Genomic DNA, 55,900 nt, shown 5'->3' with positions numbered 1-55,900 from the left:
CGATCGAGCGTCTTGAAACAGCGCAAAGCGATCTGCATTGGGCGCGCGATGTCTATGGTGTGCTGGAAGCCAATGGTCAGACTCCGGTGGCACGGCCCTTGGCAACGTTGAACACCGCACTGGCAACAGATGGCATCCTGATCCATGTTACGGATAAAGTCAGCAAGCCCGTAAATCTGATTTATCATCATAAATCAAATACCTCCGATGCGATCCTTCACCACTGCATTAAGTTGGACGCAGGGACGGAACTGACGGTTCTTGAAAATGGTCCGGCTGCGGCGCGCTTGAATATGGTCACCGAGGTCGAGGTGGCAGATACCGCTTCGTTCAATCATGTGCGCGCGCAAGGGCGCGATCACGAACGCCGCGCGGCCACCCACATGTTTGCCCGTCTGGGGACGGAATCAAACTTCAAATCCTTCACTCTGACGGTAAACGGTGTGCTGACCCGCAACGAGGCGGTGATCGAGCTGACTGGTGATGATGCCAAGGCGCATATTGCTGGCGCGTGTGTCGGTGACGGGGCGTTCCATCACGATGATACGGTTTTCATCACCCATGACGCGGTGAACTGCGAAAGCCGGCAGGTGTTCAAGAAAGTGCTTCGAAACGGCGCGGTTGGCGTGTTCCAAGGTAAAATCCTGGTCAAAGCTGATGCGCAAAAGACTGACGGGTACCAAATCAGTCAATCCTTGTTGCTGGATGACGATAGCCAGTTTCTAGCCAAGCCCGAGCTTGAGATTTATGCCGATGACGTGATTTGCTCGCATGGGTCCACTTCAGGCGCAATTGATGAGGACGCGTTGTTCTATTTGCGGGCACGCGGCATTTCGCATGGTGAGGCAACCGATCTGCTGACTCTGTCGTTCCTTGCCGAAGCGGTGGAAGAGATCGAGGCCGACGCGCTGAAGGATGTGATCCTTGAGCGCCTGACCGGCTGGCTGGCGCGTCGTCGCGGCTGATGCCGGCGACACGTGATATTGTGGCCACCTATCGGGGGCCGGGCAAGGTTGTGCGCCGGTTGCTGGGCGAGGGGGTGCGCGAGGACCGTGCGCTGATCTATCTGATGATCGGCTGTTTGATGGTTTTTGTCGCACAAACTCCGCGTCTGGCGCGGCAGGCTTTTGAAACTGGTGAGAACCTCCAGATGCTGATGGGGGCGTCGCTCATGGCGTGGCTGTTCATCGCGCCCTTGCTGCTCTACGCGATTGGGGCGTTGACCCATTTGGTGGCGCGAGTCCTGCGGGCCCGCATCACCAGCTATGGCGCGCGTCTGGCTTTGTTCTGGGCGCTTTTGGCCTCGTCTCCGCTGGTGTTGCTCTGGGGGCTGACCGCCGGTTTCATTGGGCAGGGTATTCAATTGACGGCGGTTGGATTTGTTTGGTTCGCGTTGTTTGTCTGGTTCTGGTTCGCCGGTTTCCGCGCAGCGCTGAACGAGGACGTGTGATGCGGGACGCGCTGGTCCCGATGGTGCAAACCAGCCTGCGCAATCCGCGCGGGGCGGCACGTTTGATTCTGGCGATGAATTTGGGCCGTGACGCACTTTGGACGGCGCTTGCCCTGGTTGCGGCGGTCAACACATTCTTGGTTCTATTGATCGTTCATACCTCTGCGACGCCCCTGCCTTTGCCCGGGTATTTTGAAAAGCCGCTGACCCTGTTTGTGCTGATTGCCGGGCTGATGGTTGTCTATATCCATGCGATGTACTGGGCCGGGCTGGTGGTCGGCGGCAAGGGCGGTCTGATGGATGTCTTGGCCGTTGTCGTGTGGTTTCAGGTGCTGCGCGCTATGGCGCAAGCGGCGGTGGTGCTGTTATCTCTTGCGATCCCGCCGCTAGGGGGCCTGTTGTCACTGGTCGTTGCGGTTTGGGGCCTGTGGATTTTCCTAAGCTTTTTGGCAGAGGCCTTGAATTTGCGGTCCTTGTGGCACGCGGTTGCAGCGCTTTGTGTTGCCTCTGTGGGTCTTGTGCTGGGGCTTGCGGTTTTGATTGCGATAATCGGGGGCGCGGCCCTAGGAGTAGTGAACTGATGTATGATGTAACCGAAATCCGTGGTGATTTTCCGATACTGAGCCGTGAAGTGAACGGCAAGCCGTTGGTTTACCTCGATAATGGCGCGTCCGCACAAAAGCCGCAGGTGGTGATTGACGCCATCACACGTACCTATGCGCAAGAATATGCAAATGTGCATCGCGGCCTGCACTACCTGTCAAATCTGGCCACCGACAATTACGAAGCTGTGCGCGGTAAGGTCGCAAAATTCCTGAACGCGGCCTCGCAAGACGAGATCGTTTTCAACAGCGGCACCACCGAAGGTATCAATCTGGTTGCCTATAGCTGGGCCATGCCGATGTTGCAGGCGGGTGACGAAATTATCCTGTCTGTGATGGAGCATCATGCGAATATTGTCCCTTGGCAGTTCCTGCGTGAACGTCAGGGTATTGTGATAAAATGGGTCGATGTCGATGCCGATGGCGCGCTGGATCCGCAGGCGGTGATTGATGCGATCAGCCCCAAGACCAAACTGATTGCAATCACCCATATGTCCAACGTTCTGGGCACAAAGGTGGACGTGAAAACCATCACTCAAGCTGCCCATGCCAAGGGCGTGGCGGTATTGGTCGACGGGTCACAAGCCGCAGTGCATATGCCGGTTGATGTGCAGGACATCGGTTGTGATTTCTATGCGATTACCGGTCACAAGCTTTATGGCCCGTCTGGTTCAGGAGCCATCTATATCAAAGCTGACCGGATGAAACAGATGCGCCCGTTTATCGGTGGTGGTGATATGATCAAGGAGGTCAGTAAAGACGGGGTGATCTATAACGATCCGCCAATGATGTTCGAGGCGGGCACGCCGGGCATCGTGCAAACCATCGGCATGGGGGTTGGGATCGATTATATGATGGGCTTGGGGATGGCGAACATTGCCGCCCACGAAGACAGCCTGCGCGACTATGCGGTGGCCAAGCTGAACGGGCTGAACTGGATTCAGGTGCAAGGAAATACCGCGGACAAAGGGGCGATTTTCAGCTTTACCATGGACGGCGCGGCCCATGCGCATGACATTTCTACGATTCTCGACAAAAAGGGTGTGGCGGTGCGGGCAGGGCAGCATTGCACAGGGCCCCTGATGGAGCATCTGGGCCTGCCGGCCACCTGTCGCGCGTCCATGGGGCTGTATAACACCAAGGCCGAGATCGACATTTTGGTGGATGCATTGGAACTGGCGCATGATCTTTTTGCCTGATCCTGTGAATAATGCCGGGCGGTGTTCCGATAAGTGATGAAAACCATGCTGGCGGCCATTGCGAGCGGCCAGCAGCTTATGTATAGGAAAACCACGGACCATTAGCTCAGCTGGATAGAGCGCTGCCCTCCGAAGGCAGAGGTCAGAGGTTCGAATCCTCTATGGTCCGCCATTTATCCCTTTGATTTTGTGCGATTATCCGGTGAAATCGGGCTGCTTTTTCTTGTGTAATCTCGGGCGAAGGCTGACAGAATTTACCACGGTTTAACCGTGACATTGGTATCGTCGATCATGTTGAAGACAATTTCATTGATCCTGCCGGTGCTGATTCCGTCTTGGCGGTTTTTCAAGGCGGTGGAGCCGTCGCCACGTGTCGAGTGGGCGATTGTGCCGCGCGATGCTGAGGGTGCCAGCAACTGGACGCCTTATCAACCACGCCCGCAGGCGGTCTCGCTGGGGGAAATGTTTCGGCGGCTGTTGTGGAATCCAGCGTGGAACGATGCGCTTTTTGTAGTCAGCTGCGCCGAGCGGATCGCGCTTGGGATCGAACCGACGTCCCATAGTGTTAACGAAATCCAACGCCGGATATTGCGAGATATCAATGGGTTAGATTTGGGTGTGGACGAGGGCCTGATGCAGTTCCGGTTGGTGTTCGTTTATCGTGACGATACAGGGTTCGTTCAGGATGTGGTGTTTGTGTCCGAGCCGGTACCGGTCAGAGGTGCTTCGTGACCTTTGATCTGGCAGTGCGGCTGACAGAAATCCTGTTGGCGCTGGCGTTCTTACAGCAATGCGCCGAACATATCTTTTGGTCTGGTGAAACGCGCCTGCTGTTCCTCCCGCGCGCGGTTCTAAGTGTCGTGGTCCTAACGGGGATCTTCAGCGAATGGGCCTTGCTGGGTCTTACCCTGCACAGTTTCTTGTTTTTGCACCGGTTCAATGGGCCATACAACGGCGGCAGCGACCGGATGGGATTGCTGGTTTTATACTGCCTGTGCATGGCCCAACTGTTACAGGCAGGGCTGCCGCGTGAGGCGGCGTTTGGATATCTTGGTATGCAGGTGGTGCTGTCCTATTTCATCTCCGGCTGGGTCAAGATTATCAACCCGGAATGGCGCAGTGGCAGGGCCTTGCGTGATGTGTTCAGTTTTTCCGCCTATCCGGTTAGTGAAAACCTGCGTGGATTTGTTCAAATGCCGCGGCTTTTGTGGGGGATGTCGTGGGCCGTGATGGGCTTCGAGGTGGTGTTTCCGTTGGCGCTTTTGCATCCAGTCACATTGCCCGTGGCGCTTGCTGTGGCGGCGCTGTTTCATCTTGCCAACGCCTGTTTGTTTGGCCTTAACCGGTTTTTGTGGTTCTGGATCGCCTCCTATCCTTCAATTCTCTGGGTGCAGGAACGCTTGCTTGGCGGGGGCTGACCGGACTTTCTGCACTTGGGCGTCGCAACCCTTTCTTAACCAATTAAGCACAATCTGATCCACGGTTGCTGGCCCGGAGGACGGTGGGTGTCTATTGTACGAGTTGGGGGATCACAGCTGTTTTGGCGGATCAAACGGCTTTCTGATCTGGGGATATCTATCCTGCTTTTGCCTGTGTTGGGTATTGTGGGCCTGGCACTTTGGCTGCTTAACCCTTGGGTTAATCCCGGTCCCTTGCTTTATAGGCAGCGGCGTGTTGGCCGTCATCATAGATTGTTTGTGATGGTCAAGTTTCGCACCATGCGCCCCGATAAGGGGCAGGCCAAATTTGCAGATGCCGAAAGCCACAGGATAACCCGGTTCGCCGCGGTGCTGCGCCGGTTCCGAATTGACGAATTACCACAAATAATCAATGTCTTACGCGGCGAGATGAGCCTGATCGGACCACGGCCCGAACAGCCGGAGTTTGTGCGCCAATATTGCAAATCTCTGCCCGGATATCACCACCGTCACATTATTCGTCCCGGTCTCAGCGGGCTTAGCCAGGTGGTGCAGGGATATACCAGCGACGATCAGGGCACCCGCACCAAACTGGCGCTTGATCTGCGCTATATCGCGAAGTCGGGGTTCCGCATGGAAGCCTATGTTTTCTGGCGGACATTGGTGACGGTGTTGACCGGATATGGCGCAATGTGATGTCTGCTTATTTTCCCTGTATCGGCCGATCTGGCCGGGGGGGAGGTGGGTTTACGGTGTCGCAAAAATGAGCCCCGATCTTCCGACCTTATGGCGCGTGTCGGTTAATCATATCCTGTTACTTTACGCGTAAACATCCCGTCAAAGGTGCGGTTCGCACCATCGGGATGGAGCGTTTATGCCCGCTACAATTTTGTTGACCGGGGGCGCTGGATTTATCGGATCTCATACCTGCATTGCCCTTGTTGATGCCGGTTACCGTGTTGTCATCGTTGATGACTTTTCTAACTCCGCGCGCGATGTGCCTGACAGGCTGGCTTTGATCACCGGTACGCCGGTATTGGCCTATGATGTGGATGTCGGTGATGAGGCTGCGCTTGATGCGGTGTTTTGCGAACACAAAATAGACGCGGTGATCCACTTTGCCGCAAAGAAATCTGTGCCGCAGTCACTGGCCAGCCCGCAACGGTTCTTTGACAGTAATATCACCGGTCTTTTGACGCTACTGCGGGTGATGCAACGGCATGATGTGCGTGCCATTGTCTATTCCTCCAGCGCCACAGTTTACGGCGCACCCGAAGCTTTGCCGATCCCTGAACATGCGCCGCTTGGCTATACCAACCCTTACGGGCTGTCCAAATTGATGGGAGAGCAATTTCTGAACCAGAAGGCGCGGGCGGATCAGGGCTGGCAGGCAGGGATATTGCGTTACTTCAATCCCGCCGGTGCCCATCCGTCGGGATTGATTGGTGAGGCCCCGTTAAGTGATGGCGGCAATCTGATGCCGCTTGTCGCACGGGTTGCAAAGGGACAGTTGCCGGGTTTGACCGTTTTCGGGAGCGACTACGGCACACCTGATGGCACGGGCATCCGGGATTACATCCATGTTTGCGATCTGGCGCGGGGGCACGTGCAATCGGTTGGCCTGCTGTTGGAGCGCGGGCAATCGCATACTGTTAATTTGGGCAAGGGGAAGGGGTGTTCCGTGCTTGAGTTGATCAAGACTTACGAAAGGGTCAGCGGACAGGAAATCCGGTTTCGGTTTCAACCACGGCGCGAAGGGGACGTCGCAGCAAGCTTTGCTGATCCGGCAATGGCAGCGAACCTGCTTAAATTCCGCGCGAAACACGATCTTGTCGACATGTGCCGGTCAAGTTGGCGCTGGGAAACGGCCTGTGATCCGGACTGGCATCCAAAGTTGGGAAGCGTCCTGCCTCTTCCCGCACCGTCAACGGTCTCAGCCCTCAGCGCCATGCCTCATTGAGGCAGGTAAGCGTGTTTCCGTTACAAAAAAAGCGCCCAAAAAGGCGCTTCTGTCGGGCTGGTCTGTGAGGAGGCGGGTTAACCGCCCCAACTGCGCACGACACCGCAATCCATATGCACAAAGTTGGACCCTGAATAGCGGCCAACACCACCACCGTGGCAGGCGATTGCGGCACGCGCCATCTGGCCTACGGAACGAGACCCAAGGCGCAAATCGGCGGCTTGCCCCTTCATGTGCAAAGAGTTCTTTGCCACACCACGTGACCGGGATCGCAACATCGCGTTGGTTTTCGGGCTGCGGTAGCCTGACAACAGCATATAGGGTTCATTCACATCGAGCAGATTATGGGCGGCAGCCATGATGTCGATGGTCCGCAGATCCATGGATTTAACACCATCTGTGCGCCAATCACGCATGAAATAGTTAACTTCTTTCACGGCGTCTTTGATGTATTTGCCTTCGATCCAATAGATCATGTCGATACGTTCGCCGGTACGGCCTGAGTACATCTTGATGCGGCGGATATCGCCGCCGCCGCGCAGGAAACCCGCTGCGTTTGAATAGGTTGGTGCTGCTGCTACTGCCGTTGCTGCGAATGCCCCAAGAAGTGCGCGCCGGGTCATCCCCGTTGAGCTAGTTCCAGTCATAGGTTGTCGGTCCCGTTTTCTGCCTGTGTCCATGATGTTACATGGCCGATAAATCTTAGTCCCTAGATGCAACCGATGTATGCCATAGGCAGAATCGCGAACCAAGCCCCTAAAGCTTTAGCGGCTAAGTTGGCGAAGGTTTAGGCAATTTTCTGCTCAAAGCGGGGCAAATCAAGAATCTCAACGCCGCCATCAGGTGGTGTTTCGGCATCAGACGCAATTTTGTTCCGCACCCACGTCATTGTTATTGGACTGCGCCCTCGTTCATCTGGAAGATTCAAAGTAATAAGTCGCAAATGACGACAGGCCAGACAGTTGGCCGGTTACGGTAGAACAGGCGCGCACGGCGGTGCGGTACGGTAAGGAATTTGGCAATGCTGATGGCTCTTTCAACACAGGGTTCCGGGCGAATTTTGGCGCGCGGGATGGCGATAGCCGGTTTTGCAGTGGCATTTGGTGCGGCGGTGACTTTTTCACCGCGATCCGGGGGCGCACAGGTGACGGCCTTTAAACAGGCCATCGCCGAAACCGCTGCGCAGGATGATGATATCGCGACCTTTTATCGCGAGAACGGGTATACACCGATCTGGACCGGTCCGGGCGAAGAGGACCGCAACCGCCGTGCAGAGCTGTTGCAGGCCATCCGGTCGGTGGCGGCGCATGGTTTGCCAACAGCCCGCTACGACCCGCAAAGGGTGATGGACATGTTGGCGGGGGTGCGAACTGCACGGGATCGCGGGATGGCCGAGGTTGAGTTGAGCCGGGTATTCCTGAAATATGCCCGCGATATCCAGACCGGCATGTTGACCCCCAGAGCCATCGATTCTGCCATCGTGCGCGCCGTGCCCTATCGCCCGCGTACATCCTATCTGACGGGGCTGAGTGCGGCAAAACCAGCCGCATTTTTCCGGTCTTTGCCGCCGACCAGCATGGAATATAATGCCCTGATCAAGGAAAAAGTCGCGATGGAGCGCTTGCTGGGCGCAGGCGGCTGGGGGGCACCTGTGCCGGCCAAATCACTCAAGCCGGGGGCAAGCGGGAATGCCGTGATTTCCCTGCGTAACCGTTTGATTGCGATGGATTATCTGGAGCGTACCAATACCCGTGTTTATGATGCTGACATGCAGGCGGCGGTACAGCAGTTCCAGATTGCGCATGGGTTGAATGATGACGGAGTGGCCGGTGGTGCCACCATGAAACAGATCAACGTCAGCGTAGAGAAGCGCTTGCAATCGGTGTTGGTCGCGCTTGAGCGGGAACGCTGGTTCAATACGGAACGTGGCAAACGCCATATTCTGGTGAACCTGCCGGATTTCTCGGCAAAGATCATCGATGATGGCAAGCTGTCGTTTTACACCCGTTCGGTCATCGGGGCGAACCGGGATGATCGCCCGACGCCAGAATTCTCGGACACGATGACGCATATGGTTGTGAACCCCAGCTGGTATGTGCCGCGCTCGATTGTGACCAAGGAATACCTGCCGGCCCTCAAGCGCAACAGCAATGCGGTCAGCCATATCGAGATCACCGACAGCCGCGGTCGCAAGGTCAACCGAGGTGCGGTGGATTTCTCGAAATACACCGAGCGCACCTTCCCCTTTGCCATGCGCCAACCGCCAAGCCGATCCAATGCGTTGGGTTTGGTCAAGTTCATGTTCCCGAACAAATACAATATTTACCTGCATGACACCCCCGCCAAAAGCCTGTTTTCCCGGGATGTGCGGGCCTTTAGCCATGGGTGTGTGAGACTGGCCCAACCTTTTGAATTCGCACATGAATTGCTGCGGATGCAGGAGCAGGATCCGAAAGGGTATTTCCAATCCGTGCTGCGTTCCGGCAGTGAGACCAAAGTGGTTCTGGATGAGCCCGTTCCCGTGCATCTGATTTATCGCACGGCGGTGACCAATGCGCGGGGCCATACCGAATACCGCGCTGACGTTTATGGGCGTGACGCCAAGATATGGTCCGCTCTGTCGCGGGCAGGGGTGGTCTTGGGCGGCGTTCAGGGGTAAATCTCGGGGCGCTGCCACAAGGGGTGCCCATGATGAATTTTACGGTTGAACAGATTGCGAAATCACTGGGGGCCGAAGCTGCTGGTGATACATCACTGGTTATCGCTCGCGCGGCCGAGCCGCAGACGGCGGGACCGGATGATTTGGCGCTGGCCATGGACCCCAAGTATGCCGAGGGGCTGGGACAGGGCGCGGCCCGCGCTGCGATGCTATGGCCCGATGCCGGCTGGCAAGCCATGGGGCTGAAGGCTGCGATTTTCCCGACGCGGCCCAGATTTGCGATGTCCGGCATGACGCGGATGTTGGACAAGGGGCAGGGGTTTGCCACGGGTATTCACCCGTCGGCGATTATCGATCCAACAGCGGTTTTGGGCGCGGACGTCAGCGTCGGACCACTTGCCATCATTTCGGCAGGGGCGCGGATCGGTGCCGGGTCGGTGATCGGGCCGCATTGTTTTATTGGCGTTGATGTGGATTTGGGCCCTGATGCCTATTTGCGCGAACAGGTCAGCATTGGGGCACGCGTGACGATCGGGGCACGGTGCATACTGCAACCGGGTGCGCGGATCGGCGGAGACGGGTTTTCCTTTGTAACGCCGGAACCTTCGACAGTTGAATCCGCCCGCAAGACCCTTGGAGATCAGGGCGCGGCGGCTGCCCAACCGTGGATTCGCATTCATTCACTGGGATCAGTCAGCATCGGAGATGATGTGGAAATCGGCATGGGCTGTACGATTGATTGCGGCACCATCCGTAACACCACCATCGGCAATAACACCAAACTCGATAATCAGGTGCATCTGGGGCATAACGTGGCCATCGGTACGAACAGCCTGATTTGTGGTCAGGTCGGCATCGCCGGATCAGCCCGGATCGGTGACAATGTGGTGTTGGCCGGGCAGGTTGGTGTGAACGATAATATTTTTGTCGGTGACGGTGTGATTGCGGGCGGCGGCACCAAACTGATGTCGAATGTGCCGGCTGGCCGCACGATGCTGGGTTACCCAGCGACGCAAATGGACAAGCAGGTCGACCTCTATAAAGCGCAACGCCGGTTGCCGCGTTTGCTGCGTGAAGTCGGGGAATTGCGAAAGGTGGTTTTCAAATCAGACAAGGATGGCTAGATCATTCTTGTACGTGACCTGAGGACCTGACCGAAGCAAAGGATTGGCCCATGAATATCACCGATCAAGTCATCACAATCATCGCAGAACAAGCCCTGTTGGAACCGGAGGACGTGACCCCGGACAGTACACTTGAGAGCCTTGGCATCGACAGTCTGGGAGTGGTCGAGAGCATTTTCGCAATCGAGGAAGCTTTTGATATCAGTGTGCCTTTTAATGCCAATGATCCTTCTGCAACCGATTTTGACATCACCTCGGTTGCCACGATCATCAAGGGGATTGAACGGTTGAAAGCTGAGCAGGCATAACACCATGAAACGTGTAGTGATCACCGGTGCGGGGACGATCAACGCCTTGGGCCACGATGTGCCCGCGACCATGCAGGCGATGCGCGAAGGAGTTTGTGGTATCGGCGCGCTTTCATTTCGTGACGTCGAGCGTTTGCAAATTCAAATCGGCGGGCAAGTGCGCGGCTTTGAGGCCGAAGGGCGTTACAACCGTCAGCAGATGTCACTTTATGACCGGTTCACCCAGTTTACGCTGGCCGCGGCCAAAGAAGCGATTACCCAATCCGGTCTGATATTCTCCGGCGATGTTTCGGCAAAATCAGGTGTTGTTCTGGGGACCGCCGGCGGTGGTGTGTCCACATGGGATGACAATTATCGTGCGGTTTATGAAGAGGGTAAGAACCGGGTGCATCCCTTTGTTGTGCCCAAATTGATGAATAATGCGGCGGCAAGCCATGTCAGCATGGAATGGAACCTGAAGGGACCGTCGTTTACCGTGTCTACTGCTTGCGCCTCTTCCAACCACGCGATGGCACAGGCGTTTTCCATGGTGCGTTCGGGCATGGCACCGGCCATGGTCACCGGCGGATCGGAATCGATGCTGTGTTTTGGGGGCGTGAAAGCCTGGGAAGGTCTGCGCGTGATGAGCCGCGATGCCTGTCGCCCGTTTTCAGCGAACCGCAACGGGATGGTCCAAGGTGAAGGGGCCGGTATATTTGTGTTCGAAGAATATGAACATGCCCGGGCCCGCGGGGCAGATATTCTCTGCGAGGTGATCGGGTTTGCCATGTCCTCGGATGCCAGTGATATTGTGATGCCGTCCAAAGCCGGTGCCGCCCGTGCGATGGTCGGAGCGTTGGAAGATGCTGGCATAAACCGCGAGGATGTTGGGTACATCAATGCCCATGGCACCGGGACGGCGGCCAACGACAAAACCGAATGCGCGGCGGTTGCGGATGTCTTTGGGCCCCATGCAGATCAATTGATGATCTCCTCGACCAAATCCATGCATGGCCATCTGATTGGCGGCACCGGCGCAGTTGAGCTTTTGGCTTGCATCATGGCATTGCGCGATGGGGTGATTGCGCCGACAATCGGTTATGAAGAACCGGATCCGGAATGTGCATTGGATGTGGTGCCCAACACGGCGCGGGATGCAAAAGTCTCTGTCGTGCTGAGTAATGCCTTTGCCTTTGGCGGGATGAATGCGGTGATTGCCCTGCGCAAAGTCTGATATTCCAAACGCAAAGGGCCGCACCGAAATACGGCACGGCCCTTGAATGTTACCGGCGAAAGCGCATCAGCTTGCCAAGCTTACTGATCAATCACTGAAACTTTGTTATAGCTTGCGGTGAAACCGCTCAGCGACAGGGCCAGTTTGACTTTCTGATCGGGTGCCAGCGCAGGAATGATCGTAATTTCTGCTGCCTTGCCGCGCTTGAATGCCGAAATATCAGCATCTGTCAGGCCAAGCCGCGCATAGCAGCCGACAGGGTTGCAGAACGCGTAAGGATAACGTCGCGCTTTGCCGCCATCGACGGAGATGGTCAGCTGTTGCGGCAAGGAGGTCTCAAGCGGAACAACAATTGTCGCGCCAGCCTTGGCTTTGCCACCATCGGGCAAGCGGAACAGAGAGATTTCTGCCACTGGAGCCCCCTGACCGTCGTCCAGCAATTGGTACATCTGGCACGGATCAATTTCGGCTTCGGTCTTGATACAGCGCATTTCCCATTCGCCGATCACTTCCTGCGTATAGGGTTTGCCAAGCTCGGGATCGCCTGAGGCATCTTCGCCAAGGCTCAGCTGTTCCTCAACCTTCGAGCCCTGGGCCGCTTCGGGTTTCGCTTCTTCGGTTGTGGCCGTTGTATCCTGCGCCAGCACTGGCAAGGGGGCCAGTACGAAAAGGGCAGCAGAAAGGGGCAGTGCGGTGAAAAGCTTGCTCATGTCAAATCCACGTTTGTTTCTTTCGCGCCACTTACCATGCCGCATTGGTATTGTCAGCGTAGAACCATAATAAATTGCCTTTCACGAGGCTGAAAACCGCCGATAATCCAAAAGCTTGCGTGGTCCCAGAATCGGAGAAAGGGAGCGCATCGCACTCCCTTTCCCAAACTTTTCTCCCCATCGGACTAAGCCGACTTATGGGGGAAGGTTACGCAAGCTATGCTGGACGGTCAATAGTATAAATATATATAAAAAACAGACGGTTAGACATAAAAATTTAGGTGGGCTCCCTTTGGGGGTGGTTTCGGGCCTGCAATTTCAAGATGAATACACGACATCCTGTTGCCGTTTTCCGCCCACGAAACATAACACTGCCAGCCCTGCCTTTGCGGACCAAGGCGGAGCGATACGCAAAGATGTCAGAATGGCGGAACAAAAAAAGGACCGCACCCAAGGGCGCGGCCAGTCTGACAGGGAGGAAGTGTCACCAGTGCGAAAAGGACATAAGCGCCAGTGACAGGGACGACTATGGAGTAGAGAAGTTAACTTTCTATGCTCAGGATCACCAAATTTGCCTACAAAGCGCATTTAACATTGCCCGCGTCCTCACGAATGACCATTTCCCCGTGAAGACAGGCGCTTTCGCGGATAAGAATACTTCCGAACACCCTAATAACGGCCTGAGAGGACGACTTGTGACAGATGACATCTTTATCGGAGGCGGCGGCGATGACTACGCCACCCAGCAGTTCCTCAATATCGGCTATGCAAACCGGCATGGATTGATTGCTGGTGCCACGGGCACCGGCAAAACGGTAACGTTGCAAATTCTCGCCGAAGGTTTCTCAGCGGCGGGCGTTCCGGTTTTCCTGTCGGATGTGAAAGGCGATCTGTCCGGACTGGCAAAATCCGGCAGCCCAGATCACAAGTTGCACGGCCCCTTCACCAGCCGGGCCGAAACCATCGGTTTTGACAGTTACAGTTATGATGCTTTCCCGGTGACCTTCTGGGATCTTTTTGGCAAACAGGGCCACCCCGTCCGCACCACCGTATCCGAAATGGGCCCCTTATTGCTGTCACAACTCCTTGGGCTGACAGAGGCGCAGGAGGGGATTTTGAATATCGCCTTTCGGGTTTCCGACGAGGATGGTCTGGCCTTGCTCGACCTCAAGGATTTACAAGCCCTGTTGGTCTGGATCGGCCAAAACGCCAAAGAATTGGGCCTGCGTTATGGCAATGTTTCAGCGGCATCGGTTGGTGCGATTCAGCGTCGCTTGCTGGTGCTGGAAAACCAAGGTGCCGCCGATCTCTTTGGCGAACCAGCGCTGGCGCTGTCCGATTTGATGCGCACCGAGAAAGACGGGCGCGGCGTGATCAACATCCTTGCCGCAGATCAGCTGATGGGGGCACCGAAGCTTTATGCAACCTTCCTGCTTTGGCTGCTGTCGGAATTGTTCGAAGAACTGCCCGAAGTTGGGGACCCCGAAAAACCCAAGCTGGTTTTCTTCTTTGACGAGGCGCACCTGTTGTTTGATGACGCGCCTAAGGCCCTGATTGACAAGGTTGAACAGGTCGCCCGCCTGATCCGTTCGAAAGGGGTTGGTGTCTATTTCATTACCCAAAACCCGGCAGATGTGCCCGAAGATATCCTTGGCCAGTTGGGCAACCGGGTGCAGCACGCCCTGCGCGCCTTTACCGCAAAAGACCGCAAGGAACTGCGCATGGCGGCGGAAACCTACCGCGAGAACCCGCGCTTTGACACCGAAGAAGCCATCCGCGAGGTTGGCGTCGGCGAGGCGATCACCTCCTTTCTGCAAAAGAAGGGCGTGCCGGGAATTGTGGAGCGTACGCTGATCCGCCCGCCATCTTCACAGCTGGGCCCGATCACCGATGCTGAACGGGCCGGGGTCATGGCCGCATCACCCATGGCGGGAAAGTATGACGCCCGCCAAGACCGTGAATCGGCTTTTGAACTTCTGCGCAAAAAGGCTGATCAAGCTGCCAAAGAAGCCTCCGAAGCCGAGGAAAAGGCCGAAGAGGCCGAGACACCGGCACTGCGCGAGTTCAACAATGCCAGACGCTATGCTGGCAAAGGGGTGACCCGATCCACATCGCGCAGCCCGCGCCGCAAATCTCAGGAAGGTTTTGGTGCCGCGATGGCCAGCGTGGTTATCAAGGAGCTGAAGGGCACCACCGGCAGACGGATTGTGCGCGGCATTCTTGGGGGGCTCTTCAAAGGGCGCTGATACGGAACAAAGGGCGCGGGATTTCTCCCACGCCCCCTTTTCTTTTTGGCCTTATATACTGTCCGCACTCTCAACCAGCGCCACCCGTTGGCGTTGGTCAATCCCACAGCCGGGCCTATTTCTCGGGGATCAACCCACGTGGGCTGAACCGCAGCACCAACAACAGGACCATGCCCATGGTCAGCAAACGCATATGTGCGGCACTTTCGATTAAATGTTCCTTAAGTGGTGAACCTTCGGCCATGCCTGCCGTGATTGTGTTCATCAGCCACAGCCCCATCGGTTCCACCTGAACCCAAAGGAACCAAATCAGGAACCCACCCAGAACCGCGCCCAGATTGTTGCCCGATCCCCCAACAATCACCATCACCCAGATCAGAAAGGTAAAGCGAAGCGGCTGATAGGTGCCGGGCGTAAGCTGGCTGTCAATTGTGGTCATCATCGCACCGGCAATGCCGCAAACTGCCGAGCCAAGGATGAAAACCTGCAAATGCCGCGCAGTGACGTCTTTGCCCATGGCTTCGGCGGCAACCTCATTGTCGCGGATTGCACGAAGCATCCGACCCCATGGCGAATGCAGAGCGCGTTGCGACATCCACATCAGGATCAGCAACACAGCCGCAAACAACAGGATATACAGAACCTTGACCCAAAGCGTTGATGCTTCAACCGGGGTGAAGCCAAGCGAGGTTGCGCGTTCAACAAAGCTTGGATCATTCTGCAAGGTTACCTCATAGGGCACCGGACGGGGCAGGCCGATCACGTTCTTTACCCCGCGCGTCAGCCAGTCCTCGTTCTTCAGCACTGCTATGATAATCTCTGCGATGCCAAGTGTCGCGATGGCAAGGTAATCAGAGCGCAGCCCCAGCGCGGTCTTGCCAATGAGCCAAGCCGCCGCGGCGGCAAACAGACCACCAAGAGGCCATGCCAGCAGGATGAAAAGATCAGCCCTTTCCCCCACCTTGGAACCATCGGGGTTAATCCCGCCCAGATAACCGTATTGGGCCGGATTGATGTCCTCAATACGTGCGACAGAAGGGTCCAGAATACCGCGAAAGATAAAGAAACCCGCGATCAGTACTGCAATGACAGCAAGGGTGCGCATCCAGCCACCCTGCATCCGGCGCATGATCACAATGGCCAGGATAATCGTGCCTGCCCCCAACAAAAGGGCGGTAATCACGCCAACACCCCCGGCGGCAAACGCCCCCTCGGTGGGCGGCATCCCGATCAGCACCGCAGCCAGACCGCCAAGGGCGACAAACCCCATAATGCCAACGTTGAACAACCCTGCAAAACCCCATTGCAGATTCACACCCAAGGCCATGATGCTGGAAACCAGACCCATTGCGATGATGTACAGGGCCGAGTTCCAGCTTTGTTGAACCCCGACAAACAGGATCAACAGGGCGATCACGCCAAACAGCAGTGAATTTCGAACAGTTTCGGTCATACCGCTTGTCCCTTGAATAGGCCCGTAGGCTTGAACAGCAAAACAATGAGAAGGATCACAAAGCTGACCGCGAATTTATAGTCAGTGGACAGCAGTTGCACGAGGCCGCTTGGCTCAAGGCTTTCGGGCATCAGATAGACCAGAACCTTTTTCCACGCATAGGTGATGGTGACCTCCGAAAAGGCAATCACAAAACCTCCCGCAATCGCCCCCAATGGATTGCCCAGACCGCCGACAATGGCACTGGCGAAAATCGGCAAGAGAAGTTGGAAATAGGTGAATGGTTTGAATGACTTGTCCAGTCCGTATAGAACGCCGGCAATGGTTGCCAGCGTGGCCACGATCATCCAGGTGATCATCACCACACGTTCGGGATTGATGCCGGACAACAGGGCCAGATCCTCATTGTCGGAGTAGGCCCGCATTGATTTGCCGGCCCGCGTCTTGTTCAGGAACCAGAACAGCAGCGCAACGACCACAATTGCGGTGACAATGGTAATGCCTTGGGTCGTCTTGAACGACAGCCCCTCAGCCAGGCCGGTGGCCTTTTTGAACTCTCGTGCCGAGATGATAAAGCGTTCTCCGTCAAAGAAACTCTGATCATCCGCCCCGATAATAAACCGCGTTACCCCGTTGTAAATAAACGTAACCCCAAGGCTGACGATCACCAGAATGACCGGCTGCGCCTTTTTCACCCGATAAAACCGATAGACCGTGCGGTCGGTGAACAACACCAGACCAACGGCAAACAGAATGCCGAAGGGCAGGGCAAGCAGAGCCGTGGGCAGCGGCCCGAGCGAAATGCCCCAGCTTTGGAAAAGCCAGGTCATCAAAACGGTCGCCATTGCCCCCATGGCCATGGTGTCACCATGGGCAAAGTTGGAAAACCGAAGGATGCTGTACACCAGCGTGACGCCCAACGCGCCAAGAGCCAGTTGCGAGCCATAGGCAATGCCGGGGATCAACACATAGTTGGCCAAGGCGATGATTGCGTTTAGAAAGTCCATTATCCCTCGCAGGTTCCGAAATAGGTCAATACGATTTCGCTCATTGGCATCTGCACGTTCCAGACGGCATTCTTATCGGTATCGACACTCAGCAGATGATAGGCACCGGTGCTGCGCGCAATAAAAAAGGTGGCACCGGCAGGGTCATTGTCATCTGAAAACACCCCGTCCACAGTCTCTGCCGGGGTATAGAGTTGAAACGGTGCCGCGTTGCCTTTGCTTTGTTCGACGCTCAGGTCGACATTTGTGTCGGCACAGGGTTCCGCATTGATACACTCTCGGGTCATCGTACAGGCGAACAAGGTTGCGGTTCCGGCCTGCGCGGTGCCGGCCACGAACATTGCAAAGATGATTGAAATCCATTTTGACATATCAGCCTCCCAAGAACGATTTGCGTACTTCGGGATCCGCCAGCAATTCCTTGCCGGTGCCAGTATAAGCATTCGCCCCTTGTACCAGAACATACCCTTTGTCCGCGATTTCAAGCGCCTGACGCGCGTTCTGTTCCACCATCAGGATCGGAATGCCGGTGCGGGCCACTTCGATGATCCGGTCGAACAGTTCGTCCATGACAATCGGCGACACGCCTGCTGTTGGTTCATCCAGCATCAGAACCTTGGGCTGGGTCATCAAAGCGCGGCCCACGGCAACCTGCTGGCGCTGACCGCCGGACAGCTCACCCGCTGCCTGCAAACGTTTCTCTTTAAGGATCGGGAACAGATCATAAACCTGCGCCATGGTATCAGAGAAATCATCGGTGCGGATAAACGCGCCCATCTCAAGGTTCTCTTCCACCGTCATCGAGGTAAAGATATTAGACGTCTGCGGCACAAATCCCATGCCTTTGGACACCCGATCTTGCGGTGACAGGTCGGTGATGTCTTCGCCGTCCAGCCGTACATGGCCCTTGCGCATGTCCAGCATACCAAAGACGGCTTTCATGCCGGTTGATTTGCCCGCACCATTGGGGCCGACAATCACGGCAATCTCGCCTTTGTCGACCGCAATTGTACAGTCATGCAAGATGTCCGGCCCTTTACCATACCCTGCCGTCATACCATCCCCGATCAGGAACGGCCCGCCGGGGGCGGCAAAGCTGGTGCCGCCGCTTTGAGGCATTTCGCTGCCCATGCCCTTGGAATTGCCGATCGACAAATCCTTGTTGCCGCGGTCGCCATACGGATCGCTCATATTATGCGTCTCTTTTCTTGGGGGTCGTCGGGACAAGACCGGGGCGGCTCATGCGCCCACCTGATCTTTATTCTTCAATCCGGTGCCCAGATAGGCCTCGATGACCTGTTCGTTTGCTTTGATCTCGGCCAGTGTGCCCTGCGCCAGAACCCGGCCTTCGGCCATACAGATGACCGGATCACATAGGCGGCCAATAAAATCCATGTCGTGTTCAATGACGACAAAGGTGTAACCGCGTTCCTTGTTCAGACGGATGATCGCATCGCCAATGGTGTTGAGCAGGGTGCGGTTCACACCGGCACCAACCTCATCAAGGAACACGATCTTGGCATCCACCATCATGGTGCGCCCAAGCTCAAGCAGCTTTTTCTGACCGCCCGAAATCTGTCCGGCTTTTTGGTGGGTCAGATGTTCGATCGTCAGAAACTCCAGCACCTCATCGGCCTTGGCCTTTAGTGCGCGTTCCTCATCCGCGATGCGTTTGCGCCCGAACCATGTGTTCCACAGGGTTTCCCCCGATTGCGCGCCCGGCACCATCATCAGGTTCTCGCGGCAGGACATGGAATGGAATTCGTGGGCAATCTGAAAGGTCCGCAACAATCCCTTATGGAACAGGGTATGTGGGGGCAGGCCGGAAATATCCTCGCCGTCCATATATACCTTGCCGCTGGTCGGTTTGAGGACCCCGGCTATCACGTTGAAAAGAGTGGTTTTTCCAGCCCCGTTTGGTCCGATCAATCCGGTGATTGATCCGCGGTCAATTGACAGGCTGGCCCCGTCCACCGCATGAAAACCGCCGAAATGCTTGTGCAGATCGTCGACGACGATCATATGCTCATCCGAGTGCACCATGTATATTTTCCCTGTTTGCGCCACCTTGAGCGCTGATCTTTTCGATCTTTTATGTTCAGATACAGCCCACCCGAAGGCAGGCTGTATCCGGTTGTGCCACATGGCTTACTTCATGCCAATGGTTTCATTCTTGCCGTCTTTGACTTCGATCATACGGTAGGTACCGGCAGATTCACCGGGCCCGATCAGTTCAACCGCAGAGGCACCAACATAGTCGACGTCTTTGCCAGCTTTGATCAGCTCAAGCGCCTTGCCCAGATCACCGGGATAGATCTTTTCGCCGGGCGCGTTTGCCACGTTCAGGATCTCGTCCTTATAGGCCGCCGGATCGGTTGAGTTTGCCGCCTGCATGGCCAGCAGGAACAGCGCTGCTGCGTCATAAGACTCTGGTGTGTATGGGGATGTGGCGTCGAATGCACCGTCGACCATTTTGACCAGATTGTCGATGCCGTCACCCTGTGAACCTGCGATCTGGCCGTAAGAGCCGTTCAGATCAGGACCAATGGTTTTCGGCAGGTTCTCACCGATCATACCACCGGGCAGACCGAACTGTTCCCATGCACCTGCATCCAATGCGGATTTGATGATGCCTGCACCGCCTTGGTCAAGGTAGCCCGCAACAACCAGCAGATCACCACCGGCAGAGGCCAATGCGCCAACTTCGGCGGAATAATCGGCTTTGCCGTCTTCATGGGCCGCAACGATGGTTACTTCGCCGCCAACCGCTTTGAAGGAAGATTCAATCGCATCCGCGAGGCCCTTGCCATAGTCGTTGTTGGTATAGGTCAGGGCAATGGATTTCACGCCGCGTTCTTGCAGGATTTCCGCCATGACTTCGCCTTCGCGCGCGTCAGACGGTGAGGTGCGGAAGAACAAACCGTTGTCTTCCATTGTGGTCAGGCCCGGCGATGTTGCGGAAGGCGAGATCATGACCATGCCGTTTGGAATGGCAACGTTCTGCAATACCGCGCCGGTCACGCCGGAACAGTCCGCACCGACAAGGCCGCTAACACCTTCGGCGATCAGACGTTCGGCCGATGCCACCGCCATGCCGTTGTCGATACAGCCCGAATCCGCGCGCACGGATGTCACCTTGGTACCGTCCAGAAACATGCCGCTGTCGGTGACTTCTTTCATCGCCATTTCCGCGCCTGCGGACATGGGGCCGGTCAGCGATTCAATCGGGCCGGTAAAGCCGAAGATCACCCCGAGTTTCACTTCCTTTGCGTGGCCGTCTGCCATCGCGCCCGTTGCAACCAGAGCCGCAGCCGTTGTGGCCATAAGCATCTTTTTCATGTGTTTCTCCCTTGTTGGAACTTGATGTTCTGGGCAAAGCGTAAGCGGCACCCGTTGAAAAGAAAAGTGGTTTTTCCAATCCGCAAGGGCTGGTGGGGTGGGAACAAGGCTTCGCCATAGCTATTTTTAGAGGCATAAGTCATATTCTCTGAAAACCGGCATTCCAGCAGGAGGATAATTGTGAAATCTGACGGAAAATTGTCAAAAATCCTCGGGGCGCTTGGGATTCTGGTTGTTGCAAGTTTTCCTGCTCTGGCCGGCCCCGACTGGAGGATCGAAGCGGTCGCCAGCGGGTTAAAGACACCCTGGGCGGTGGCACCCTTGCCAGAAGGCGGAGCGCTGATCACTCAACGGGGGGGGCGTTTGGTGTTCAGTCGGGATGGGAAAAACGCGGCGATTGCTGGCGGGCCAAGGGTGGTTGCGCGCGGGCAGGGTGGATTGCTCGACATCACGCCAGCCCGAGATTTCGCCCAAAGCAGGCGGATCTATCTGACCTATGCCAAGCGCCAATCAAATGGCGGCAGTGGCACGGCCCTGGGAACGGCGGTGTTCCCGGAAGGCGCAGGCAAACTACGGGACTTCCGCGAAATCTTTGACATGAAACACGGCAGTTCTGGTGGGCGGCACTTTGGCTCTCGGGTGGTCGAAGCTCTGGATGGTACGCTTTTTGTCACCATCGGGGATCGTGGTGACAGGCCGTCAGCCCAAGATCGAACCCGTCATAACGGATCGGTCGTGCGGGTGGCACGGGATGGCAGTATTCCGCGCGATAACCCTTTTGTTCAGGGCGGTGGGCTGCCGGAAATCTGGTCATTCGGTCACCGGAACCCACAGGGGGCGGCACTTGATTTGCGGGGCAACTTGTGGGTGTCAGAACATGGCGCACGTGGCGGTGATGAAATCAACGCCATTAAACGCGGGGCCAACTTTGGCTGGCCGGTCATTTCATACGGGCGGCATTATTCCGGGCGCCAGATCGGCGAGGGCACAATCAAAGCCGGAATGGAGCAGCCGGCGTTCTTTTGGGACCCGTCCATCGCTCCGTCGGGCTTGCTGATCTATTCAGGCAAGCAGTTTCCGCAGTGGAAAGGTGACTTCTTTGTCGGCTCGCTCAAGTTTGGCTATATCAGCCGATTGTCTGGTGACCCGCTGCGCGAGGTTGAGCGGATTGAGACCCCGCAGACTGGCCGTCTGCGGGATATCGTAGAGGCCCCCGACGGGACCATCTGGTTTATCTCGGTAGAGGACGGCGCGGTTTATCGCCTCTCGCCGTCCTGATCGGCACCTTAGCTTTCGTTCGGGCGCACTCTGGCGGCGCTCTTGTCGGCAAATGCTGCAAGCCGCGCCCGGGCATCGGGTTGGGTGTTGACCACACCGGCCACCACGGCCTCGGCGTAGGCGGCATCCATTGCGGACATATTTTGCATGTGGCTGACTGCCGAACAGATGGCAAAGTTTGACAGGGGCAGGTTTTGGGCTGCCCGCTGGGCCAGCTCCATGGCCGCATCAAAGCTTGAACCCTCTACGATGTATTGCGCCAACCCAAGATCTGCCGCTTCCTGCCCGCCATACACGCGGCCTGTCAGCATCATGTCGATCATCCGCGATTTGCCGACCAGATCGGTCACCCGGATGGTCGCGCCGCCACCGGTGAAAAGGCCACGTTGGCCTTCGGGCAGCGCGAAATAGGCGCTTTGATCCATCACGCGAATATGCGCCGAACTGGCCAGCTCAAGGCCGCCGCCGACCACGGCACCTTGCAGGGCTGCAATGATCGGAACGCCGCCATATTCCATCTTGTTAAAGGCTTCGTGCCAGCGCAGGCAGACATGCATAAAGTCTGCGGGGCTGCGGTCTTCGTCATGGTGTTCGATCAAATCGAGCCCGGCACAGAAGTGATCACCGGAACCGGCCAGAACAACCGCATGAACACCCGCGCGCGGTGCGGCGGAAAAGAAATCGACCAGCTCTTCGATGGTGTCAATGTCCAGCGCATTGCGCTTTGACGGGCGGTTAAGAGTGACCACCCAAACCCCATTTTCATGCTCCTGAACGGCAAGGTTTGTGAATTTAGCGGGGTCGATAGTGATCGGCATACTGCGTTTCCTTTAAAGGGATGAGAACTGAATTTGGACGGGTGCGGGCACGCTGTTCAGCTGCCCCCACAGACCACACACCATCATCGTTGCGCAAACGCAGGTCCGGCAGGCTAGATCGAAAGCCGCGTGGCATGGCTGCCGCGTTCACGGTAAGGTGTGGTTTCATAATGCGCACGGTAGCATTTAGAGAAATGCGAAGGCGAGGCAAAACCGCAGGCCAGTGCAACATTGATCACGCTCATATCGGTCTGCATCAACAGGTTGCGCGCTTTTTGCAGGCGAAGTTCCATGTAATAGCGTTTCGGCGATCGGTTCAGATAACGCCGGAACAGCCGTTCCAACTGGCGCGTAGACATGCCGACATCCTTGGCCAGCAGCGAAGGGCTGATCGGGTCCTCGATGTTATTTTCCATCATCTGAATCACTTGCGACAGCTTGGGATGGCGCACGCCGATACGGGTCGGGACGCTCAGGCGTTGGGTGTCCTGATCGGTTCGGATCGAGGAATAGATCAGCTGATCCGCAACTGCGTTGGCAAGTTCCTCACCCTGATCATCCGCAATCAGCTTCAGCATCAAGTCAATCGAGGAGGTTCCACCAGCAGTCGTCAATCGGTTGCCATCTACCACAAAGACCGATTTTGTCAGGTCGACTTCTTGAAACTCCTCGGCGAAACTGTCCTGATTTTCCCAGTGGATCGTCGCTCGCTTGTTGTCCAGTAACCCGGCTTTTGCCAGTGTATAGGCTGCGGTGCAGAGACCACCGACAACCAACCCTTTGCGGGATTCGCGGCGCAGCCAACCCAGGACTTTCTTGCTGGTGGCCGCCTGAACATCCATGCCGCCGCAGATCATGATTGTATCGTCGCGCAGCAAATCACCCAGATCGTCGTCCAGTTGGAAAACCGACCCCGCCGAACAGGCCATGGTGTCCCCCCCTTCGCCCATGGTCATCCAACTGTAGATGGTTTTGCCCGCCATCCGGTTGGCAATGCGCAGGCTGTCGATTGCTGTCGCAAAACACAGGAGACTGAATTGGTCCAACAGGACAAAGACAAAGCGGCGTGGCTTGTCTGTGTCGACTGGGACACGAGTGGCTGAGCGCGGAGCGGACATCGCGGCGTCCTTTGATAGAAGGTGTAAAACAGAGGTCAGAGCGCAAACAGCAATGAACCTGACAGAAACCCTGCTCACGGACAACGGTCAAGGTCAAGAGGGCGCAAATGGGTTCTGGTCACCGCGTGCTGCGTTTTGTATAGAAAAGGCCTTGATAGCGCTGACCGTCAGCGCTTTGACCGGAGTAAAAGACCATGACCATGTGGAGCAAATCAAGCTGGCGCAACAAACCGCGAATCCAGATGCCTGACTATCCTGATCAAGCGGCGCTTACCGCCGTTGAGGCACAGCTTGCACGATATCCGGTTCTGGTCTTTGGCGGCGAGGCGAACCGTCTCAAGCGGCATCTCGCGGCAGCTGGGCGCGGCGAGGCATTTCTGTTGCAGGGGGGGGATTGCGCAGAGAGCTTTGAGCAGTTCAGTTCGGATGCGATTCGTGACACTTTTAAAGTCATGTTGCAGATGGCGATTGTTTTGACCCATGGCGCCAAGGTGCCGGTCATCAAACTGGGCCGGATGGCCGGGCAGTTTGCAAAACCGCGTTCGGCAAATACTGAAAGCGTCGATGGTGTGGAACTGCCCAGCTACCGCGGCGACATTATCAACGATCTGGATTTCACCGCGGATGCGCGTATCCCTAATCCTGACAAAATGCTGCGCGCCTATACGCAGGCGGCGGCCACGCTGAACCTGCTGCGGGCTTTCTCCACCGGTGGCTATGCGGATGTGCATCAGGTCCACGGCTGGACGCTGGGCTTTACCGATGGGGAAAAGGCCGCGAAATACCGGGAGATTGCCAACCGCATTTCCGACACGCTGGATTTCATGTCTGCGGCCGGCGTTAATTCTGACACGGCACATACGCTGCAATCAGTCGAGTTCTACACCAGCCATGAATCGCTGTTGCTGGAATACGAAGAGGCGCTGTGTCGTCAGGACAGCATGACCGGCAAATGGCTGGCCGGATCGGGGCATATGATCTGGATCGGGGACCGCACCCGCCAGCCAGACGGGGCACATGTGGAGTTCGCCTCGGGTGTGATGAACCCGATCGGATTGAAATGTGGTCCAAGCATGACCAGTGATGACCTCAAATTGCTGATGGCCAAGCTGAACCCGCAGAACGAAGAGGGGCGTTTGACCCTGATCGCGCGTTTCGGCGCGGGGTCTGTTGGGGAACACCTGCCGCGGCTGATCAAAACCGTTCAGGAAGAAGGCGCGAATGTCGTCTGGACTTGTGATGCGATGCACGGCAACACCATCAAATCCTCGTCTGGTTACAAGACGCGGCCCTTTGAATCCGTGCTGCGTGAAGTGCGCGAATTCTTTGGCGTTCATGCCGCGGAGGGCACTGTGCCCGGCGGCGTGCATTTCGAGATGACCGGGCAGGATGTGACCGAATGTACCGGTGGTGTGCGCGCGGTTTCTGACGAAGATTTGTCCCATCGTTATCACACAGCCTGCGATCCGCGCCTGAACGCGAGCCAGTCTCTTGAGCTGGCCTTCCTTGTCGCAGAGGAATTGGGTGCCCGTCGCGAGCAACAGCGCACACAAGCTGCTGGCTGAGGGCCGCTGTTTCTGAATTGAAGGCCGCCGGTGGAAACGCCGGCGGTTTTTTCATGTGTGGTGGTCAGCCTATGGGCACCCGGCCTTAAAGGTGGACCCCCAATACCCTGCAAGGCTTCGCGTTCTCGGGGCATTGGGGGACGCAATCCCCATCATTAAAACCGGACACATAATAGCGCTTGGAGCAAAGCTTGAAACGCTTTAGGCACCCGTCTCTGACGCCCATCGCCACGCACCGGGGCGCAGGTCGTTGAGGGACCAGTCGCCGATTTGAACGCGGATCAGGCGCAGGGTGGGCAGATCCACATGGGCCGTCATCCGGCGCACCTGCCGGTTGCGGCCTTCACGAATGGTGATCCGCAGCCAGGCATCCGGCACAGTTTTTCGAAACCGCACCGGCGGATCGCGTTCCCAAAGCCCCTCGGGGGGATCAATCTGAGTGATTTCGGCAGGGGCAGTCTTGCCGTCTTTCAACACAACGCCCTTGCGCAAGGCATCCAACGCTTTGGCATCCGGTGTGCCCTCGACCTGAACATGATAGGTTTTGGGGCGCTTGTATTTTGGATGGGCGATGCGGGCTTGCAAGGCACCATTGTCGGTCAGCACCATCAGCCCTTCGCTGTCGCGGTCCAGCCGTCCGGCGGGATAGAACCCTGGCTGGTCGATATAGGCCGACAGGGTCGGGCGGTTCGATCCTTGGGTGCCTTTGTCGGTGAACTGTGACAGCACGCCAAAGGGTTTGTTCAGCAGAATAACCCGGTTCATCGGCTGGCCGGGGTCAATGTTGTCACCCCAACAGAGGCCGCGCGGGCAAGGTCGGCATCCAGCGACATCGGGATATACTCACCGCGCCGCCACAGCTGTGCCAGATCGTCGTAATGGCGGGACAGGAAATGGCCAGACTGGCCTGTAGAGCTGACAAAGACCGACGAATCCGGATCGGCAAAGTCATAAACACCACGGTAACCGGCCCCATGCACATTGTGGAACGGGTCGGGGTCTTCGCCTTTGGTGCGTCCGCGTTGCAATGTATTGTCCCCGCCAGAGGTCGATTGCCGGATGTTCACAAAGTAGCGCAGCACCGGCACTGTCCCGAGGACGGGATGGTCATGGGTGGCCTGATGGGCATCGCCCCAGCGCAGGCTTTCCAGCTGCGGCCCCCATGTTTCATTGATCCACAACAACGCATCATCCAGTGCCAGCTGCGCCATTTCGGCACAGTCCTCGACACGGGCAGATTGCACCACATCACACCAGACACCGGCCCCGTTCACATCGCGAAAAGCCCGTTCAATGAACAGCGGTTGCACGTGGTCGAATTCATCGGCCAGAGGGCCCAGTTCATCCTGAATAAGCCGCGTCTGAAGGCTGCGCAGCCAAGCGGCATAGATCAGCGGTTCGGGCAGGTGTTCATTCATTTCGCCCGACCAGCCCGCCAGCAGGATCAATGCGCGTTGGCGTTGACGTTCCGGGCTGCCTTCAGGGGCGGCTTCGCCGGTGAACCACAGTTCGGCCCCGATCAGCGGCAGCAGGGAGCGGGCGGTAAAGCTGACCGTGTCCAGCTGCGCCTCGATAAAGCTGTCGCGGGTATGTACCTGGCGGGTTTGCATCAACCGCCGCCAGCGCTGGACCCTTTGAGTATCCCCCCAGAGGAATGATACGTGGTTGGGAAACGGGCGGTCCACGGTTTTATTGTTGGTATTGCCCAGAATGCCCCCCGCAGGGGCCACGAACTCGGGGTTGGCGGCATAGGGCATGATGCCCTGCCAACGGTTCGCCGCAATCCAACCGGGCGAGGGCATCCGGCCTTGGCTTTGGTGGCCCGCGTCGCGGCGCGGCATCGCGCCAATCATCTTCATCGCGATGTTTTCGCGATCCACCAAGGTCAGGTTTTGGGCTGGCGCGATGTAATTTTGCGTGGCTTTGATCCCTTCCTCAACCGATTTCGCCTCCATCAGTGCCATCGCGGCGCTAAGCGATGTGTCGCGTGGGCTCAGTACCGTCCAGTTCAGCGAGGCAACATGCCCCGCTGGGGTGACGCTGGACAGGTTGTAGTGTGATCCCGGCAGTACCGGCCCGTTGTCGGTCCAACGTAGGGTCAAGGTGACGGGATCAGCGTCCTTGACGGTGATAATTGACGCCCGTTTGACAAATTCCTTGAACCCGTCGGGGGTGCGGTATTGTTCGGTGTTATCAGGGTTTATTTGTTCGATGTGAACATCCTGATCGTCCAGATAGGCCGAGGTAAGCCCCCAGCCTAATGCACCGCTGCGTCCGGTTAGCACAACGGGCATGCCGGGGATGGTGCCGCCGATGACGCCACCTGATTGCAGCTCAAGCCGTGCCAGATACCAGATTGCGGGGGCGGTGAACCCCAGATGCGGATCATTGGCCAGTAATGTCCCGCCTGACGCGGACCGCGACGGCGCTGCTGCCCAAGCGTTTGAAGCACCGGCAAAGGCCAGATCCTTGAACGGCGACAGTGGATGCCGGTTCAGCGGGCGGTTTGCCGCATGACGCGGAGCATCAGGGAGAAGAGCGGCATATTCGGGTAGGGCAGCCACGCCCGAGCCCGGAAAATCGGGCAGGATATCGCGCACGCGGTCTTCGTCCGGCAGGGCCAGCGAAGTGCGGGCGCGGATCACTTCGGCCTGAAGGTGGCCGGACAGCTGCACCCCCATCAGTTTGGTGATGGCGATGGAATCAGCGGGGCGCCATGGGGCCATCGGAGCGTTGAACAGCAACATTTCCGGAGCCCCGCGCCCCAGTGCTTCGGAGTTGATCTGGTTCAGGCGGGCATTGACGCCGGCGGCGTAAGCCTCAAGCGCGCTGCGGGTTTTTGCATCAAGCGCAGCAGCGGATTGAACGGCCAGCGGGTAGAGATCCAGACGGCGCATCAGCTTGTCGATGTCCAGCGTAGATGCCCCGAAGACCTCGCTTAGGCGGCCTTGGGCGGTGCGGCGCAAAACAGTCATCTGCCACATGCGATCCTGTGCATGGGCAAAGCCGAGACCAAAGAAGACATCGGCGTCGGAAGTTCCAAAGATATGCGGTACATTGGCATTGTCGCGCACGATTTCGACCGGTGCCGTCAATCCACGTACGGCGACTTCATCGGTGTAATCGGGCAGGGAACGTGACGCGAGCCAATAGATCAAACTGACAGTGACCATGCTTAACACAACTAGTGTAGCGGCAATTCGGATAAGCCAGCGAAAGATCAGGGCCATGAAACGCTCCGGTTGGGCTCTGCGATTTTAGGCGCAGGCGGTTGGCATCGTCTGTCGATACCGCAACTTGGAGCCATGTAAAAGTACATCAGCCCGAGCGAATGGCCGCCCGGATGATTTTGCAAGGTTAGTCGGGGGCTGTGTTTAACATGGGACGGCGGGCGGGGCACCTGTGGACAGTATTTAAGGCCAAAAAGAGAGGAGAAGAGGCGCGCGCCACAAGATCGGTATAGCGTTTCGAGTAAAACTTGGAACCCTTGTTCGCCACCAGTCCCCTTGGTTGAACGCAAAAAGGGGGCGAGATTTCTCAAGTTAAGCCTGAAACGCTCCAGCGCGCGCCGTTGGTGTATTAGGCCCTGACCCTAGGGGATGATACGGGTGTATTTTGTGCCTTCCAGTGTCGCACCAACCCGAAGGCCGGCGCGGCCAAAGACAGCGGCCAGTACCGGTGCCAGCGCAGTTGTGGTTGCAGCCTCGACAGAGTCACCACGATCCGAAATCACATATTCAACATCCGCACCAGCCGCCCAACCGGGCGAGCGGCGAAAGCCCAAAAGCGCATTCTCAGTCATGAAAAACAGGACATGTGCATATTGCTGGGCACCGATTTGCAAACCGCCCGAAGCTTTGGCGACGGAATAATAGTCAACTGTGGTGTCATTGATCAGCAGGGCCCCGCGCCCGTAGGCTCCGCCCAGACCAAGACCGGCTTCGGTGACCAGAGGCATCACCAACATGCCATTGGATTTTTGGGCGAGTTGCACTGTGTTGGGGTAGCTGCGGTACATTTCGTTCAATGTGGCATAAACCCGCGCGTCGATGGTTTGCGAGCCATAGCCCCCCACGCCGTTGCCACATGCGGCCAGTGCCCCGCCGGCGGCCAAAGCGCCAAAGGTAAAGGCGCGCCGCGAATAAATCGGATTGCTCATCTTGTCTGCCTGTAATTGTTGCCTGATGCCAGTTTTTTTCCCGGCTTGTCGGGGACTATAGGCGGTTTTTTGCAGCTTGTCATGCGGGAAGGAGGTTTGGGCGAAAAGGCGCTGTGTTTTGTGGCGGGGGTATTTTCTGTGACGCTTGGGGGCAGAATTGGTGAATAAAACACCACCATAAGGTGGTGGTTTGTTGACGAGAGCAACTTAGGCGTTAGGGTGCAGATAAAATGGATATTATCACTATGCTGTTTCGTTTCTTATCCTCTCTGAGCGCCGTCGTCCTGTTGGCAGGTGCCACTTCGGCACAAGAGCATGAAAAAGAAACCATTGGGTTTGAGTTAGATGCACGATTAGATGAGGTATATGGGCGTTTAGGCGTCAGACAAATTTACCAACTCAACCCAGAGGAAGAAACCGATTTAGGAGCCTGGTATTTTTGTCTGCACAAAAACGTTTTACATTTTCCAGGTTACCTTGAGGCTGAAGATGTAAACGATAGCGAATACAGTTCGCGGACCTATGCGAAGATGACAAATGCGGGGCTTGAGGTCTTTTTGAAGGGCGATATAGCCAAGAGTGTGAAACAGGTGAAGTTCCAGATTTCCAGGCGTTTGAGCTGTGCCGAGCAAGCAAGCTCAAACGGCTTGAAACTTGAACAAATGCATCTGTTGCCGGTCGTCTCAATTGCGGGGCATCGGTCGTCCAAGGAACTTCTAAGCGCTTTGAGCAATCCGCTAACTGAGATCGCTGAAGCCAATAGTGAAGGTAATTCGGGTGGCGGGGCATGGATTGTCACAGAAGAAACCGACGAAATTACAGATCAACCCAATGTTACAGCCATGCTGGATTCGTCGAGGGAGTTTCGGGATGGGTTTGGCAATGCGTCCACGCCGGCGCTTATTTTGCGATGCCGGCGGGATACAACATCAGCGTATTTCTATTTGGGAAACTTTGAAATCAACGATACGATGACTGCGGCGTATCGCCTTGACGGAGAGCCGGCGCTGACCAGATCCTTCGAAACGTCATCAAACAACAAAGCCGCGGGTTTATGGAACGGACGCAACGCTATTCCGTTTTTGAACCAGATAAGGGAGGCACAAAAGATGCTCGTGCGGATGCAGGGCCGATCCGATATCTATGAAATGGAGTATGATTTGACCGGCATCGCAGGGGTTCTTGAGAAGGTCTCCAAGGCTTGTAACTGGTAACGCCGCGGCTAGGGCCATATGTCCATCACCCGTTCAGCAACCGTGCCGCTGCTGGGGCGAAATAGGTCAGGACACCGTCGCAGCCGGCGCGTTTAAAGGCGATCAGGCTTTCCATCATTACCCGCTCTTCGTCGATCCAACCGTGTTGGGCGGCCGCCTTCACCATGCTGTATTCACCGGAGACCTGATAAGCAAAAGTGGGCGCGCCAAAGCTGTCTTTCACCCGGCGGCAGATGTCCAGATAGGGCAGGCCGGGTTTGACCATAACCATATCCGCGCCTTCAGCCAGATCACGGGCCACCAGCCGCAGGGCCTCGTCGGAATTGGCCGGATCCATCTGATAGGTTTTCTTGTCGCCGGTCAGCGCGCCCGATGCTCCCACGGCATCGCGGAACGGGCCGTAAAATGCCGACGCATATTTTGCCGCATAGCTGAGGATGGTCACATCGCTGTGACCTTTGGTTTCTAGCGCGGCGCGGATGGCGGCTATGCGGCCATCCATCATATCGGACGGGCCAATAATATCGGCCCCTGAGTCAGCCTGAGACAGCGCCATTTTGACCAGCGCCTCGACCGTGCGGTCGTTCACGATAATTCCGTCTTCGACAAATCCGTCATGGCCATTGATGTTGTAGGTGTCCAGCGCCACATCGCTCATCACCGCCATGTCGGGAAACTTCGATTTGATGGCGGCAATGGCGCGGTTGGCGTGGTTTGCGGGGTCCCATGCACCGGCACAGTCTTCGGTGCGTTCTTCCAGACCTGTGTAAGGAAAGATGCACATCGCGCGGATGCCCAGGGCATGGGCTTCGGCGGCGGCCTCGACCACTTTGTCAACGGAACGGCGCATAACGCCGGGCATTGAGGGGACGGGCTCTTCTATCCCTTCGCCAGCACGCACAAAGACCGGCCAAATCAGATCACACACTTCCAGCGCATTCTCGCGCACCAGCCCCCGCAAAGCTGGGGTGGCGCGTGTGCGGCGCAGGCGGGTGGCAGGGAACTGGGCTTGGACGGGTGTCATGCAAAAATACCTCACAAATGTGTTGCGCAGTCTTTCCATGAAAAATCTGCGCACTCAAGGGTAGGAATTGGCGGCGAGCTTGGGTATCACCTTTTGACTTTCACCTGCTGGGGCATGACGTTGGACTGGTACCAAACGCTTTTCGAAATCATCGACATGCGCTCGTTCTCGAACCTGTGGTTCTGGATCGTTCTGGCCGTTGTCTGGTCGACGGCAGGGCATTGGGTGATCGGTGTGCCTTATGACATGGTGTTGCGGGCGCGTCGGTACGGCGAAGACGCGCAGGTCGACCTTGAGGATATGGTGCGGATCAATGTGAACCGGTTGTTGTATATCGGGCGGGTGTCGGGGCTTTGGCTGGCGGGGTTTTCCTGTTTTTTTCTGACCATGCTGGTGATGCTGGGCTTTGTCTATGACAACGAATTTGCGCAGGCCGTGTTTCTGCTGGCGCTGCCGCTGTCGATTGTCGGAATGCTGAGCCTGTCGACCGCGCGTATCATCGAGGCTGAGAATTCTTCCGGTGAAGTGCTTTTCAAGCGGATGAACCGGCACCGGCTTTACACCCAGATCATCGGCATGGTGTCGATTTTCGTGACCGCTCTTTGGGGGATGTACCAGAATATGAGTTTGGGACCTTTGGGCGGTTGACAGCGCAGGCCCGAAAGCCAATTGAGACGTCATGACCAATCCGAGTAAAATCACCCTTTCTGGCGTGCCCGAGGGTTTTGACGCCCGCGCGATTATTGATGAACTGGGGCGCAGCGGCAGCCTTGTGCATGTTGCGCGTGACGACAAACGCATGGCCGCAGTGCAGGCAGCTTTGGCGTTTTTTGCACCTGACTTACCAGTGATCACTTTCCCCGGATGGGACTGCCTGCCCTATGACCGTGTGTCGCCGAATGCAGATATATCTGCGCAACGGATGGCGACGCTGGCAGGGTTGGTTCACGGGATGCCGGACCGGTTTGTGCTATTGACCACACTGAACGCGGCAACGCAGCGGGTGCCGGCGCGCTCGGTTCTGCGGGATGCGGCGTTTTCGGCGCAGGTCGGGGCGCGGATTGACGAGAAAGCTCTGCGCGATTTTCTGGTCCGAATGGGGTTTGTGCAAAGCCCGACGGTGATGGAACCGGGCGATTACGCGGTGCGCGGGGGGATCATCGATATTTTCCCGCCCGGTGATTTAGGCCCTGTACGGCTGGATCTGTTTGGCGACGTGTTGGACGGGGCGCGCCGGTTTGACCCGGCGACCCAGCGCACCACGGAAAAACTTGATCTGGTCGAACTGGCTCCGGTGTCCGAGGTTATTCTGGACGAAGCGGCAATTACCCGGTTCCGGCAAAACTACCGGATCGAATTTGGCGCGGCGGGCACCGATGATCCGCTATACGAAGCGATCAGCGCCGGGCGCAAACATCAAGGGGCCGAGCATTGGCTGGCGTTTTTCCATGCCGATATGGAGACCCTGTTTGACTATTTGCCGGGCGCGTCTGTCACCTTGGATGATCAGTTGACCGCCAGCCGTCTGGCCCGTTGGGACAGCATTGCGGATCAATATGAGACTCGCAAGATTGCCATGGCGAACCGGTCCAAGATGGACAGCGTTTATAAACCCGCGCCCCCCGAAGGCATGTATCTGACGGACGAGGCATGGTTGTTGGCAACTGCGGACCACCGCGTGATCCAGATGAACCCCTTGCCACAGCCCACCGGCCCAAATGTGCTGGACGCGGGGGCGCGGATCGGACGTGATTTTGCCCCGGAACGCCAGCAGGAAAGCATCAGTCTTTTTGGCGCACTGGCAGGGCATATCAAGGCAAAGCTTCAGGACGGCCCTGTGCTGATTGCCAGTTACTCTGAGGGCGCGCGCGAGCGCCTGACCGGGTTGATTGAGGATGAGGGACTCGCCGAAGCGATCCCGATCCCGTCGGCGAACAGGTTGGGCAAGCGCGGCTTGCATCTGGCGGTATGGGCGTTGGAACACGGGTTCGAGGCCCCTTGGCAAAACGGCAAGCTGACCGTCATTTCCGAGCAGGATGTGCTGGGTGACCGCTTGATCCGCGCCCCCAAACGCAAGAAACGCGCGGCGAACTTTCTGACGGAAACCCAAAGCCTGACGCCGGGTGATCTGGTGGTGCATGTTGATCACGGCATCGGTCGTTACCTGGGCATGGAGGTGATCACTGCGGCAGGGGCGGCACATGAATGCCTGCTGCTGGAATATGCCGAAAATTCAAAGCTGTACCTGCCGGTCGAAAATATCGAACTGTTAAGTAAGTACGGCCATGAAGAAGGTCTGCTGGACAAGCTGGGGGGCGGGGCTTGGCAGTCGAAAAAGGCCAAGCTGAAAGAGCGCATTCGCGAGATGGCGGACAAACTGATCCGCATCGCCGCCGAACGCGCGCTGCGCCGGGCGCCGGTTTTGGACCCGCCACCAGGCATGTGGGATGCGTTTTCGGCCCGTTTTCCCTATCAAGAAACCGATGACCAGCTGCGCGCGATTTCTGATGTGATCGACGATCTGACCAGTGGTAACCCGATGGATCGGCTGATCTGTGGTGACGTTGGTTTCGGCAAGACCGAAGTGGCCATGCGGGCGGCGTTTGTGGCGGCTATGTCCGGTGTGCAGGTGGCGGTCATTGCGCCGACAACCCTGCTGGCACGGCAACACTACAAGAGCTTTACAGAACGGTTTCGCGGCTTTCCGATTGAAGTGCGCCAGCTGAGCCGTTTTGTGCCCGCCAAGGAGGCCGCGGCAACCAAAGAGGGCATGGCCAAGGGGACGGTTGATATTGTTATCGGCACCCATGCGCTGTTGGCGAAAGGCATCAAGTTTCTGAACCTTGGCCTATTGGTGATCGACGAAGAACAGCATTTTGGTGTGCAGCACAAGGAACGGCTGAAGTCCTTGCGCACCGACATTCACGTGTTGACCCTGACTGCGACGCCGATCCCGCGCACCTTGCAACTGTCGCTGACCGGTGTGCGGGATCTGAGCATCATCGGGACACCGCCGGTCGACCGTCTGGCGATCCGCACCTATGTCAGTGAATTCGATGCGGTGACCCTGCGCGAGGCCCTGTTGCGGGAACATTATCGCGGCGGACAGTCCTTCTATGTGGTGCCGCGCATCAGTGACCTGCCCGAGATCGAAGCATTCCTGAAAGATCAGCTGCCAGAGCTGAGCTATGTTGTGGCGCATGGTCAGATGGCAGCAGGAGAGCTAGATGACCGGATGAACGCCTTTTATGATGGCAAGTTCGACATCCTGCTGGCAACAACAATTGTGGAGTCCGGTCTGGATATTCCGACGGCCAATACCATGATTGTTCACCGCGCCGATATGTTCGGTCTTGCGCAGCTTTATCAGATCAGGGGCCGCGTGGGCCGCTCTAAAACCCGCGCCTATGCCTATCTGACAACCAAGCCGCGCGCCAAGCTGACGCCGCTGGCGGAAAAGCGGCTGCGGGTGCTGGGTTCGCTCGACACGCTGGGGGCCGGTTTCACGCTGGCGTCACAGGACATGGACATTCGCGGCGCGGGTAACCTGCTGGGCGAAGAGCAATCCGGCCAGATGCGCGACGTCGGCTTTGAGATGTATCAGTCCATGCTGGAAGAAGCGATTTCCAAGATCAGATCTGGCCAGATGGAAGGGCTGTCGGAAACGGATGAGCAATGGGCACCACAGATCAATCTGGGTGTGCCGGTGTTGATCCCCGAAACCTTTGTACCGGATCTGGATGTGCGGTTGGGTCTTTATCGCCGCCTGTCAGGCCTTAGCACCAAGGTCGAGCTGGAAGGGTTTGCGGCGGAATTGATTGACCGTTTTGGCAAACTGCCAAAGGAGGTTAACACCCTGATGCTGGTGGTGAGGATCAAGGCAATGTGCAAACGCGCGGGCATTGCCAAGCTGGACGGCGGGCCAAAAGGGGCGACGATCCAGTTCCATAACGACAAATTCGCCTCTCCCGAAGGTTTGGTGTCGTTCATTCAGGACCAGCGTGGGCTGGCCAAGGTACGTGAAAACAAGATCGTGGTGAAGCGCGACTGGAAGTCAGATGCGGACAAGATCAAGGGGGCCTTTGCCATTGCCCGTGATCTTGCCGAACATGTGATTGCCAAGCAAAAGGCAGCCAAAGCAAAGAAGTAACCGGCAACGAAGCCGGTTACGCCGGATTGATTACGGTTGATTGGCCGCGCGGGTTTCAATGCGTCCCAAGCGCAACATCAGGATATATCCAATCATCGCCATGATCAGCACGGCAACGACCAATGGTTTGATGGTACCATCGAACAACAAACCGATGGGTGAGGCCATCAGGGCAGCCAATACCGTCGAAATTGCGGCAATTGCCGATGCGGCGATACCGGCGATATGACCGACAGGTTCCATGGCGATGGCATTGAGATTGCCAAGAGTTAGACCGGCTTGAAAGAACAGGCATGTCTGAAAGGCGACAAATGCAGCAAACCCATAATTCCCGGGCAGGGAACCAAGATCAAATCCCAACATGATGCTGGAAAAAACGATCTGGAAAGCCAGCGTCACGGTGACCAGTCTGCGCATACCGTATCGCACCACCATGATGGCGTTCAACAAGCTGGCTGTGCCGGCAAACAGGGCCACGGCCCCGAACCAATAGGGAAAAGACGCAGCACGGTCATAGACTTCAAAATAGATCGGCTGAACCAGGGTCAACATTGAGAACAACATGCCCATGGCCAAAGATTGGACAAGGATGGAAGTACGGACGGACGGATGTGAAAAGAGTTCCTTCAGTGCCGAAAATATCAGGGAGAACCGTAAAGGACGGCGGTTTGTGACCGGAAGGGTTTCGGGCATCCGTGCACTCATCCAGGCCACTGACAGCGCAGAAAACGTGATAAAGGCGACGAATATGCCGCGCCAGCCAAAACCGGCGATGATAAATGAACCGAGCAAGGGGGCCATCGCTGGGACCAGCGTAAAGACCAACATAACGATTGACACGATTTTGGCCATTTCCCGGCCCGAAAACAGATCACGTACGATGGCAACAGAAACGATACGCGGCCCCGCCGCGCCAAAGCCTTGGAATATCCGGGCCACCAACATCACCTCAACGGATGAGCTGGCCCATGCCACTGCGGCCGACAGGATGTAAATTGTTGCACCGGCATAGATGATCGGTTTGCGGCCAAAACTATCCGACAGAGGGCCGGCGATAAATGTTCCGATGCCCATGCCAAAGACAAAGGATGTCAGGATAAGTGAGACGCGGTTGGGCTGATCCGGCGAGAGTTCTGCACCGATGCTGGGCAGAGCGGGCAGCATAGCATCAATTGAGAATGCAATGGTTGCAAACATCATCGCAATCAACGCGACGAATTCAGTCCGACTTAAGGCGAACGGTTGGGTAGAAGATGGCAATGTTCTGGCTCCGCTGTGTCTGTCACAGCAAAGAGTGACGCGACTTGGCGTCAGAACTACCCTATGGTTGAACCGTCTACAATGGCTACCTGCTACAAATCAGCGCGAAACCCTGATTTTTCTCTGAAATTCAGGCTCATGGCCATATTTTCTCGCAGGATGGGGCGGCAGGTAAATTACCTGTGCCACGTCCTGCAAATCATCAAATAGCCCGTTTTTAGCGGTGTCAGACACCAGAACTGACACATTATAGTTCACTATGTCGGTGCGTTTTTGGCTCAAACTGGTTTGGGGAATCACCCGCGAGACAAAACGGCAGCTTTCCAAAACGGCGCGGCGGGTTTCAAAGTTCTGGGTGCAGGGCATGCCGTTTTGAGCGGCCAAAGCATCCGAGGTACAGCCAATGATCAGTTCGTGCCCCATTGCGCTGACAGAGCGCAGGAAACGCACGTGGTGCTGGCTCAACCCGTCAAACCGGCCATAACTCAGGATCACACGGGACCGGTTCATGCCTGGGCCTCGCGGGCGGGTGTGACATAGGCACCGCCCACCTCATTGCGCCATATCGCTTTGATGCCGCCAGCGGTTGCCTGCGCGGCGAGTTGCGCCACACAGTGCAGGGGCCCGGCGCGCCAGTCACAAGAGATTTTCGATACACGAATAAATGCCACCGGAAACGGTGTTGGTGTTTGATCTGCCATTTTTCAATTCTGCTCAGCCGTCGGGGTCTTTTGCCCCTTTTGCCAAAATCGTAAGTCAGTGCAGGGCGCTTGGCAAAGCCAATAGGTCAGAAAGACCTGAGGCTGTGGCCCGATTGCAATACCGCACTTCCGTGGCATTTATTGCGCTTGGGTCAATTCCGCGATGACATTGGTCCAAAGTTCCGGCGGCTGTGCCCCGGGCACTGCGTGCTGGCCGCCAACGATAAAGGTGGGCACCGATGTAATGCCCATCTTGCGGCTGTGGGCATCCCGATCGCGGATCGCTTGTACATCCTCTTCGGTGTTCAGCAGGCGGGTTACCACTGCGGCATCCATTTCGATACCGTCCGCAATATCGGCCAGAACCTCGGCATCACCAATATCGCGCGCATCGACAAAATAGGCGTGAAACAGCGCCGAAACCGCAGCGGTCTGACGGCCCTCAATGCCGGCCCAATGGATCAGGCGGTGGGCATTCAGGGTATTGGGGGTGCGTTTCATCCCTTCGAAATTGATGTCGAGACCGGCCTTTTGGGCATGTTCCAGCACAGGCGCATAGGCCTTTGCTGCGGCTTCCTTGCCGCCGAATTTCCCTTCCAGATAGGCGCGCCTGTCCATGCCTCCGGACGGCATGTCCGGGTTCAACTGGAATGGGTGCCATTCAATCACAAAAGGATGGTTGGGGTTGTCTTTTATGGCCACATCCAGATGGGTCTTGCCGATATAGCACCACGGGCAGATCGGGTCTGACATAATGTCGAGCTTGATGGTCTGGGTCATTTCTGGGCCTCGAAACTGTCGCGCAACTGGCTGCGCTGGATTTTGCCGTTGCCGCTGGTGGGCAGGGCATCGACATGAACGTAAAGACGCGGTTGTTTGTAACGCGCAAGATTGGCCGTGGCAAAGTCGGTCAGGGTATATTCCTTGATCGGGGCGGCGGCGGTATAGAAGGCGGCAATTACCTGGGTGTTTTTCTTGATCTCGACCTCTGTAACGCCAATGCCGGTGACGCCGGGAATGCCCAGCAGGGTTTCCTCGACCTCCAGCGGGGAAACGCGAAACCCGCCTGCGTTCATCATATCGTCGGTGCGCCCCAGATAGGTGATCTGGCCTTGCGCATCCATCATCCCCTGATCGCCGGTCAGGAACCAATCGCCGTCAAACTTGGACTTGGTCAGGGCGCTGTCATTCATATAGCCCAGCATCAGGCCCGGGTCCGTGCGGTGGATCGCGATAGTGCCGGGGGTGTCGATGCGCGCAGGGCCTTTGGGCCCGAGGATGGCAACCTGCCGGCCCGGTTGAGCCGCGCCGATGGCTCCGTCCTTGGCGGGGGTTGTGGGGTTGCCCGAAATAAAGGTGGAACATTCAGACATGCCAAAGGCCTCATAGACCGGCGTGTTTGTAATCTCGGCCCATGTGTCGCGCACAATTGCTGTCATCTTTTCGCCGGCACTCAAACCGTGACGCAGCGCTGGCAGATAAAGCGGAGACAGATCGCGCAGCATCTGACGGTAGACGCCGGGAGCCGCGGCAAAAATGCTGGCCTTATGTGTTTTCATCAGATCGGGCAGGGCGGCGGGAGGTGTGCCGGCAACAGGGATCAGTGCGGTGGCCCCGCGTGTCCAGGGATCCATCAGGCCGGTGCCAAGTGTATAAGTCCAGTTGAACGCGCCGGCGTGCAACAGCCGATCCTGCGCAGTCAGCCCGTACCAGCCGTCAAACATCATCTGTCGGGCCAGAATGGCGCGGTGGGCGTGCATTACTGCCGTTGGTTTGCCTGAAGTGCCGGATGTGTAAATGATATATCCCAACCGCTCGGGATCGCCCATATGAAAGGGGGCTGGCGGCAGATCACGCATCTTACGCAGAGCGTTAAGGTCGATAACTTTTGTAAAATCCGGACTGGCGACATCGGCATCGTGCAGAATGGCGGCAGGTTTTAGGGCCGGAATGATTTTGGCAACTTCATGGGCGGTCAAAGCGGCGGCAGTGGGCACAGGCACCAGACCTGCGGCCAGCGCCCCGAGATAGGCAATCGGGAAATCCGGCGTATTGCCAAGGCGCATCAGTACGATGTCACCGGGGCTTAACCCGTTTTCCAGCAATCCGGTCGCAGTGCCGCGAACCGCGGCGATCAGTCTGGCATAGGTCCAGTCTTCGCTGCCATCGCGGGACAGCAGGGACAGGGCGATCTTGTCGGGCAGGCGGGTGCCGGCCTCCAGAACATAGGCCGCAAGGTTGAACGGGGAAGCAGTGTCAGAAGATTTGGTCATAGAGACGCGCTAGAGCAACACGACATCCGTTGCAAGGCACAGGTCCGGTCGGTATAGCAAGGGGATGAGTGAAACGACGTCGCCTTCCCTGATCCGTATCGCCCGCGAAAACGGCGAGAATGACACCGCCCCACCTGTCGATCTGGGGGTGCGTGTGCGTGAATTGCGCAAAGCGCGGGGCTGGACGCTGGAGCAGGCCGCAGGGCAGGCCGGGCTGGCGCGCTCGACGCTCAGCAAGATCGAGAATGGCCAGATGTCGCCAACCTATGAGGCGTTGAAGAAACTGGCCGTCGGTTTGGAAATCTCTGTGCCCCAGCTGTTCACCCCACCGGCGGCGGAAAAGATCAACGGGCGTATGGCGGTCACCAAGTCAGGTGAAGGGGCGGCCAAAGCGACGGTCACTTATGAACACGAGCTGCTTGCAGATTCGCTGCGCAAAAAGCAGATGCTGCCGTACCGCGCGCGGATCAGAGCCCGTTCAATGGATGAATTCGATGGCTGGGTGCGCCACGACGGAGAAGAGTTTCTCTATGTGTTAACCGGTGTGGTGCAACTGTTCACAGAGTTTTACGAACCCGTGGAATTGCGGCGAGGTGACAGCGCCTATTATGATGCGACGATGGGGCATAACGTGGTGTCCACCAGCGCCGAGGATGCGACGATCCTTTGGGTGACGTCGCTGGCGTAAGCGTCTTGGCCCGTCCTTGTGCCCATACGTTGGGACAGGACGGGGATCTTGCTTTAGTGGCGACCGACTTCCACAGGCCCTAGTCTTTGAACAGGGCTTTTAGCAGCGGGTGGGCGATGACAACCGCAACCAGCTGAACCAGAATGAACATCGGGATATGCGTTGGGCTGATGCCGGCGAAGGTATCCGAAAACCCGCGCGCCAAGGTCACCGCCGGATTGGCAAAGCTGGTCGAAGACGTGAACCAGTAGGCACCGGTGATGTAGAGCGCCACCAAAGTGGGCACAGCTTCAGCGCGGGCTTTCAAGCCGCCAAAGATGACAAACAGCAGCCCAAAGGTTGCGATGCCTTCCGAGAACCATTGCGCGCCGCCGGTGCGGTGCTGTGTCAGCGAGGTTTGCAGCACCGGAAGATCAAACATCAGATGTGTCGCCCAGACCCCCAGCACCCCACCGATACATTGCGCAAGAACATATCCGGGGGCTTGCATCACTGGAAACTCCCGGCGCAGCACAAAGGCCAGAGTTACCGCGGGATTGAAATGCGCCCCTGAGATCGGGCCCAATACAGTGATAATGGCATAGAGCATACAGCCGGTTGCAATGGCATTGGCCAGCAAGGCGATTGCGGTGTTTCCGCCCGCAAGGTTCACACCCATAATGCCCGAGCCGATGACCGAGATCAGCAAGAGCGCGGTTCCAAGCGCTTCGGCAAACAGGGGGCGGCTCATGTTACCGCCGCGCAGGTTTGTAGGTGGGCACGTAGGGCGTCGGCCTCTAGTGTTTCGACCGGTTCGCCAAGGAAGGCCTGTGCGCGGGCGGTCAGGATGGCATCCGCCTCGGCAAAGGCGGCAGGTGCATCAGCGTCGGGCACGGCAGCGGGGTCTTCGACGCCCCAGTGGGCTCGCAATGGCGCACCGGGCCACATCGGGCAGGTTTCAGCCGCAGCAGATCCGCAAACGGTGATCACCAAATCCATATGTGGGGCGTCCTCATGGCCGAATTCATCCCAGCTTTTTGATCGCAAGCCGGCAGTGTCGTGACCCTTTGCGGCCAACAGGGTCAGCGCGTGCGGGTTCACACGGCCCGCAGGCTGGCTGCCGGCAGAAAACGCGGTGACACGCCCCGACCCCAGACGGTTTAAGGCGGATTCAAGAAGGATCGAGCGGGCCGAGTTACCGGTACAAAGGACAAGTATGTTCATGGGGCTGCGTCTACGCTTGTGATGTTACAGATTTGTGACGGTCGGGAGATCAATCCTGCCACCACCAGACCTCGGGCATATAGTTGGGACCATCGCCGTAGATCGGGATCACTTTCGGGTATTTCATTTCGGCGCGGTGGGCGATCAGCCCGGCATCAAATTGCCAGAACGGGATCACATAACGTCCCGCCGTCAGCACCCGGTCAAGGGCGCGGGTGGCATCGGTGAACCCTTTGGCGGTTTTCGCCGCCAGCATCGCGTCAATCATTGCATCCACCGCCGGATCCTGTACCCCCATCAGGTTGCGTGACCCTTCCTGCGTGGCGGCAAGCGATCCCCAATAGAACCGCTGTTCGGTGCCCGGTGACAGGGACAGAGCGCGGCGGAAATGGGCCATGTCGAAATCAAAGGCATTGGTGCGTTGGGTCAGCTGTGCGGCATCCACGGTTTCGATCACCGCCTTGATGCCCAGACGGGTCAGGGCCTGCACATACAGTCCGGCGATTTTGGCGTGTTCTGCATTGCCTTTGGACAACAGAATTTCAAACTCCAGCGGGCGGCCATCGGGCCCGTGCATGGTGCCGCCCTCTGCGGAGTAGCCCGCCGCTTGCAGCTGTTTCATCGCCGCGCGTATGCCGGCGCGGTTGCGGGCAGACCCATCTGATACCGGCAGGCTGTACCCCTCAAGCGTGCCCTGTGGCAGGGTTTCGCGGAACGGATCAAGCAGGGCGGCAACATCTTCCGGTGCGGGACCTGCCCGCATCGCCAGAACAGAGCCGGAGAAATAAGATGAAATGCGCGGCAGGGCCCCGCCGGTCAGGGTTTCATTGATAAATTCAAAATTGAATGCCTGAATCAAGGCATCCCGCACCCGCCAGTCGTCAAATGGCGCACGGCGGGTGTTCATTACAAAACCTGTCATGCCCGAGGGTTTTTGATGCGGAAAGCTGGATTTGATCACCTCGCCGCGGGTGATCGCCGGAAAGTCGTATTGTGTTGCCCATGTTTCGGCGTTGAATTCGCGCACGGCAGATATCTCGCCGGCCTTAAAGGCTTCTTGCAAGACATTGGCATCGCCGTAAAAGTCGATCTTAATCTGGTCGAAGTTATGCGTGCCTTTGCGGAACGGCACATCAGCGCCCCAATACTCAGGATTGCGCGTCAGGGTCACCTGCCGGCCCGCATCGTAATCGGACACCACATAAGGGCCTGTCCCCAGCGGGATATCGGCAAGCGACGCATTGGCAAAGTCACGGCCCTGCCATTGCGCCTTGGACAGGATTGGCCGCATCCCCGCCAGCAAGGCCAATTCGCGGTTATCTCCCTTGAAGGTAAAGCGGACAGATCGCGGGCCGGTGGCCTCAATGCTTTCGATCTGGCGATATAGCCCGTGATAGCGCGGATGGCCTTCGGTCCCCAGCAGTTTGTAGGAAAAGATGACGTCGTCGACCGTAACGGGGGTGCCATCGGAAAATGCTGCTTCCGGGCGCAGGGTGAATTCCACCCATTCCCGCGATTCGGGTACGTCCAGAGATTCGGCCAGTAAACCGTAAAGGGTGAAGGGTTCGTTCTGCGAGCGGCCCATCAGGCTTTCGTGTGTGAATTGGCGCAACTGCCAGGGCACATTGCCCTTGCGCACGAATGGATTGAGGCTGTCGAAACCGCCGGTATTACCCAATGTGATCTTACCGCCTTTGGGGGCGTCGGGATTGGCATAGGGCAGGGCGGTAAAATCCGCCGGCAAGGCCGGATCACCATACATAGCAAGCCCGTGAACCGATTCTGCACAGGCATTCCCAGCCCAAAGAATCAGCGAAGAAACCGCCGCAATGCCCCGCAGTTTTTGGAAAATATTGATCTCCATTTTGGCAACAATCCCGCATAGCCCTTGTTTTGTTGGGCCTATGGTTAATCCCGCTCTGCGTCCAGTTCAAACTTTATACTTGGCGCATAGCCGTTGATCTCGTATAAAGGGGTCACTGCTCGATAGGTTTCTTGCCTGTATGAAACCTGCCTCAATAACTTAACGCCAGCTTCGTGCTGGCGTTTTTTTTTGACGTTTCGTCAGTACAGACCGGCACAATCGCGATTGTGCGTTTCCTTCTGTCGGATTGCAGGCCATTGTGCAATTGCAGCATTTATCCAAAAGGGAGTTCCGTCATGGCCTTTACCATCGACCTGTCCGGCAAAACCGCCGTCATCACCGGTTCAAACTCTGGCATCGGGCTGGGGATTGCATGGGAACTGGCCCGTGCCGGTGCGGATGTTGTGTTGAACTCCTTTACCGACAACGAGGAAGATCACGCGCTGGCCCAGCAGATCGCGGATGAAACCGGTGTCACCGCCCGCTATATTCAGGCGGACATGTCTAAGGGAGAGCAGTGCCGTAATCTGATCACCCAAGCCGGGCGTTGCGATATTCTGATCAACAATGCCGGCATTCAGCACGTAGCACCGATCCCGGAATTTCCGCAAGAAAAATGGGACGCAATCATCGCAATCAACATGTCGTCGGCGTTTCACACGACGGCCGCGGCGTTGCCCAAAATGCGCCAGTTCGGTTGGGGCAGGGTGATCAATGTGGCCTCGGCCCACGGGTTGACCGCATCACCGTTCAAATCGGCCTATGTTGCTGCGAAACACGGCGTGGTTGGATTGACCAAGGTCACGGCGCTGGAGACCGCCAAGGAGCCGATCACCTGCAATGCGATCTGTCCGGGCTATGTGTTGACGCCGATTGTAGAAAACCAGATTCCCGACACCATGAAAGAATATGACATGACCCGCGAAGAGGTCATCGAGAATGTTATGCTGACCCGTCAGCCGTCCAAAGAGTTCGCAACAGTTGAACAACTGGGCGGCACCGCCACCTTCCTGTGTTCGGAGGCAGGAGCGCAGATTACCGGCACCACCATCAGTGTCGATGGCGGTTGGACGGCATTGTAAGACAGGATGGCAAACACACCGCGGAAACTTCGGATTAACCTCGCCCTTCAGGGCGGGGGGGCTCATGGTGCATTTACCTGGGGGGTGCTGGACCGTCTCTTGCAAGAGGACGACATCGAGATCGGCGCAATTTCGGGCACCTCGGCGGGGGCGCTGAACGGGGCGGCCCTCAAGGCGGGCTGGGTGAAGAACGGGGCGCAAGGCGCGCGCGACAATCTTGATTGGTTGTGGACGCAGGTTTCCGGCGTTGAGGATCTGGCGCAGGCCGCTTGGATGGCCCCTTTTGGCGTCGAGGCGCTGAGCCGGGCCATGGAATACAGCTGGCCAGTGGCGATGGCGGATGCGGTCAGCAATCTGACCTCACCTTACAGCTATGGCCCGTTCTACCGAAACCCGCTGAAAGATATTGTGGCGAAATTCGACTTTGATCGGGTTTGCAACAAGGTCGAACCGCATTTGCATATCTGTGCCACTCGGGTACGTAACGGGAAAATAAAGGTATTTTCCGGCGACGAGATCAGCGCAGATGCAATCATGGCCTCGGCCTGTTTGCCGACTCTGTTTCAGGCGGTCGAGATTTACGACCCGCAGACCGATCGTGTAGAGCCGTTTTGGGATGGGGGGTATACCGGCAACCCGGCGCTGTTTCCGCTGTTTGATGACGCGTTGCCCGCAGATATTGTCATTATCAATATCAACCCGCTTGAACGGGAGGATCTGCCGGTGACGCCGAAACAGATTCAGAACCGGATCAACGAAATCAGTTTTAATTCCAGCCTGCTGCGTGAACTTAGAGCAATTGATTTTGTCCAGCGGCTGTTGGATGAAGGGAGGCTGCCCGAAGACCGGATGCACCGTGTCCGTGTGCATATGATTGCGGATGATGCCCTGATGGCACAGTTATCAGTGGTGACCAAATCTGTGCCCAACGCGGCGGTGATTGCCGAACTGAAACAGGCGGGATACGCGGCGGCAGAGCGGTTTCTGAGCGATCACAAGGATCAGATCGGCAAGGAAAGCAGTGTAAATCTGCGCGAAATGTTCGCCTGAATCGTCTGGTCTTTAACCAGAGGTTTTTCGTGTTGCCAATATTGCGAGAACGCAAAGCGCGGCAAATGTATTGGCGCAACCCAACCCTCCCCAACGCAGGAGACATTGGGGAGCTTTAGGTAGTCTAAGGCGTTTTTCAGACTTATTCCGCCGGTTGGCAGAAGGTGATCTGGGGCATTGGGGCACCAAGCGCTTTCAACGCGTTCGCCCCGCCACTGGCTTCGGCTGGAAAAAACTTTTGGACAGTGTCGCCACGTTCCAAAAGTGCCATGGCTTCTGTCGCGGTTGCGGCTCCTGGCAAAAGGGTTAGCTCATTCGCTTCGCAGGCATCCAGCAAGCGGGGCGTTGCTCCTGGTGAAACGCCAAAAGTAGCACCGGCCTTTTTTGCGGCTTCGGCATCCGCCGGAGTCAGTACTGTACCAGCTCCGACGTAACCGCCCGGAATTTTGGCCATTTCCTGAATGGTTTCAAGTGCTGCCGGCGTTCGCAAGGTTACTTCCAGCGCCGGCAATCCACCAGAGATCAACACCTGATTGTTCCAGAAGTTCTCACGATGTCGAAAATGGCTTTTGACAAACTGAACGCTCGGGATCAGGAGTTTGTGCGCGAAGCTGAACGCGGTTTGACAGGCGCGACGCCAGATCAACCATGAATTCGTAAGCAGTATCACCTGAGCGGTCACCGACTTCATAGGACAGGATCATCTTGCTATCTGCGTCGATTGCAGTCCACGTCCACACGTCACCTGTGCCGTCAGGGGAAGGCTTAGCGCCTTCTACGTTTTTGTCCTTGGCATAGCCGAATGACCAGATATCACCGCACTCAACGCGGGTAGTTTTGACGTCGCGCACGGCGTTGTTGTGATACTTGGCGCAGGCTTCACCCGCCTCAACAAGCAGCTTGGTAACCGTGTTGATCGACACACCCGCAACGCGGCTGATTGAGCGCATGGAGTTGCCCTCAACCATCATGTTTAGGATCATTGCGCGGGTTTTGATGTTAAGTTTGTTAATACCTAGAATACAGGTATTCAGGCACCATTTAGTAAGCAAAAATGTTATTTTGAAATTTGCTTCTGTGCTATCAACGACACCACGCCGCCGATACTGCCGCTAAACAGTATCGACTGAATTTTGGATAGCTGATCTACAGTTAGCCAGTGATATTTGACCGGGAGAAGGTAGTGTGCCGCCCAAGAACCTAGGGACCCGATAAACAAAATCGCAAAGAAAACAAGGAATGTCATTACCACCCACCCATATGCCTTTAACCATAGAAGATGGTTCTTCTATTCTTGCCCCCTCAGCTTACCTTCCTTGTCCCAATTAGCCTCTTCGGCCTTCGCCTTAAAGTCACCGAACCAGGCTGGGGGATTAACCGGAGGCGGCGGTACTGTTTTGTCTGAACTCATTAAGTTTCGCCACGTAATGCTGTCTGATCAAATGATCAGAAATCTCTTTGTTTGACACATTCGGCTCATATACCTGATGCCAAGGAGTGCCCGGCAGGTGCGTTAAGTTAGAGAGTTGAATCCCTGACAGATGTCCGTACTTCGCTACAACATCCTCCAAGAAGCTACCAACTTCGCCATCAACGCCAGAAGGCGTATTTTCATCAATCAAATCAAGTCCGATTGGGCTTCGTCCAAACTGCTTGGTTGCTTGGTAAAGGCTCGGGATAATAGGCCCATACTTCCACGCCTCAGTCCGGTCTGAGAAAATGTCACGATTAAGCACTGCCAGCGACCAGCCATGCGCGATGTAAACAAGTTTCATCAACTGCATAGGCGTCAATGACCGGCCCTGCATTTTTGCAGATTTCAGAATTTCATCAGCTATGGTGAGTACAGGATACATCAGCCCCACCGCGCCGCTGCGGCCTTTTGGGCAATCGCTTTGCGGTCCTCTGGCGTGGTGTTCGCCACGCGCGCTTTCTCCCCCGCCAAACCGCTGTTGCGCTTGGCCGGTTGCTTCAGTGTTGTCTCTTCGATTTCTCCGGTCGCATTCCGTGCAATATGTACTGCATTGCCGATTGTGTCCGCTGGGCGTCTCTGCCCCTGCGGTCCTATTGGCATTGGTTACGTTCCTCTCACCACCGTTTGGCACTGTTTTCGCGCCTTGAGACGCATTATACACAGGTTTTCCCCATGCGGTACACAATATGTGTGTCAGATGTGAGACGTTCAAGGCGATCTGCTGTTGCATCCTGACAGTAAGCGGTAAACGGATTATTACAATACCACCCTATTTTCAAACTGAGACACTACCCGATCATGGTCATGAGTTGTTGGCTGATATTGGACGGTGTAGCATTCCCGGATACCCGTTGATTGACCGCACGAGAGGTCTCGCCGAAATTCGCGGGGTTATTCATGCGGTTGAGCGTTTGGCAGGGAACGCCGGTTCCTTTTGATCTGTCGAAAGAACTCTGAATAACGTCAGCGGCCAATTCTTGGATGGTCCTCCGAAGGGAGCCATCCAAGGTACGCAGGTTGTGGCGATGTTGGCCGAATGGTATTGGCGGCGCTATCGGATACTTCGACAGTATGACATGGCGGTTAGGTGCCATTGAGCCGCGGGCCCTTTCCCAACGTCAATTTTCAAATGCTGCGGATGACCGGTTTTGCGACCAATCCGTAACAGCGGCAAACCGTCAGCTATCCGAACGCGCGGTCTCCACCTCGGCGATCCTGTCAGCCAGTGCCAGTACGTCATCGTTGTCGCTGCTTTGCGGCACTTCGGGTGGATAGGCCAGACCCGCGGAAATCACCAATTTGGCTGCGTCTTCCACCGACATGTCCAATTCGATCACATCTGATTTGGGAAAGATCAGTAAAAACCCGGATGTCGGGTTAGGGGTTGTGGGCAAAAACACTGAAACCATGGGTTGGTCTTTCTCGCCGGTCTTTAGGGCAATCTCACCCTTTGCATCAGTCGAGATGAACCCCAGCGCCCAAATCCCGCGCCGCGGATATTCGATAAGGCAGGCCTTTTCAAAACTGCGTTCGGATTGGGCAAAGATGGTTTCCGAGATTTGTTTGATGCCGGAATAGATCGTGCGCACGACCGGTGTGCGCAGCACCAGGCTTTCGGCAAAACGGATCATCGAGCGGCCAATATAGCCTTTGGCCAGCCAGCCGACGACGATGGTGAAGATCAGGAAGATCACCACGCCAAGGCCGCGCACGTTGATCTGGACAGAAGGGTCCAGCCCCAACATATCCTGTAACATGCGATCCGGGTGATAGGAGGACGGCACCAGGGGCAAAACAAACCCGTCAATCCAGCCGACCACCGACCAGATCAGCCAGATCGTCAGTCCGACGGGGGCGATCACCACAAGACCGGTCAGAAACGACGCCCGCAATGATCCAATGATGGATCCGCGTTTTTTCGGTGGGGTTTCAAGGTCGAAAGGCGTGTTCATGGTGTTTTCTGATCCGATGCTGGTCCCATGTCAGTTAGGGGCTTTCTGCCGCTGCGACAATGGGTCCGCAGCTCCGGATCAGAATATTCATCGGTTCGTGCTGTGCAAACGGGACTCTCCGGTGGCCAAAAGTGCAGCAATCGCCGCCGCAAGCCGCGCATTGTTGCGAACAAGGGCAATATTTGCGGTCAGGGAACGACCGTTGGTCAGTTCGAAAATCCGTTGCAACAGATAGGGGGTGACACCTTTGCCAGTGATACCGTGGGTCTCTGCATCCTGTTGGGCTTGTGCGATGACTGGGGCCAGCGTGGCAGCGGGAATTTCTGCATCTGCGGGAATGGGATTGCCGATCAATTGCCCCCCCGGCAGGCCCATGGCGGCGCGGGTCTGATGCGCGCGCGCGATGTCTTCGGCACTGTCCAGGCGTAGCGGTGCCCCCAGATCAGAAGTTGCGGACCAGAACGCCGGAAAGCTGTCTTGCCCGAAAGCGATGACCGGAACGCCTTGAGTCTCCAGAACTTCGAGGGTCTTCGGCACGTCCAGAATGGCCTTGGCTCCGGCGGCGACCACGGTCACAGGGGTTTGGGCAAGCTCCATCAGGTCGGCGGAGATGTCAAAACTCTCTTCCGCACCTTTGTGAACGCCGCCAATGCCGCCGGTGGCGAACACGGCGATATCGGCCAGATGGGCCGCGATCATGGTGGCCGCAACGGTGGTGGCTCCTGTGCCGCCGGTGGCAATGCATACCGCCATATCTGCTCGGCTAAGCTTGGCCACGTTCTTGGCTTGCGCGAGGGTGACAAGCTGGTCGTCGTCCAGCCCGATGTGCAAATGCCCGTCGATCACCGCGATCGTTGCAGGGGTGGCACCGGCGGCGCGCACATCGGCCTCGACCTGACGGGCAACCTCAAGGTTCTGGGGGTAGGGCATACCGTGGGTGATGATGGTGCTTTCCAGCGCCACAATCGCATGGCCGTTGTCATGGGCGTTGGCGACTTCGCTGCTGAAGGTCAGGGGGAAGGATGTCATATGGTGGTCTCTCCTGAGACATAGAGGGCTGCGGCCTCTAGGGCCTGTTCAAGGGCGCTTGAAGCGTCGCGTCCGTTCAGTTCTGCCGCGATATGTGCGGCCATAAAGGTATCGCCGGCACCTGTCACACGGGTCACGTGGACTTGTGGCGGGGTTTGGGTGACCAATGCGTTGGTGGTGCCAACGGTGGCGGGGTTACTGCCGTCGGTTACAACTGCGCGCAGTGCCCCGCGCGCCAGCAAAGCACTGGCGGCGTCTGCGGAGTTGTCAAAAGCGGTCTGGCACAAAAGCCCGGCCTCTTCGAGATTCACATAGAGGGTGCCTCGGCCAGCTTGAACAAAAGGGCTTAGGCGCAGGGCCTTGCCCGGCGAGGCTGGCGCAACCCGCAAATCCGCGCTCGCCAGCAGGGGGCTTTGCGCCATCTGGCCCAACAGATCAACCGTCAGGTTGCCATCCAGCGCAATCGCCCCTGTATAGGGTGCAGGCAGGCTTCCGTCGGTCAATGGACGCAGAATTTTGTCACCTGCCGCTTCCAATGAATGGGCATCCGCAATGGCTGCGATCAGGCCGTTCGCCCCTTCGACCGCCATGTATTTGTCGGTCGGCAGGTCATCGGAGCGATAGATAAGTCCTGTCTCCAGCCCGCGCGCCTTGCAGGCCGCGATCAAGGCATCGCCATGGGTATCACGTCCGACAGCACTCAGAAGCGCGGGCCGCAGCCCGAAGCGCGCCAGGGCCATGCCGATGTTCAGGGCGACACCGCCTGGCAATTGGGTGATGCGGCCCGGCATGTCCGAGCCTTGCCGCATGGCGGTTTCAGAGCGGCCAATCACATCCCAGAGGACGGAGCCGATGCACAGGATGTCTGGTGTTGCATTCATAGCGGCGGTGTACCTGCGTGAAGCCGCTTGGCGCAAGCAGGTTCGAACAGATTACTATCTCAATAACGTTTCTGGCTCAAAAAGGTTTCTGCGGCACGGCAAAGGTCAGCGCGGCCCAATAGGTTTTCCAAACAACCGCATTCTCTTGTGTATTCGCCTCTGCGGCAGGGCGCAGAACAACAGCGTCAAAAAGATAGCTATGGCCGGGGCTGACCGGTATTGCCGCCTGACCGCGGGCATTGGTGCGAAACAGGCTGATGCTCACGTTCTGGTCGGGCGCGCGGTCGAAAACCTCGATTTGTGCATCGGCACGCGGCTCACCATCGAGCAACAACAGGATGTTCATCTGGTTGTCGAACTCTTCGCCATATGGATTGTCCAGCGCGACAAATTCGGTTTTCATTCCTGCCGCACTGTCGCGCCCCGTCCCGGTGCCCACAGCGATCAAAGCCTTGACATGGCGGGTATAAACCTCGCGAAATTTGACCTGTGACCACCCGGCGGCAAGGTGATCCTGTGCGGCGGTCCTGAAATCCTTGTGGGCGGCAAACTTCAGGAATTTCGCCCACTCGCGGTAGGTCAATGTCGAGGGGGCGGTTTCATGCACCACAGTGATAAGCCCATCCTGAATGGGCGGCATGATGTCCAAAGCGGGCGAATCGCCCGATCTGGGGGTGACCGGTAGGGCCTTGCCATCGACGATAACGTCGAACCGTTTGGAACGGCGGTCAAAAAAGGACTGCGAATTCCCTTTAAATCCCTCTCCGTTCTTGAATAGGGCTTGAACTCTGTCGCTTGCCTCTACCTGATAAGACAAAGGCTCTATCCAGAATTCATGCGCGGTGGCGCTGAAGGGCAGGGCGCAAAACAGTGCGGCACAGAGGCGGGACAAGGACATGACAAGATCTTTCACTGGGACAGTTCACAAGCTGGTGGTGCTGGCAGGTTTGTCAATGCTTGGTTTCCTGTTCACCGCAGCTGCGCAGGCCCATGAGGTCGAGCCGGCGGTTGGTGATCTTACGGTAGCGGATGGGCGGGCCGAACTGGTTTTGCGGCTTAACATTGAGGCTTTCATTGCGGGCATAGATCTGGACAGTATCACAGACACAAATGATGCCGAGAACGCCGCCGGTTATGATGTGCTGCGGGCGATGTCAGCGGCGGACATCGGATTGCGTGCGCCGGCGGTGTTGGCCGCGTGGAATGCGCTGCCTTTGGTTGCAGTTGACGGTGTGCCCGTGGCTTTGCAAACCCGTTCGCTTGTTGTGCCAGAAGATGTTGATATCGAATTGTCGCGGGTGTCCACCTGGACCCTGAGCGGCGAAATTGCGCCGGGCACGCAGGAGGTTAGCGTGTCATGGCCCAAGGGCGCGGGCGCGATGGTGTTGCGCCAGCAAGGGGTGGATGCCCCTTTTACCGGCTACCTTTCAGGCGGTGAAACCAGCCCTGCGATTTCCTTGGCTGGGGGCGATGCAATGTCAGCCTCAGAGGCGCTGCTAAGTTATATTCCGGTCGGGTTTGACCATATATTGCCGCAGGGGCTGGACCATATCCTGTTTGTGCTGGGATTGTTTTTCCTATCGACTCGCTGGGGACCGTTGCTGTGGCAGGTCACGGCATTTACACTGGCGCATACGGTGACGCTGGCCCTTGGGGCAGCTGGAATTGTGATGATCCCCGGGTCAATTGTTGAACCTTTGATCGCGGCGTCGATTGTTTATGTTGCCGTTGAAAATATTTTCATCCGCGGGCTTAGCACATGGCGACCTTTGGTTGTGTTCGGTTTTGGCCTGTTGCACGGGCTGGGATTCGCCTCGGTGCTGGGGGATTTTGGTTTGCCTGCGGGGCAGTTCGTTCCGGCGCTGATCGGTTTCAACGTCGGGGTGGAATTGGGCCAGCTGACCGTCATTGCCTTGGCTGCAATACTGATCTGGTTGAGTGTGCGCGCCGCGAATGTCGCGGCGAGCGAGGGCGAAGAAGCCGCGGTGCGCAGCTATCCTGTGATGTTTCGCGCCGTGTCGGTTACCGGCTCCTTGCTGATTGCCATCATCGGCGCGTGGTGGGTGGTTGAACGGGTGTTTTTGTAACCTGTGATCTGTTCAAAGAGGTGGGTTTGCACCCACCCTACGACATTGCTTTGATCAGGGTGCCAAGGGCCGCTTTGGGATCGTCTTGCTGCCAGATTTCATCGCCGATACCAAAGAAGTCGGTATAGGGTGCAAGGCTGCGGATCATATCGGTGTTCAGTCCACCTTCGGCGACCACGGGCACCTCGATCACCTCGGACCACCATTCGAAAATTTCGCGATCGGCAAAAGAGCCATCCCCCAATGTGCTGGCCTGAACCGGGCCAAAGCTGACATAGTCAGCGCCGGCTTCGCCAGCGGCCATACCGTCATGTTTGGACGGACCGCAAAAGCTGCCCACGATGGCATCCTCGCCCAGTTCCTTGCGGGTGAAGCGCACGGAACGCGCGGCATCGGACAGATGCACCCCGTCAAGCCCGAGCCGTTCCACCATCAGCAAGTGGTCGGTGACCACAAGGGCGACATCGCGGGCGTGGGTGACTTCGCGCAGGGCATCCGCTGCGCGGGACAGATCGCCCTCGTCTTTGGTCGAAAGCGCAAGGCGCACACAGGCCACCGGATGGGCGTCCAAAACAGCTGCCAGTTGCGGGGCAAATGTGATCAGATCAATCTCGGTTGGGGTGATCAGGTAGATCTGGGGTTGGTCGGGCGTGTCCATCATGGCGTCCTTTTGCGATAACTTATGCAGCACTAGCCCATGGGTGCGGAAAAGAAAACGGGGCGCGCATAAGCTCTGCCGGTCTTGCAGGTGTATCAGGCCACGCGTATGAGGCGGATTATGTCAGATACATCACATCCCATAGCCAACCCCGCCATCCCTGCAATGATCCTGGTGCGCCCGCAAATGGGCGAGAACATCGGTGCCGCATCCCGTGCGATGTGGAACTTTGGTTTGGATCATATGCGTATTGTCGCACCGCGGGACGGTTGGCCCAATCCGGCGGCGGTTGCCATGGCTTCGGGGGCGGGGCGTCTGTTGGATGAGGCCAAGCTGTGCGCGGACCTGCCCGAGGCGCTGGCAGATTGTGATTTTGTCTTTGCCACCACCGCGCGGGACCGTGATCTGACCAAACCGGTGTTCAGTCCGGAGGCGGCCATGACTGAGGCGCGCCAGCGGATTACGGCAGGCCAGCGGGTGGCAGTGTTATTCGGGCCGGAACGCGCCGGTCTGGAGAACGACGATATTGCGCGGGCCAATGCAATTGTCTCTGTGCCGGTCAACCCGGCTTTTGCCTCCTTGAACCTTGCGCAATGCGTTTTGTTGATGGGCTATGAATGGATGCGTGGCGGTGATGCGGTGGTCGACATGCAAGACGGGCTGGCCGGCACCGACTGGGCCAGCGGGCAGGAGGTTGAACATCTGGCGGCACATTACGAGGAACGGATGGAGGCGGCGGGGTTCTTTTATCCGGCGCACAAAGAGGCGTCGATGAAGGTGAATCTGCGCAATATGTGGTCGCGTATGGCGCTGACACGGGCGGATGTGCAGATGTTGCATGGGATGATGCGGCAGATGGTGCGTTGGAAAGAACGCGACTGAACGGGGGATCAGCCGTCGGAAAGGCGCGGGCAAGCCCGCATTCGATATTATTAATTTTCCTAGAAGGGGAAAATTTGATGAGGGCGCCGCCCTCATACTCCCGCAGGATATAAGGCCAAAAAGAAAAGAGTGATTTGCTGTCGGTTTCCCCGCTGTGCTGTTGCGACACAGGTTGGCGGGGCGGGTTGCTCTAGACCTTGTCGGTCACTTGCAATACCAGTCTTTCAACAGCGATTTAGAGGCGGGACATGGCTGAGAAACGCAAACTTTTTGAAGATGTCGGGGCCGGCGAGGCGATAAAGCCTGTCGTTGAAACCGGTGTGATTGACCGTGGTCGGGGTGCCGGACGCAGGGCCATTCGGTTTTGGCTTATGGTGCTGTTTGCGCTGGTTTTTGTGATGATTTCGGTTGGCGGGCTGACGCGGTTGACGGATTCCGGTTTGTCGATCACCGAGTGGCGTCCGTTTACGGGCGCGGTGCCGCCGTTGAATGCGGCGGACTGGGCCTCCGAGTTTGAGAAATATCAGCAGATAGATGAGTTCCGGCTGCAAAATGCCTGGATGACTCTGGCTGATTTCAAGCTGATCTATTGGTGGGAATGGGGCCATCGGCAGCTGGGCCGGGTGATTGGACTGGTCTGGGCGCTTGGGTTTTTCTGGTTTCTGGTGCGGCGTCAAATTCCGGCGGGTTGGACCGGTCGGTTGCTTTTGCTGGGCGGCCTTGGCGGGGTGCAAGGGGCGGTCGGCTGGTGGATGGTCGCTTCTGGCGTGACCACAGGCGAAGGTGTGTTGGATGTCAAAAG

At 57.1% G+C, this 55,900-nt stretch carries 56 protein-coding genes, 1 tRNA gene and 1 pseudogene (2 of these 58 running past the window's edge); 27 read left to right on the top strand and 31 right to left on the bottom strand.

Annotation, left to right across the window (positions count from 1 at the left end; translation table 11 throughout):
* The 9 genes from HKX44_RS05170 to galE all read left to right on the top strand — a co-directional run.
* A protein-coding gene (locus HKX44_RS05170) for a SufD family Fe-S cluster assembly protein (RefSeq protein WP_276150218.1) crosses the window boundary here: on the top strand, positions 1–965 show its 3' portion. The gene continues 316 nt to the left of window position 1, outside the view; 965 of the gene's 1,281 nt are visible here — the last part of the coding sequence; the start codon falls outside the window, past its left edge; the stop codon is at positions 963–965.
* Positions 965–1,450: a YIP1 family protein gene (locus HKX44_RS05165; protein ID WP_276150217.1), complete on the top strand. Its 486-nt coding sequence runs from the start codon at positions 965–967 to the stop codon at positions 1,448–1,450. Before HKX44_RS05170 ends, HKX44_RS05165 begins: the two co-directional genes overlap by 1 nt.
* Positions 1,450–2,031, top strand: a complete 582-nt coding sequence (locus tag HKX44_RS05160; protein ID WP_276150216.1) for a YIP1 family protein — start codon at positions 1,450–1,452, stop codon at positions 2,029–2,031. Before HKX44_RS05165 ends, HKX44_RS05160 begins: the two co-directional genes overlap by 1 nt.
* A complete protein-coding gene (locus HKX44_RS05155; RefSeq protein ID WP_276150215.1) occupies positions 2,031–3,251 on the top strand; it encodes a cysteine desulfurase in 1,221 nt (406 codons plus the stop codon). The genes HKX44_RS05160 and HKX44_RS05155 overlap by 1 nt, the downstream gene beginning before the upstream one ends.
* Before the next feature lie 95 nt (positions 3,252–3,346).
* A tRNA-Arg gene (locus HKX44_RS05150) sits at positions 3,347–3,423 on the top strand.
* 119 nt (positions 3,424–3,542) lie between these two features.
* A complete protein-coding gene (locus tag HKX44_RS05145) occupies positions 3,543–3,983 on the top strand; it encodes a hypothetical protein (RefSeq protein WP_276153194.1) in 441 nt (146 codons plus the stop codon).
* Positions 3,980–4,669: an HTTM domain-containing protein gene (locus tag HKX44_RS05140; RefSeq protein WP_276150213.1), complete on the top strand. Its 690-nt coding sequence runs from the start codon at positions 3,980–3,982 to the stop codon at positions 4,667–4,669. The genes HKX44_RS05145 and HKX44_RS05140 overlap by 4 nt, the downstream gene beginning before the upstream one ends.
* An 87-nt stretch (positions 4,670–4,756) precedes the next feature.
* The gene (locus HKX44_RS05135) at positions 4,757–5,365 is read left to right on the top strand and encodes a sugar transferase (RefSeq protein ID WP_276150212.1); all 609 of its coding nucleotides are present in this window, start codon (positions 4,757–4,759) and stop codon (positions 5,363–5,365) included.
* A 178-nt stretch (positions 5,366–5,543) separates the two neighbouring features.
* Positions 5,544–6,629, top strand: coding sequence for a UDP-glucose 4-epimerase GalE (gene galE / locus HKX44_RS05130; RefSeq protein ID WP_276150211.1), 1,086 nt, complete (start codon positions 5,544–5,546; stop codon positions 6,627–6,629).
* A 77-nt stretch (positions 6,630–6,706) separates the two neighbouring features.
* On the opposite strand, the gene HKX44_RS05125 is transcribed toward galE, so the two are convergent.
* On the bottom strand, positions 6,707–7,276 hold the full coding sequence (locus tag HKX44_RS05125; protein WP_276150210.1) for a DUF882 domain-containing protein: 570 nt from the start codon (positions 7,274–7,276) through the stop codon (positions 6,707–6,709).
* Positions 7,277–7,650: 374 nt separating this feature from the next.
* Here HKX44_RS05125 and HKX44_RS05120 point away from each other — a divergent pair, with 374 nt between their 5' ends.
* Genes HKX44_RS05120 through HKX44_RS05105 form a run of 4 tightly spaced genes read left to right on the top strand, consistent with a single transcriptional unit; the run spans position 7,651 to position 11,933 of the window.
* Entirely contained in the window at positions 7,651–9,288 is a 1,638-nt protein-coding gene (locus HKX44_RS05120; protein ID WP_276150209.1) for a L,D-transpeptidase family protein, read from the top strand.
* A gap of 32 nt (positions 9,289–9,320) precedes the next feature.
* Positions 9,321–10,412, top strand: a complete 1,092-nt coding sequence (gene lpxD, locus HKX44_RS05115; RefSeq protein ID WP_276150809.1) for a UDP-3-O-(3-hydroxymyristoyl)glucosamine N-acyltransferase — start codon at positions 9,321–9,323, stop codon at positions 10,410–10,412.
* Positions 10,413–10,462: 50 nt separating this feature from the next.
* Entirely contained in the window at positions 10,463–10,720 is a 258-nt protein-coding gene (locus tag HKX44_RS05110; RefSeq protein ID WP_276150208.1) for a phosphopantetheine-binding protein, read from the top strand.
* Between the two features lie 4 nt (positions 10,721–10,724).
* Positions 10,725–11,933: a beta-ketoacyl-[acyl-carrier-protein] synthase family protein gene (locus HKX44_RS05105; protein ID WP_276150207.1), complete on the top strand. Its 1,209-nt coding sequence runs from the start codon at positions 10,725–10,727 to the stop codon at positions 11,931–11,933.
* Between the two features lie 80 nt (positions 11,934–12,013).
* Here the strand turns inward: HKX44_RS05105 and HKX44_RS05100 are convergent, their stop codons facing one another.
* Positions 12,014–12,643, bottom strand: a complete 630-nt coding sequence (locus tag HKX44_RS05100) for an invasion associated locus B family protein (protein WP_276150206.1) — start codon at positions 12,641–12,643, stop codon at positions 12,014–12,016.
* A gap of 695 nt (positions 12,644–13,338) precedes the next feature.
* Here HKX44_RS05100 and HKX44_RS05095 point away from each other — a divergent pair.
* A complete protein-coding gene (locus HKX44_RS05095) occupies positions 13,339–14,889 on the top strand; it encodes a helicase HerA-like domain-containing protein (RefSeq protein ID WP_276150205.1) in 1,551 nt (516 codons plus the stop codon).
* A gap of 115 nt (positions 14,890–15,004) precedes the next feature.
* On the opposite strand, the gene HKX44_RS05090 is transcribed toward HKX44_RS05095, so the two are convergent.
* The 6 genes from HKX44_RS05090 to HKX44_RS05065 all read right to left on the bottom strand — a co-directional run bounded on the left by HKX44_RS05090 (position 15,005) and on the right by HKX44_RS05065 (position 20,688).
* A complete protein-coding gene (locus HKX44_RS05090) occupies positions 15,005–16,342 on the bottom strand; it encodes a branched-chain amino acid ABC transporter permease (RefSeq protein ID WP_276150204.1) in 1,338 nt (445 codons plus the stop codon).
* Positions 16,339–17,349: a branched-chain amino acid ABC transporter permease gene (locus HKX44_RS05085; RefSeq protein WP_276150203.1), complete on the bottom strand. Its 1,011-nt coding sequence runs from the start codon at positions 17,347–17,349 to the stop codon at positions 16,339–16,341. Before HKX44_RS05085 ends, HKX44_RS05090 begins: the two co-directional genes overlap by 4 nt.
* Positions 17,349–17,720: a hypothetical protein gene (locus HKX44_RS05080; protein ID WP_276150202.1), complete on the bottom strand. Its 372-nt coding sequence runs from the start codon at positions 17,718–17,720 to the stop codon at positions 17,349–17,351. The genes HKX44_RS05085 and HKX44_RS05080 overlap by 1 nt, the downstream gene beginning before the upstream one ends.
* A gap of 1 nt (position 17,721) precedes the next feature.
* Positions 17,722–18,540, bottom strand: coding sequence for an ABC transporter ATP-binding protein (locus tag HKX44_RS05075; protein WP_276150201.1), 819 nt, complete (start codon positions 18,538–18,540; stop codon positions 17,722–17,724).
* Between the two features lie 48 nt (positions 18,541–18,588).
* Entirely contained in the window at positions 18,589–19,371 is a 783-nt protein-coding gene (locus tag HKX44_RS05070; protein ID WP_276150808.1) for an ABC transporter ATP-binding protein, read from the bottom strand.
* A gap of 126 nt (positions 19,372–19,497) precedes the next feature.
* Positions 19,498–20,688, bottom strand: coding sequence for an ABC transporter substrate-binding protein (locus HKX44_RS05065; RefSeq protein WP_276150200.1), 1,191 nt, complete (start codon positions 20,686–20,688; stop codon positions 19,498–19,500).
* A gap of 252 nt (positions 20,689–20,940) precedes the next feature.
* On the opposite strand from HKX44_RS05065, the gene HKX44_RS05060 reads away from it, so the two are divergent.
* A complete protein-coding gene (locus tag HKX44_RS05060; protein WP_276150807.1) occupies positions 20,941–21,966 on the top strand; it encodes a PQQ-dependent sugar dehydrogenase in 1,026 nt (341 codons plus the stop codon).
* Between the two features lie 8 nt (positions 21,967–21,974).
* Here the strand turns inward: HKX44_RS05060 and HKX44_RS05055 are convergent, their stop codons facing one another.
* Together HKX44_RS05055 and HKX44_RS05050 are read right to left on the bottom strand one after the other, a co-directional pair.
* Complete coding sequence (locus tag HKX44_RS05055; protein ID WP_276150806.1) at positions 21,975–22,778, bottom strand: crotonase/enoyl-CoA hydratase family protein; 804 nt, start codon at positions 22,776–22,778, stop codon at positions 21,975–21,977.
* Positions 22,779–22,897: 119 nt separating this feature from the next.
* Positions 22,898–23,902, bottom strand: coding sequence for a GlxA family transcriptional regulator (locus HKX44_RS05050; protein WP_276150199.1), 1,005 nt, complete (start codon positions 23,900–23,902; stop codon positions 22,898–22,900).
* 52 nt (positions 23,903–23,954) lie between these two features.
* Between HKX44_RS05050 and HKX44_RS05045 the strand changes: the two genes are divergently transcribed.
* A complete protein-coding gene (locus HKX44_RS05045; protein ID WP_276150198.1) occupies positions 23,955–24,152 on the top strand; it encodes a hypothetical protein in 198 nt (65 codons plus the stop codon).
* Positions 24,097–25,467 carry a 3-deoxy-7-phosphoheptulonate synthase class II gene (locus HKX44_RS05040; protein WP_276150197.1) on the top strand — a complete coding sequence of 457 codons (1,371 nt, stop codon included), beginning with the start codon at positions 24,097–24,099 and terminating at the stop codon, positions 25,465–25,467. Before HKX44_RS05045 ends, HKX44_RS05040 begins: the two co-directional genes overlap by 56 nt.
* Positions 25,468–25,668: 201 nt before the next feature.
* On the opposite strand, the gene HKX44_RS05035 is transcribed toward HKX44_RS05040, so the two are convergent.
* From HKX44_RS05035 to HKX44_RS05025, 3 genes are all read right to left on the bottom strand, one after another.
* A complete protein-coding gene (locus HKX44_RS05035; RefSeq protein WP_276150196.1) occupies positions 25,669–26,232 on the bottom strand; it encodes a pseudouridine synthase in 564 nt (187 codons plus the stop codon).
* Positions 26,229–28,697: a penicillin acylase family protein gene (locus HKX44_RS05030; RefSeq protein WP_276150195.1), complete on the bottom strand. Its 2,469-nt coding sequence runs from the start codon at positions 28,695–28,697 to the stop codon at positions 26,229–26,231. The genes HKX44_RS05035 and HKX44_RS05030 overlap by 4 nt, the downstream gene beginning before the upstream one ends.
* A 362-nt stretch (positions 28,698–29,059) precedes the next feature.
* Positions 29,060–29,626: a YSC84-related protein gene (locus tag HKX44_RS05025; RefSeq protein WP_276150194.1), complete on the bottom strand. Its 567-nt coding sequence runs from the start codon at positions 29,624–29,626 to the stop codon at positions 29,060–29,062.
* A gap of 230 nt (positions 29,627–29,856) precedes the next feature.
* On the opposite strand from HKX44_RS05025, the gene HKX44_RS05020 reads away from it, so the two are divergent.
* Positions 29,857–30,840, top strand: coding sequence for a type VI secretion system-associated protein TagO (locus tag HKX44_RS05020; protein ID WP_276150193.1), 984 nt, complete (start codon positions 29,857–29,859; stop codon positions 30,838–30,840).
* A 25-nt stretch (positions 30,841–30,865) separates the two neighbouring features.
* Here the strand turns inward: HKX44_RS05020 and hemB are convergent, their stop codons facing one another.
* Positions 30,866–31,864, bottom strand: a complete 999-nt coding sequence (gene hemB, locus HKX44_RS05015) for a porphobilinogen synthase (RefSeq protein ID WP_276150192.1) — start codon at positions 31,862–31,864, stop codon at positions 30,866–30,868.
* A 120-nt stretch (positions 31,865–31,984) separates the two neighbouring features.
* On the opposite strand from hemB, the gene HKX44_RS05010 reads away from it, so the two are divergent.
* Both HKX44_RS05010 and mfd read left to right on the top strand, forming a co-directional pair.
* Positions 31,985–32,512, top strand: a complete 528-nt coding sequence (locus HKX44_RS05010; protein ID WP_276150805.1) for a component of SufBCD complex — start codon at positions 31,985–31,987, stop codon at positions 32,510–32,512.
* Between the two features lie 31 nt (positions 32,513–32,543).
* Positions 32,544–36,014 (top strand): transcription-repair coupling factor, encoded by a 3,471-nt coding sequence (mfd, locus tag HKX44_RS05005; protein ID WP_276150191.1) that lies wholly within the window; start codon positions 32,544–32,546, stop codon positions 36,012–36,014.
* Positions 36,015–36,044: 30 nt separating this feature from the next.
* On the opposite strand, the gene HKX44_RS05000 is transcribed toward mfd, so the two are convergent.
* The 5 genes from HKX44_RS05000 to HKX44_RS04980 form a co-directional block, all read right to left on the bottom strand.
* The gene (locus tag HKX44_RS05000) at positions 36,045–37,274 is read right to left on the bottom strand and encodes a Bcr/CflA family efflux MFS transporter (protein ID WP_276150190.1); all 1,230 of its coding nucleotides are present in this window, start codon (positions 37,272–37,274) and stop codon (positions 36,045–36,047) included.
* Between the two features lie 99 nt (positions 37,275–37,373).
* A complete protein-coding gene (locus HKX44_RS04995; protein ID WP_276150189.1) occupies positions 37,374–37,784 on the bottom strand; it encodes a glycerol-3-phosphate cytidylyltransferase in 411 nt (136 codons plus the stop codon).
* Complete coding sequence (locus HKX44_RS04990) at positions 37,781–37,975, bottom strand: hypothetical protein (RefSeq protein WP_276150188.1); 195 nt, start codon at positions 37,973–37,975, stop codon at positions 37,781–37,783. Before HKX44_RS04990 ends, HKX44_RS04995 begins: the two co-directional genes overlap by 4 nt.
* 138 nt (positions 37,976–38,113) lie before the next feature.
* Positions 38,114–38,755 carry a DsbA family oxidoreductase gene (locus HKX44_RS04985; RefSeq protein ID WP_276150187.1) on the bottom strand — a complete coding sequence of 214 codons (642 nt, stop codon included), beginning with the start codon at positions 38,753–38,755 and terminating at the stop codon, positions 38,114–38,116.
* Positions 38,752–40,248: a class I adenylate-forming enzyme family protein gene (locus HKX44_RS04980; RefSeq protein WP_276150186.1), complete on the bottom strand. Its 1,497-nt coding sequence runs from the start codon at positions 40,246–40,248 to the stop codon at positions 38,752–38,754. Before HKX44_RS04980 ends, HKX44_RS04985 begins: the two co-directional genes overlap by 4 nt.
* Positions 40,249–40,312: 64 nt before the next feature.
* Between HKX44_RS04980 and HKX44_RS04975 the strand changes: the two genes are divergently transcribed.
* A complete protein-coding gene (locus HKX44_RS04975) occupies positions 40,313–40,936 on the top strand; it encodes an XRE family transcriptional regulator (RefSeq protein WP_276150185.1) in 624 nt (207 codons plus the stop codon).
* 79 nt (positions 40,937–41,015) lie between these two features.
* Here HKX44_RS04975 and HKX44_RS04970 read toward each other — a convergent pair whose 3' ends face one another.
* Genes HKX44_RS04970 through HKX44_RS04960 form a run of 3 tightly spaced genes read right to left on the bottom strand, consistent with a single transcriptional unit; the run spans position 41,016 to position 43,901 of the window.
* Positions 41,016–41,666, bottom strand: coding sequence for an MIP/aquaporin family protein (locus HKX44_RS04970; RefSeq protein ID WP_276150184.1), 651 nt, complete (start codon positions 41,664–41,666; stop codon positions 41,016–41,018).
* On the bottom strand, positions 41,663–42,139 hold the full coding sequence (locus tag HKX44_RS04965) for an arsenate reductase ArsC (RefSeq protein ID WP_276150183.1): 477 nt from the start codon (positions 42,137–42,139) through the stop codon (positions 41,663–41,665). The genes HKX44_RS04970 and HKX44_RS04965 overlap by 4 nt, the downstream gene beginning before the upstream one ends.
* Positions 42,140–42,188: 49 nt before the next feature.
* Positions 42,189–43,901, bottom strand: coding sequence for an extracellular solute-binding protein (locus HKX44_RS04960; RefSeq protein ID WP_276150804.1), 1,713 nt, complete (start codon positions 43,899–43,901; stop codon positions 42,189–42,191).
* A gap of 398 nt (positions 43,902–44,299) precedes the next feature.
* Between HKX44_RS04960 and HKX44_RS04955 the strand changes: the two genes are divergently transcribed.
* Positions 44,300–45,085, top strand: coding sequence for a 3-hydroxybutyrate dehydrogenase (locus HKX44_RS04955; RefSeq protein ID WP_276150182.1), 786 nt, complete (start codon positions 44,300–44,302; stop codon positions 45,083–45,085).
* Between the two features lie 6 nt (positions 45,086–45,091).
* Positions 45,092–46,135: a patatin-like phospholipase family protein gene (locus HKX44_RS04950; protein ID WP_276150181.1), complete on the top strand. Its 1,044-nt coding sequence runs from the start codon at positions 45,092–45,094 to the stop codon at positions 46,133–46,135.
* Here HKX44_RS04950 and eda read toward each other — a convergent pair.
* The 4 genes and pseudogenes from eda to HKX44_RS04930 form a co-directional block, all read right to left on the bottom strand.
* Positions 46,087–46,727 (bottom strand): annotated as a pseudogene (eda, locus tag HKX44_RS04945) (bifunctional 4-hydroxy-2-oxoglutarate aldolase/2-dehydro-3-deoxy-phosphogluconate aldolase). The gene HKX44_RS04950 and the pseudogene eda overlap by 49 nt on opposite strands.
* Positions 46,684–47,118: a hypothetical protein gene (locus HKX44_RS04940; RefSeq protein ID WP_276150180.1), complete on the bottom strand. Its 435-nt coding sequence runs from the start codon at positions 47,116–47,118 to the stop codon at positions 46,684–46,686. Before HKX44_RS04940 ends, eda begins: the two are co-directional and overlap by 44 nt.
* A gap of 390 nt (positions 47,119–47,508) precedes the next feature.
* Complete coding sequence (locus tag HKX44_RS04935; RefSeq protein ID WP_276150179.1) at positions 47,509–47,991, bottom strand: type II toxin-antitoxin system antitoxin SocA domain-containing protein; 483 nt, start codon at positions 47,989–47,991, stop codon at positions 47,509–47,511.
* The gene (locus HKX44_RS04930) at positions 47,991–48,209 is read right to left on the bottom strand and encodes a histone H1 (RefSeq protein WP_276150178.1); all 219 of its coding nucleotides are present in this window, start codon (positions 48,207–48,209) and stop codon (positions 47,991–47,993) included. The genes HKX44_RS04935 and HKX44_RS04930 overlap by 1 nt, the downstream gene beginning before the upstream one ends.
* A gap of 86 nt (positions 48,210–48,295) precedes the next feature.
* On the opposite strand from HKX44_RS04930, the gene HKX44_RS04925 reads away from it, so the two are divergent.
* Positions 48,296–48,547, top strand: a complete 252-nt coding sequence (locus HKX44_RS04925) for a mannonate dehydratase (protein WP_276150177.1) — start codon at positions 48,296–48,298, stop codon at positions 48,545–48,547.
* 240 nt (positions 48,548–48,787) lie between these two features.
* Here the strand turns inward: HKX44_RS04925 and HKX44_RS04920 are convergent, their stop codons facing one another.
* The 4 genes from HKX44_RS04920 to HKX44_RS04905 form a co-directional block, all read right to left on the bottom strand.
* Positions 48,788–49,561, bottom strand: a complete 774-nt coding sequence (locus tag HKX44_RS04920; RefSeq protein ID WP_276150176.1) for a DUF502 domain-containing protein — start codon at positions 49,559–49,561, stop codon at positions 48,788–48,790.
* 87 nt (positions 49,562–49,648) lie between these two features.
* The gene (locus HKX44_RS04915) at positions 49,649–50,590 is read right to left on the bottom strand and encodes a pseudouridine-5'-phosphate glycosidase (RefSeq protein WP_276150175.1); all 942 of its coding nucleotides are present in this window, start codon (positions 50,588–50,590) and stop codon (positions 49,649–49,651) included.
* Positions 50,587–51,471: a PfkB family carbohydrate kinase gene (locus HKX44_RS04910; protein WP_276150174.1), complete on the bottom strand. Its 885-nt coding sequence runs from the start codon at positions 51,469–51,471 to the stop codon at positions 50,587–50,589. Before HKX44_RS04910 ends, HKX44_RS04915 begins: the two co-directional genes overlap by 4 nt.
* Before the next feature lie 76 nt (positions 51,472–51,547).
* Positions 51,548–52,369 carry a DUF4198 domain-containing protein gene (locus HKX44_RS04905; protein WP_276150173.1) on the bottom strand — a complete coding sequence of 274 codons (822 nt, stop codon included), beginning with the start codon at positions 52,367–52,369 and terminating at the stop codon, positions 51,548–51,550.
* On the opposite strand from HKX44_RS04905, the gene HKX44_RS04900 reads away from it, so the two are divergent.
* Entirely contained in the window at positions 52,368–53,558 is a 1,191-nt protein-coding gene (locus HKX44_RS04900; protein ID WP_276150172.1) for a HupE/UreJ family protein, read from the top strand. The genes HKX44_RS04905 and HKX44_RS04900 overlap by 2 nt on opposite strands.
* A 37-nt stretch (positions 53,559–53,595) precedes the next feature.
* On the opposite strand, the gene HKX44_RS04895 is transcribed toward HKX44_RS04900, so the two are convergent.
* Positions 53,596–54,216, bottom strand: a complete 621-nt coding sequence (locus HKX44_RS04895; protein ID WP_276150171.1) for a thiamine phosphate synthase — start codon at positions 54,214–54,216, stop codon at positions 53,596–53,598.
* Between the two features lie 120 nt (positions 54,217–54,336).
* On the opposite strand from HKX44_RS04895, the gene HKX44_RS04890 reads away from it, so the two are divergent.
* Both HKX44_RS04890 and ctaA read left to right on the top strand, forming a co-directional pair.
* A complete protein-coding gene (locus HKX44_RS04890; RefSeq protein ID WP_276150170.1) occupies positions 54,337–55,098 on the top strand; it encodes an RNA methyltransferase in 762 nt (253 codons plus the stop codon).
* 248 nt (positions 55,099–55,346) lie between these two features.
* Positions 55,347–55,900, top strand: partial view of a heme A synthase gene (gene ctaA / locus HKX44_RS04885; protein WP_276150169.1) — the start only. The gene runs 595 nt beyond the window's last position; 554 of the gene's 1,149 nt are visible here — the first part of the coding sequence; its start codon is at positions 55,347–55,349; its stop codon lies beyond the right edge, outside the window.

Origin of the sequence: Sulfitobacter sp. M05 (assembly GCF_029285175.1) — a bacterium.
Classification (GTDB): domain Bacteria; phylum Pseudomonadota; class Alphaproteobacteria; order Rhodobacterales; family Rhodobacteraceae; genus Sulfitobacter.
The sequence above is the reverse complement of the archived record's forward strand: the minus strand, read 5'-3'. Positions and strand labels throughout refer to the sequence as shown.

Coding starts and splice junctions, on each gene's coding strand:
- mfd (WP_276150191.1), top strand. CDS start 32,544: ATGACCAATCCGAGTAAAATCACCCTTTCTGGCGTGCCCGAGGGTTTT.
- HKX44_RS05145 (WP_276153194.1), top strand. CDS start 3,543: ATGTTGAAGACAATTTCATTGATCCTGCCGGTGCTGATTCCGTCTTGG.
- HKX44_RS04960 (WP_276150804.1), bottom strand. CDS start 43,901: ATGTATGGTGATCCGGCCTTGCCGGCGGATTTTACCGCCCTGCCCTAT.
- HKX44_RS05045 (WP_276150198.1), top strand. CDS start 23,955: ATGAACCTGACAGAAACCCTGCTCACGGACAACGGTCAAGGTCAAGAG.
- HKX44_RS05050 (WP_276150199.1), bottom strand. CDS start 23,902: ATGTCCGCTCCGCGCTCAGCCACTCGTGTCCCAGTCGACACAGACAAG.
- HKX44_RS04970 (WP_276150184.1), bottom strand. CDS start 41,666: ATGAGCCGCCCCCTGTTTGCCGAAGCGCTTGGAACCGCGCTCTTGCTG.
- HKX44_RS05125 (WP_276150210.1), bottom strand. CDS start 7,276: ATGACTGGAACTAGCTCAACGGGGATGACCCGGCGCGCACTTCTTGGG.
- HKX44_RS04990 (WP_276150188.1), bottom strand. CDS start 37,975: ATGGCAGATCAAACACCAACACCGTTTCCGGTGGCATTTATTCGTGTA.
- HKX44_RS05165 (WP_276150217.1), top strand. CDS start 965: ATGCCGGCGACACGTGATATTGTGGCCACCTATCGGGGGCCGGGCAAG.
- HKX44_RS05110 (WP_276150208.1), top strand. CDS start 10,463: ATGAATATCACCGATCAAGTCATCACAATCATCGCAGAACAAGCCCTG.
- HKX44_RS05075 (WP_276150201.1), bottom strand. CDS start 18,540: ATGAGCGATCCGTATGGCGACCGCGGCAACAAGGATTTGTCGATCGGC.
- HKX44_RS05020 (WP_276150193.1), top strand. CDS start 29,857: ATGGATATTATCACTATGCTGTTTCGTTTCTTATCCTCTCTGAGCGCC.
- HKX44_RS04955 (WP_276150182.1), top strand. CDS start 44,300: ATGGCCTTTACCATCGACCTGTCCGGCAAAACCGCCGTCATCACCGGT.
- HKX44_RS04895 (WP_276150171.1), bottom strand. CDS start 54,216: ATGGACACGCCCGACCAACCCCAGATCTACCTGATCACCCCAACCGAG.
- hemB (WP_276150192.1), bottom strand. CDS start 31,864: ATGACACCCGTCCAAGCCCAGTTCCCTGCCACCCGCCTGCGCCGCACA.
- HKX44_RS05090 (WP_276150204.1), bottom strand. CDS start 16,342: ATGACCGAAACTGTTCGAAATTCACTGCTGTTTGGCGTGATCGCCCTG.
- HKX44_RS05105 (WP_276150207.1), top strand. CDS start 10,725: ATGAAACGTGTAGTGATCACCGGTGCGGGGACGATCAACGCCTTGGGC.
- HKX44_RS04995 (WP_276150189.1), bottom strand. CDS start 37,784: ATGAACCGGTCCCGTGTGATCCTGAGTTATGGCCGGTTTGACGGGTTG.
- HKX44_RS05065 (WP_276150200.1), bottom strand. CDS start 20,688: ATGAAAAAGATGCTTATGGCCACAACGGCTGCGGCTCTGGTTGCAACG.
- HKX44_RS04950 (WP_276150181.1), top strand. CDS start 45,092: ATGGCAAACACACCGCGGAAACTTCGGATTAACCTCGCCCTTCAGGGC.
- HKX44_RS05035 (WP_276150196.1), bottom strand. CDS start 26,232: ATGAACCGGGTTATTCTGCTGAACAAACCCTTTGGCGTGCTGTCACAG.
- HKX44_RS05040 (WP_276150197.1), top strand. CDS start 24,097: ATGACCATGTGGAGCAAATCAAGCTGGCGCAACAAACCGCGAATCCAG.
- HKX44_RS04900 (WP_276150172.1), top strand. CDS start 52,368: ATGACAAGATCTTTCACTGGGACAGTTCACAAGCTGGTGGTGCTGGCA.
- HKX44_RS04905 (WP_276150173.1), bottom strand. CDS start 52,369: ATGTCCTTGTCCCGCCTCTGTGCCGCACTGTTTTGCGCCCTGCCCTTC.
- HKX44_RS04925 (WP_276150177.1), top strand. CDS start 48,296: ATGTGTGTCAGATGTGAGACGTTCAAGGCGATCTGCTGTTGCATCCTG.
- HKX44_RS04920 (WP_276150176.1), bottom strand. CDS start 49,561: ATGAACACGCCTTTCGACCTTGAAACCCCACCGAAAAAACGCGGATCC.
- HKX44_RS05025 (WP_276150194.1), bottom strand. CDS start 29,626: ATGAGCAATCCGATTTATTCGCGGCGCGCCTTTACCTTTGGCGCTTTG.
- HKX44_RS05030 (WP_276150195.1), bottom strand. CDS start 28,697: ATGGCCCTGATCTTTCGCTGGCTTATCCGAATTGCCGCTACACTAGTT.
- HKX44_RS04980 (WP_276150186.1), bottom strand. CDS start 40,248: ATGACCAAATCTTCTGACACTGCTTCCCCGTTCAACCTTGCGGCCTAT.
- HKX44_RS04985 (WP_276150187.1), bottom strand. CDS start 38,755: ATGACCCAGACCATCAAGCTCGACATTATGTCAGACCCGATCTGCCCG.
- HKX44_RS04890 (WP_276150170.1), top strand. CDS start 54,337: ATGTCAGATACATCACATCCCATAGCCAACCCCGCCATCCCTGCAATG.
- HKX44_RS04935 (WP_276150179.1), bottom strand. CDS start 47,991: ATGTATCCTGTACTCACCATAGCTGATGAAATTCTGAAATCTGCAAAA.
- HKX44_RS05120 (WP_276150209.1), top strand. CDS start 7,651: ATGCTGATGGCTCTTTCAACACAGGGTTCCGGGCGAATTTTGGCGCGC.
- HKX44_RS05160 (WP_276150216.1), top strand. CDS start 1,450: ATGCGGGACGCGCTGGTCCCGATGGTGCAAACCAGCCTGCGCAATCCG.
- HKX44_RS04975 (WP_276150185.1), top strand. CDS start 40,313: ATGAGTGAAACGACGTCGCCTTCCCTGATCCGTATCGCCCGCGAAAAC.
- HKX44_RS05155 (WP_276150215.1), top strand. CDS start 2,031: ATGTATGATGTAACCGAAATCCGTGGTGATTTTCCGATACTGAGCCGT.
- HKX44_RS05070 (WP_276150808.1), bottom strand. CDS start 19,371: ATGATCGTCGTCGACGATCTGCACAAGCATTTCGGCGGTTTTCATGCG.
- HKX44_RS04910 (WP_276150174.1), bottom strand. CDS start 51,471: ATGAATGCAACACCAGACATCCTGTGCATCGGCTCCGTCCTCTGGGAT.
- HKX44_RS05100 (WP_276150206.1), bottom strand. CDS start 12,643: ATGAGCAAGCTTTTCACCGCACTGCCCCTTTCTGCTGCCCTTTTCGTA.
- HKX44_RS04965 (WP_276150183.1), bottom strand. CDS start 42,139: ATGAACATACTTGTCCTTTGTACCGGTAACTCGGCCCGCTCGATCCTT.
- HKX44_RS04940 (WP_276150180.1), bottom strand. CDS start 47,118: ATGATCCTAAACATGATGGTTGAGGGCAACTCCATGCGCTCAATCAGC.
- galE (WP_276150211.1), top strand. CDS start 5,544: ATGCCCGCTACAATTTTGTTGACCGGGGGCGCTGGATTTATCGGATCT.
- HKX44_RS04930 (WP_276150178.1), bottom strand. CDS start 48,209: ATGCCAATAGGACCGCAGGGGCAGAGACGCCCAGCGGACACAATCGGC.
- lpxD (WP_276150809.1), top strand. CDS start 9,321: ATGAATTTTACGGTTGAACAGATTGCGAAATCACTGGGGGCCGAAGCT.
- HKX44_RS05080 (WP_276150202.1), bottom strand. CDS start 17,720: ATGTCAAAATGGATTTCAATCATCTTTGCAATGTTCGTGGCCGGCACC.
- HKX44_RS04915 (WP_276150175.1), bottom strand. CDS start 50,590: ATGACATCCTTCCCCCTGACCTTCAGCAGCGAAGTCGCCAACGCCCAT.
- HKX44_RS05085 (WP_276150203.1), bottom strand. CDS start 17,349: ATGGACTTTCTAAACGCAATCATCGCCTTGGCCAACTATGTGTTGATC.